At 32.4% G+C, this 57,671-nt stretch carries 62 protein-coding genes and 1 riboswitch (1 of these 63 running past the window's edge); of the genes, 51 read left to right on the forward strand and 11 right to left on the reverse strand.

From position 1 onward, the window contains the following. Positions 1 to 151: 151 nt before the first annotated feature. Positions 152 to 538, reverse strand: a complete 387-nt coding sequence (locus HHH54_RS06770) for a rhodanese-like domain-containing protein (protein WP_198618087.1) — start codon at positions 536 to 538, stop codon at positions 152 to 154. A gap of 132 nt (positions 539 to 670) precedes the next feature. Here HHH54_RS06770 and HHH54_RS06775 point away from each other — a divergent pair, with 132 nt between their 5' ends. Beyond that, positions 671 to 1,501 carry a lipoate--protein ligase family protein gene (locus HHH54_RS06775; RefSeq protein ID WP_198618088.1) on the forward strand — a complete coding sequence of 277 codons (831 nt, stop codon included), beginning with the start codon at positions 671 to 673 and terminating at the stop codon, positions 1,499 to 1,501. A gap of 91 nt (positions 1,502 to 1,592) precedes the next feature. Here the strand turns inward: HHH54_RS06775 and HHH54_RS06780 are convergent, their stop codons facing one another. Both HHH54_RS06780 and HHH54_RS06785 read right to left on the reverse strand, forming a co-directional pair. Next, positions 1,593 to 1,817: an SA1362 family protein gene (locus HHH54_RS06780; protein ID WP_198618089.1), complete on the reverse strand. Its 225-nt coding sequence runs from the start codon at positions 1,815 to 1,817 to the stop codon at positions 1,593 to 1,595. A gap of 18 nt (positions 1,818 to 1,835) precedes the next feature. Continuing rightward, positions 1,836 to 2,444, reverse strand: a complete 609-nt coding sequence (locus HHH54_RS06785) for a V-type ATP synthase subunit I domain-containing protein (protein WP_198618090.1) — start codon at positions 2,442 to 2,444, stop codon at positions 1,836 to 1,838. A 90-nt stretch (positions 2,445 to 2,534) separates the two neighbouring features. Here HHH54_RS06785 and HHH54_RS06790 point away from each other — a divergent pair, with 90 nt between their 5' ends. The 14 genes from HHH54_RS06790 to HHH54_RS06855 all read left to right on the forward strand — a co-directional run bounded on the left by HHH54_RS06790 (position 2,535) and on the right by HHH54_RS06855 (position 15,230). Then, the gene (locus tag HHH54_RS06790) at positions 2,535 to 3,605 is read left to right on the forward strand and encodes an aminopeptidase P family protein (protein ID WP_198618091.1); all 1,071 of its coding nucleotides are present in this window, start codon (positions 2,535 to 2,537) and stop codon (positions 3,603 to 3,605) included. 19 nt (positions 3,606 to 3,624) lie between these two features. Further along, complete coding sequence (efp, locus tag HHH54_RS06795; RefSeq protein WP_198618092.1) at positions 3,625 to 4,182, forward strand: elongation factor P; 558 nt, start codon at positions 3,625 to 3,627, stop codon at positions 4,180 to 4,182. A 175-nt stretch (positions 4,183 to 4,357) separates the two neighbouring features. After that, the gene (accB, locus tag HHH54_RS06800) at positions 4,358 to 4,816 is read left to right on the forward strand and encodes an acetyl-CoA carboxylase biotin carboxyl carrier protein (protein WP_198618093.1); all 459 of its coding nucleotides are present in this window, start codon (positions 4,358 to 4,360) and stop codon (positions 4,814 to 4,816) included. Between the two features lies 1 nt (position 4,817). Continuing rightward, a complete protein-coding gene (accC, locus tag HHH54_RS06805) occupies positions 4,818 to 6,173 on the forward strand; it encodes an acetyl-CoA carboxylase biotin carboxylase subunit (RefSeq protein ID WP_198618094.1) in 1,356 nt (451 codons plus the stop codon). A gap of 19 nt (positions 6,174 to 6,192) precedes the next feature. Next, entirely contained in the window at positions 6,193 to 6,567 is a 375-nt protein-coding gene (locus tag HHH54_RS06810; RefSeq protein ID WP_198618095.1) for an Asp23/Gls24 family envelope stress response protein, read from the forward strand. Between the two features lie 20 nt (positions 6,568 to 6,587). Then, positions 6,588 to 6,983: a transcription antitermination factor NusB gene (nusB, locus tag HHH54_RS06815; protein ID WP_198618096.1), complete on the forward strand. Its 396-nt coding sequence runs from the start codon at positions 6,588 to 6,590 to the stop codon at positions 6,981 to 6,983. Between the two features lie 5 nt (positions 6,984 to 6,988). Further along, positions 6,989 to 8,329, forward strand: a complete 1,341-nt coding sequence (gene xseA, locus HHH54_RS06820; RefSeq protein WP_198618097.1) for an exodeoxyribonuclease VII large subunit — start codon at positions 6,989 to 6,991, stop codon at positions 8,327 to 8,329. Beyond that, positions 8,322 to 8,540, forward strand: a complete 219-nt coding sequence (gene xseB / locus HHH54_RS06825) for an exodeoxyribonuclease VII small subunit (protein WP_198618098.1) — start codon at positions 8,322 to 8,324, stop codon at positions 8,538 to 8,540. Before xseA ends, xseB begins: the two co-directional genes overlap by 8 nt. Next, positions 8,524 to 9,405, forward strand: coding sequence for a polyprenyl synthetase family protein (locus tag HHH54_RS06830; protein ID WP_198618099.1), 882 nt, complete (start codon positions 8,524 to 8,526; stop codon positions 9,403 to 9,405). The genes xseB and HHH54_RS06830 overlap by 17 nt, the downstream gene beginning before the upstream one ends. Positions 9,406 to 9,474: 69 nt before the next feature. Continuing rightward, positions 9,475 to 11,340: a 1-deoxy-D-xylulose-5-phosphate synthase gene (gene dxs / locus HHH54_RS06835; RefSeq protein WP_198618100.1), complete on the forward strand. Its 1,866-nt coding sequence runs from the start codon at positions 9,475 to 9,477 to the stop codon at positions 11,338 to 11,340. A 207-nt stretch (positions 11,341 to 11,547) separates the two neighbouring features. Continuing rightward, the gene (gene ahrC / locus HHH54_RS06840; RefSeq protein ID WP_198618101.1) at positions 11,548 to 12,000 is read left to right on the forward strand and encodes a transcriptional regulator AhrC/ArgR; all 453 of its coding nucleotides are present in this window, start codon (positions 11,548 to 11,550) and stop codon (positions 11,998 to 12,000) included. Positions 12,001 to 12,015: 15 nt separating this feature from the next. Then, the gene (gene recN, locus HHH54_RS06845; protein ID WP_198618102.1) at positions 12,016 to 13,689 is read left to right on the forward strand and encodes a DNA repair protein RecN; all 1,674 of its coding nucleotides are present in this window, start codon (positions 12,016 to 12,018) and stop codon (positions 13,687 to 13,689) included. A gap of 114 nt (positions 13,690 to 13,803) precedes the next feature. After that, positions 13,804 to 14,241, forward strand: coding sequence for a bacilliredoxin BrxB (brxB, locus tag HHH54_RS06850; protein WP_198618103.1), 438 nt, complete (start codon positions 13,804 to 13,806; stop codon positions 14,239 to 14,241). Positions 14,242 to 14,252: 11 nt separating this feature from the next. Further along, complete coding sequence (locus HHH54_RS06855) at positions 14,253 to 15,230, forward strand: aromatic acid exporter family protein (RefSeq protein ID WP_198618104.1); 978 nt, start codon at positions 14,253 to 14,255, stop codon at positions 15,228 to 15,230. A 118-nt stretch (positions 15,231 to 15,348) separates the two neighbouring features. On the opposite strand, the gene prli42 is transcribed toward HHH54_RS06855, so the two are convergent. After that, on the reverse strand, positions 15,349 to 15,465 hold the full coding sequence (gene prli42, locus HHH54_RS11535) for a stressosome-associated protein Prli42 (RefSeq protein ID WP_432813799.1): 117 nt from the start codon (positions 15,463 to 15,465) through the stop codon (positions 15,349 to 15,351). Positions 15,466 to 15,617: 152 nt separating this feature from the next. On the opposite strand from prli42, the gene HHH54_RS06865 reads away from it, so the two are divergent. Further along, positions 15,618 to 16,730: a M20/M25/M40 family metallo-hydrolase gene (locus HHH54_RS06865; RefSeq protein WP_198618106.1), complete on the forward strand. Its 1,113-nt coding sequence runs from the start codon at positions 15,618 to 15,620 to the stop codon at positions 16,728 to 16,730. A 113-nt stretch (positions 16,731 to 16,843) separates the two neighbouring features. After that, positions 16,844 to 18,247 (forward strand): NADP-dependent phosphogluconate dehydrogenase, encoded by a 1,404-nt coding sequence (gene gnd / locus HHH54_RS06870; protein ID WP_198618107.1) that lies wholly within the window; start codon positions 16,844 to 16,846, stop codon positions 18,245 to 18,247. 134 nt (positions 18,248 to 18,381) lie between these two features. Here the strand turns inward: gnd and HHH54_RS06875 are convergent, their stop codons facing one another. Next, positions 18,382 to 19,239, reverse strand: coding sequence for an effector binding domain-containing protein (locus HHH54_RS06875; protein ID WP_198618108.1), 858 nt, complete (start codon positions 19,237 to 19,239; stop codon positions 18,382 to 18,384). Positions 19,240 to 19,412: 173 nt separating this feature from the next. Continuing rightward, positions 19,413 to 20,897, reverse strand: coding sequence for a glucose-6-phosphate dehydrogenase (zwf, locus tag HHH54_RS06880; protein WP_198618109.1), 1,485 nt, complete (start codon positions 20,895 to 20,897; stop codon positions 19,413 to 19,415). Positions 20,898 to 21,063: 166 nt separating this feature from the next. Here zwf and rnz point away from each other — a divergent pair, with 166 nt between their 5' ends. Continuing rightward, a complete protein-coding gene (gene rnz, locus HHH54_RS06885; protein ID WP_198618110.1) occupies positions 21,064 to 21,981 on the forward strand; it encodes a ribonuclease Z in 918 nt (305 codons plus the stop codon). 129 nt (positions 21,982 to 22,110) lie between these two features. Here rnz and proC read toward each other — a convergent pair whose 3' ends face one another. Both proC and HHH54_RS06895 read right to left on the reverse strand, forming a co-directional pair. Further along, positions 22,111 to 22,926, reverse strand: coding sequence for a pyrroline-5-carboxylate reductase (proC, locus tag HHH54_RS06890; RefSeq protein WP_198618111.1), 816 nt, complete (start codon positions 22,924 to 22,926; stop codon positions 22,111 to 22,113). A gap of 174 nt (positions 22,927 to 23,100) precedes the next feature. Further along, positions 23,101 to 24,009 (reverse strand): aldo/keto reductase, encoded by a 909-nt coding sequence (locus HHH54_RS06895; protein WP_198618112.1) that lies wholly within the window; start codon positions 24,007 to 24,009, stop codon positions 23,101 to 23,103. 81 nt (positions 24,010 to 24,090) lie between these two features. Here HHH54_RS06895 and HHH54_RS06900 point away from each other — a divergent pair, with 81 nt between their 5' ends. The 3 genes from HHH54_RS06900 (at position 24,091) to xerD (ending at position 26,116) form a co-directional block, all read left to right on the forward strand. Next, positions 24,091 to 24,633 (forward strand): NUDIX hydrolase, encoded by a 543-nt coding sequence (locus HHH54_RS06900; RefSeq protein ID WP_198618113.1) that lies wholly within the window; start codon positions 24,091 to 24,093, stop codon positions 24,631 to 24,633. Between the two features lie 105 nt (positions 24,634 to 24,738). Beyond that, positions 24,739 to 25,182 (forward strand): ferric iron uptake transcriptional regulator, encoded by a 444-nt coding sequence (fur, locus tag HHH54_RS06905; RefSeq protein ID WP_198618114.1) that lies wholly within the window; start codon positions 24,739 to 24,741, stop codon positions 25,180 to 25,182. A gap of 46 nt (positions 25,183 to 25,228) precedes the next feature. Continuing rightward, complete coding sequence (gene xerD / locus HHH54_RS06910) at positions 25,229 to 26,116, forward strand: site-specific tyrosine recombinase XerD (RefSeq protein WP_198618115.1); 888 nt, start codon at positions 25,229 to 25,231, stop codon at positions 26,114 to 26,116. A gap of 117 nt (positions 26,117 to 26,233) precedes the next feature. On the opposite strand, the gene HHH54_RS06915 is transcribed toward xerD, so the two are convergent. Further along, positions 26,234 to 26,773: a DUF309 domain-containing protein gene (locus HHH54_RS06915; protein ID WP_198618116.1), complete on the reverse strand. Its 540-nt coding sequence runs from the start codon at positions 26,771 to 26,773 to the stop codon at positions 26,234 to 26,236. A 92-nt stretch (positions 26,774 to 26,865) separates the two neighbouring features. Between HHH54_RS06915 and HHH54_RS06920 the strand changes: the two genes are divergently transcribed. The 6 genes from HHH54_RS06920 to HHH54_RS06945 all read left to right on the forward strand — a co-directional run bounded on the left by HHH54_RS06920 (position 26,866) and on the right by HHH54_RS06945 (position 32,264). Continuing rightward, positions 26,866 to 27,606 carry a segregation and condensation protein A gene (locus HHH54_RS06920; protein WP_198618117.1) on the forward strand — a complete coding sequence of 247 codons (741 nt, stop codon included), beginning with the start codon at positions 26,866 to 26,868 and terminating at the stop codon, positions 27,604 to 27,606. Continuing rightward, positions 27,587 to 28,126, forward strand: a complete 540-nt coding sequence (gene scpB, locus HHH54_RS06925) for an SMC-Scp complex subunit ScpB (protein ID WP_198618118.1) — start codon at positions 27,587 to 27,589, stop codon at positions 28,124 to 28,126. The genes HHH54_RS06920 and scpB overlap by 20 nt, the downstream gene beginning before the upstream one ends. Positions 28,127 to 28,128: 2 nt before the next feature. Then, positions 28,129 to 28,872 (forward strand): pseudouridine synthase, encoded by a 744-nt coding sequence (locus HHH54_RS06930; RefSeq protein WP_198618119.1) that lies wholly within the window; start codon positions 28,129 to 28,131, stop codon positions 28,870 to 28,872. A gap of 120 nt (positions 28,873 to 28,992) precedes the next feature. Continuing rightward, the gene (locus HHH54_RS06935) at positions 28,993 to 29,715 is read left to right on the forward strand and encodes a response regulator (protein ID WP_198618157.1); all 723 of its coding nucleotides are present in this window, start codon (positions 28,993 to 28,995) and stop codon (positions 29,713 to 29,715) included. After that, complete coding sequence (locus tag HHH54_RS06940; RefSeq protein WP_198618120.1) at positions 29,702 to 31,438, forward strand: ATP-binding protein; 1,737 nt, start codon at positions 29,702 to 29,704, stop codon at positions 31,436 to 31,438. Before HHH54_RS06935 ends, HHH54_RS06940 begins: the two co-directional genes overlap by 14 nt. An 82-nt stretch (positions 31,439 to 31,520) precedes the next feature. Beyond that, positions 31,521 to 31,655: riboswitch (FMN riboswitch) on the forward strand. A gap of 60 nt (positions 31,656 to 31,715) precedes the next feature. Then, a complete protein-coding gene (locus HHH54_RS06945; protein WP_198618121.1) occupies positions 31,716 to 32,264 on the forward strand; it encodes an ECF transporter S component in 549 nt (182 codons plus the stop codon). 137 nt (positions 32,265 to 32,401) lie between these two features. Here HHH54_RS06945 and HHH54_RS06950 read toward each other — a convergent pair whose 3' ends face one another. Beyond that, the gene (locus tag HHH54_RS06950) at positions 32,402 to 32,650 is read right to left on the reverse strand and encodes a ferredoxin (RefSeq protein WP_014613875.1); all 249 of its coding nucleotides are present in this window, start codon (positions 32,648 to 32,650) and stop codon (positions 32,402 to 32,404) included. A 105-nt stretch (positions 32,651 to 32,755) separates the two neighbouring features. On the opposite strand from HHH54_RS06950, the gene HHH54_RS06955 reads away from it, so the two are divergent. The 4 genes from HHH54_RS06955 to ypdA all read left to right on the forward strand — a co-directional run bounded on the left by HHH54_RS06955 (position 32,756) and on the right by ypdA (position 38,134). After that, on the forward strand, positions 32,756 to 33,718 hold the full coding sequence (locus HHH54_RS06955; RefSeq protein WP_198618122.1) for a helix-turn-helix domain-containing protein: 963 nt from the start codon (positions 32,756 to 32,758) through the stop codon (positions 33,716 to 33,718). Continuing rightward, the gene (locus HHH54_RS06960) at positions 33,708 to 35,084 is read left to right on the forward strand and encodes a RecQ family ATP-dependent DNA helicase (RefSeq protein ID WP_198618123.1); all 1,377 of its coding nucleotides are present in this window, start codon (positions 33,708 to 33,710) and stop codon (positions 35,082 to 35,084) included. The genes HHH54_RS06955 and HHH54_RS06960 overlap by 11 nt, the downstream gene beginning before the upstream one ends. Before the next feature lie 217 nt (positions 35,085 to 35,301). Beyond that, entirely contained in the window at positions 35,302 to 36,774 is a 1,473-nt protein-coding gene (locus tag HHH54_RS06965; RefSeq protein ID WP_198618124.1) for a LysM peptidoglycan-binding domain-containing protein, read from the forward strand. Between the two features lie 373 nt (positions 36,775 to 37,147). Then, on the forward strand, positions 37,148 to 38,134 hold the full coding sequence (gene ypdA, locus HHH54_RS06970; protein WP_198618125.1) for a bacillithiol disulfide reductase YpdA: 987 nt from the start codon (positions 37,148 to 37,150) through the stop codon (positions 38,132 to 38,134). A 62-nt stretch (positions 38,135 to 38,196) separates the two neighbouring features. Here ypdA and HHH54_RS06975 read toward each other — a convergent pair whose 3' ends face one another. Next, positions 38,197 to 39,165 carry an asparaginase gene (locus HHH54_RS06975; protein ID WP_198618126.1) on the reverse strand — a complete coding sequence of 323 codons (969 nt, stop codon included), beginning with the start codon at positions 39,163 to 39,165 and terminating at the stop codon, positions 38,197 to 38,199. A 76-nt stretch (positions 39,166 to 39,241) separates the two neighbouring features. On the opposite strand from HHH54_RS06975, the gene cmk reads away from it, so the two are divergent. From cmk to HHH54_RS07075, 20 genes are all read left to right on the forward strand, one after another. Continuing rightward, complete coding sequence (gene cmk, locus HHH54_RS06980; RefSeq protein WP_198618127.1) at positions 39,242 to 39,892, forward strand: (d)CMP kinase; 651 nt, start codon at positions 39,242 to 39,244, stop codon at positions 39,890 to 39,892. A gap of 99 nt (positions 39,893 to 39,991) precedes the next feature. Further along, complete coding sequence (gene rpsA, locus HHH54_RS06985) at positions 39,992 to 41,173, forward strand: 30S ribosomal protein S1 (RefSeq protein WP_198618128.1); 1,182 nt, start codon at positions 39,992 to 39,994, stop codon at positions 41,171 to 41,173. Between the two features lie 210 nt (positions 41,174 to 41,383). Continuing rightward, positions 41,384 to 42,694 (forward strand): ribosome biogenesis GTPase Der, encoded by a 1,311-nt coding sequence (der, locus tag HHH54_RS06990; RefSeq protein WP_198618129.1) that lies wholly within the window; start codon positions 41,384 to 41,386, stop codon positions 42,692 to 42,694. A gap of 17 nt (positions 42,695 to 42,711) precedes the next feature. Continuing rightward, on the forward strand, positions 42,712 to 43,710 hold the full coding sequence (locus tag HHH54_RS06995; protein WP_198618130.1) for an NAD(P)H-dependent glycerol-3-phosphate dehydrogenase: 999 nt from the start codon (positions 42,712 to 42,714) through the stop codon (positions 43,708 to 43,710). A 171-nt stretch (positions 43,711 to 43,881) separates the two neighbouring features. Beyond that, positions 43,882 to 44,154 (forward strand): HU family DNA-binding protein, encoded by a 273-nt coding sequence (locus tag HHH54_RS07000; protein WP_103208922.1) that lies wholly within the window; start codon positions 43,882 to 43,884, stop codon positions 44,152 to 44,154. 296 nt (positions 44,155 to 44,450) lie between these two features. Further along, positions 44,451 to 45,014, forward strand: coding sequence for a heptaprenyl diphosphate synthase component 1 (locus tag HHH54_RS07005; protein ID WP_198618131.1), 564 nt, complete (start codon positions 44,451 to 44,453; stop codon positions 45,012 to 45,014). Positions 45,015 to 45,028: 14 nt separating this feature from the next. Next, positions 45,029 to 45,739 (forward strand): demethylmenaquinone methyltransferase, encoded by a 711-nt coding sequence (locus tag HHH54_RS07010; RefSeq protein WP_198618132.1) that lies wholly within the window; start codon positions 45,029 to 45,031, stop codon positions 45,737 to 45,739. Between the two features lie 16 nt (positions 45,740 to 45,755). Then, complete coding sequence (locus HHH54_RS07015) at positions 45,756 to 46,712, forward strand: polyprenyl synthetase family protein (protein WP_198618133.1); 957 nt, start codon at positions 45,756 to 45,758, stop codon at positions 46,710 to 46,712. A gap of 74 nt (positions 46,713 to 46,786) precedes the next feature. Beyond that, complete coding sequence (gene ndk, locus HHH54_RS07020) at positions 46,787 to 47,236, forward strand: nucleoside-diphosphate kinase (protein WP_198618134.1); 450 nt, start codon at positions 46,787 to 46,789, stop codon at positions 47,234 to 47,236. 357 nt (positions 47,237 to 47,593) lie between these two features. Next, a complete protein-coding gene (gene aroC / locus HHH54_RS07025; protein ID WP_198618135.1) occupies positions 47,594 to 48,763 on the forward strand; it encodes a chorismate synthase in 1,170 nt (389 codons plus the stop codon). Between the two features lie 14 nt (positions 48,764 to 48,777). Beyond that, the gene (gene aroB / locus HHH54_RS07030; RefSeq protein WP_198618136.1) at positions 48,778 to 49,836 is read left to right on the forward strand and encodes a 3-dehydroquinate synthase; all 1,059 of its coding nucleotides are present in this window, start codon (positions 48,778 to 48,780) and stop codon (positions 49,834 to 49,836) included. A gap of 14 nt (positions 49,837 to 49,850) precedes the next feature. Continuing rightward, complete coding sequence (gene aroA, locus HHH54_RS07035; RefSeq protein WP_198618137.1) at positions 49,851 to 51,140, forward strand: 3-phosphoshikimate 1-carboxyvinyltransferase; 1,290 nt, start codon at positions 49,851 to 49,853, stop codon at positions 51,138 to 51,140. 1 nt (position 51,141) lies between these two features. Continuing rightward, the gene (locus HHH54_RS07040; protein WP_198618138.1) at positions 51,142 to 52,383 is read left to right on the forward strand and encodes a tetratricopeptide repeat protein; all 1,242 of its coding nucleotides are present in this window, start codon (positions 51,142 to 51,144) and stop codon (positions 52,381 to 52,383) included. An 8-nt stretch (positions 52,384 to 52,391) separates the two neighbouring features. Then, complete coding sequence (locus tag HHH54_RS07045; protein ID WP_198618139.1) at positions 52,392 to 52,943, forward strand: YpiB family protein; 552 nt, start codon at positions 52,392 to 52,394, stop codon at positions 52,941 to 52,943. A 105-nt stretch (positions 52,944 to 53,048) separates the two neighbouring features. Beyond that, positions 53,049 to 53,663, forward strand: a complete 615-nt coding sequence (locus HHH54_RS07050) for a DUF1405 domain-containing protein (protein WP_198618140.1) — start codon at positions 53,049 to 53,051, stop codon at positions 53,661 to 53,663. 24 nt (positions 53,664 to 53,687) lie between these two features. Next, positions 53,688 to 54,383 carry a zinc metallopeptidase gene (locus HHH54_RS07055; RefSeq protein ID WP_198618141.1) on the forward strand — a complete coding sequence of 232 codons (696 nt, stop codon included), beginning with the start codon at positions 53,688 to 53,690 and terminating at the stop codon, positions 54,381 to 54,383. Between the two features lie 150 nt (positions 54,384 to 54,533). After that, positions 54,534 to 54,851, forward strand: a complete 318-nt coding sequence (locus HHH54_RS07060; RefSeq protein WP_198618142.1) for a nucleotide pyrophosphohydrolase — start codon at positions 54,534 to 54,536, stop codon at positions 54,849 to 54,851. 14 nt (positions 54,852 to 54,865) lie between these two features. Then, on the forward strand, positions 54,866 to 55,990 hold the full coding sequence (gene bshA, locus HHH54_RS07065) for an N-acetyl-alpha-D-glucosaminyl L-malate synthase BshA (protein ID WP_198618143.1): 1,125 nt from the start codon (positions 54,866 to 54,868) through the stop codon (positions 55,988 to 55,990). Between the two features lies 1 nt (position 55,991). After that, the gene (locus tag HHH54_RS07070) at positions 55,992 to 57,200 is read left to right on the forward strand and encodes a CCA tRNA nucleotidyltransferase (RefSeq protein ID WP_198618144.1); all 1,209 of its coding nucleotides are present in this window, start codon (positions 55,992 to 55,994) and stop codon (positions 57,198 to 57,200) included. Beyond that, a protein-coding gene (locus HHH54_RS07075) for a biotin--[acetyl-CoA-carboxylase] ligase (protein WP_198618145.1) crosses the window boundary here: on the forward strand, positions 57,184 to 57,671 show its 5' portion. It continues 487 nt past the right edge of the window; only the first 488 of its 975 coding nucleotides appear in the window; the start codon lies at positions 57,184 to 57,186; its stop codon lies beyond the right edge, outside the window. The genes HHH54_RS07070 and HHH54_RS07075 overlap by 17 nt, the downstream gene beginning before the upstream one ends.

The following is a 57,671-nucleotide window of genomic DNA, read 5'->3' on the forward strand; positions in this document are numbered from 1 at the left end:
AGCACTTTCGTAATAGAATCATTTTAAGTTCAAAATTATTCGCATCAGAAAAGAAAAAGGAAGTTAAGCAACAGCAAGTTGCCTAACCTCCTTAATTGAGCTTACCAGTCCTATTTGACAGAGAGCCACTTTTCAAAAGAATGTTATTACCTTACTTCTTAGATTTTATCTTACCAGTCCACTTTTTATAGCCACCTTTAAGCATATACAAATCTTTATAGCCTTTCTTTTTCAAAAGCCTAGCTGCTCTGTAGCTTACAATGCCATTAGCATCAACTAAATAAATAGGTTGGTCTTTACGTAATCCTTGGTAACGTTGTCTAAACATAGTCATAGGAATGTTGCGCGCACCATTAATATGACCATAATCATAGTCAGCTTTTTCACGTAAATCAATAACCTGCGCTTTACGCAAACCTTGTTGAAACTCCTCTTGATTTAATTCATTGACTGATTTTTTATTTAAAAAGTATTGAATAACCATCCATAAAATAATGGCTATTAAAATAATTAAAGCAATTATCAATGAGTTTGTCATCTTGCATCCTCCCTAAAATACCGATATTATTATTATAAAGCTGATATCATAAATTATCAAAATTTTTTCGCTGTTAAAAAATAGACTTTAGTTTTAAACTATGTGTTTATGTAATTTTGGAGGATTAGTATAATGAAGGAAACATGGCATTTTATTAATACTGGTCAAAAGGACCCTTTTTTTAATATGGCTTTGGATGAAGCTTTACTAAATTTTGTATCTCGTGGTGAAATTGATCCTGTGGTACGTTTTTATACTTGGGATCCACCTACATTATCAATTGGTTATTTTCAACGTCTGGAAAAAGAAATTGATATCAATAAAGTGAAAGAAAAAGGTTATGGTTTAGTAAGAAGACAGACTGGTGGTAGAGGAGTATTGCATGATAAAGAATTAACTTACAGTGTAATAGTTCCTGAATCTCATCCTGAAATGCCTAAAACAGTAACTGAAGCTTATCGTGTTATTTCTAATGGTTTACTAGAAGGATTCAAGCATCTCGGATTTGAAGCATATTTTGCTGTACCGCGGTCAAAAGAAGAAAGAGATAAGTTAAGACAGCCAAGAAGTGCTGTTTGTTTTGACGCACCAAGTTGGTATGAGCTTGTCGTCGAAGGTAAAAAAATTGCCGGTAGTGCTCAAACACGACAAAAAGGAGTCATATTACAGCATGGCTCTATTTTGCAATCTGTAGATATTGACGACTTATTCGATATGTTTATTTACAAAAATGATAGACTCAAACAAAAAATGAAAGAAGCATTCGTTGAAAAGGCCGTTGCTATTAACGATTTATCTGATAAAAAAGTTTCGTTAGAAGAAATGGAAATTGCATTTAAAAAAGGGTTTGAAAAAGGATTAAATATAGCATTTAAGCCACTAGAACTTACAGATGAACAGTTAGAAGAAGTACACCAATTAGAACAAAAATATCGTTCTAACGAATTTTTATATAGAAAATAAAGAAATGTAACTTAAAAACGGTAACACTACAAAAATGATTTAGAGTGTACCGTTTTTTCTTATTTGTCATAATATTTAAATGTAAACGTCTTTATTTGCGACGTCTCATTTTATTTTTCCATAAAGCTTTTTTATAACTGCGTTGCGTAGGTGTAAGAAAGAAGTAAAAATAAATGAGATAAATGATACCAATAATTATAGCTAATGTAATGATAGTGCGCATTATACTCCATAATAAGACGTCCAAATTGAGAACCAAGCCAATTAGTGCAATAGCAATTATAATCCCAAATAAAATTTTTTGTGTAAGTGACATATATAACTCCTTTATTAACTATTTAATTTCATCGCTTTTATGCTCTGTTTTAACCTTTAAATTGAGTAAGATACCACGTCCTTTAGTGATCTCACTTTCTTTTCTATTTTCATATCCTTTTTTTATTAATTTAAATGCTTTCTTAATATCATTTTGTATTTGCTGGATTTCTTTATTTTGATTTTTTATATCACTATCCTTTTTTAAAATGTCTTCATCAATGCTATCTTTATATGACTCAATTGCTGTTAAGTGGTCTTCATTGAGTACCTCTAATTTATCAATAATCTCTCTCTTATTCTTGTTTTTTTGAACCTCTCTGTCTATACTTTGATACTCATTAATGATACTTGTAAGTTCATTATAATAATCTGATGAGGCATTTAAATAGTTAGAGACACTTTGATTTTCTTTAGCTTTACTTATATTTTTTTTATCAAGATTTAGTGAGGAGAGCTGTTGCTGTTTCTGATTAATTTCATTCTTTAATTCTTGATTTTCAAGTTTAATTTCATGATTTTTCTCACTCAAATCTGTACTTTTTTCCTCTAAAGGTAAGAGATTTTGACTACCGCAAGCAGATAATATAACTGTAGAAATAGCACACATTGTAATTATCTTTTTCATAAAAAACTCCTGTATTTAAATTGTTTTTATTATACTTATCCTCATTTTAAGGTATCATATTAATAAGTACAAATATATGGAGGGTATTTTATGAATGCAAGAATCGATAAAGTTCGAAAAATACTTACAGATAAACATCTTGATGGAATTGTAGTATTAACAGATTTTAACAGACGTTATTTATCAGGCTTTACAGGCACAAGTGGTGCCTTGTTGATTACGCAACAACATTTAAAACTCGTTACAGACTTTAGATATGTCTCACAAGCACAAGAACAAGCTCCTGATTTTCAAATTGTTAAACAACAACAAAATGTTTATGACGAACTTATTCGTCTTATTCAAGATGAATCTCTTAATAATATTGGATTTGAAGGACATCTTGTATCCTATGACTCATTTTTAAAATTAAACAATGGTCGACATGATTTAATTTCAATTGGTAGTGAAATTGAAAAAATTCGTCGCGTTAAAGATGAAAATGAAATCGCAATTATTCAAAAAGCTGCTGATATTGTTGATAAGGCCTATGAATACATTTTAACAGTCGTTAAACCAGGTATGATAGAAAAAGAAGTTAAAGCTTATCTTGAAAGCAAAATGCTTCATTTAGGAGCAGATGATACATCATTTGATACAATTGTGGCTTCTGGTTATCGTGGTGCTTTACCACACGGTGTAGCCTCAGATAAAGTCATCGAATCTGGAGATATGATTACTTTGGATTTTGGTGCATATTATAAAGGATATACATCAGACATAACACGTACTTTTGCTGTAGGTCAACCTGATTCGAAGATGATTGAAATATACAATATAGTACTTAAAGCTGAAGAAGAGGCATTGAAACAGATTAAGCCAGGTATGACAGGTAAGGAAATTGATAAAATAGCTCGTGATATTATTGCTAATGAGGGTTATGGTGACTACTTTGGTCACTCACTAGGACACGGAATTGGTCTAGACGTACATGAAGAACCTGCACTTTCACCTAAATCAGATGACCAGCTTGAAATTAATCATTGTGTAACATTAGAACCGGGTATATATATCGAAGGATTAGGCGGGGTTCGCATAGAAGATGATGTATTAATTACAGAAAATGGCGGTCAACGCTTTACTAATTCTACAAAAGACCTTATTATTTTAAAAGAAGAGTGATACTTAAGGAGGAAACTTAATGATATCTGTAAATGAATTTAAAACAGGTTTAACAATCTCAGTTGATAACGGAATCTGGAAAGTATTAGAATTCCAACATGTTAAACCAGGAAAAGGCTCTGCATTTGTAAGATCTAAATTACGTAATTTAAGAACTGGTGCAATTCAAGAAAAAACATTCAGAGCTGGTGAAAAAGTTGAAACAGCTATGATCGAAAACCGTCGTATGCAATATTTATATGCTGATGGTGATAATCACATTTTCATGGATAACGAATCATTTGATCAAATCGAACTTGAGACTTCATATATTGAATATGAACTCAAATTCTTAAAAGCAAATATGGATGTTCAAGTTCAAATGTATGAAGGTGAAATCATTGGCGTTGAACTTCCTAAAACAGTTGAATTAGAAGTTACTGAAACTGAGCCTGGTATTAAAGGTGATACTGCAACAGGTGCAACTAAATCTGCAACAGTAGAAACAGGTTATACTTTAAATGTTCCTTTATTTGTAAACGAAGGTGACATTTTAGTCATTAATACATCTGATGGAAGTTATGTATCTCGAGCATAATTTATAAAGTCACAAATTTGTTGAGACGATATTGGAGGTTTTAATTAATTTCCTATACGTCTCAGCTTTTTTTAATTTATGAAACTATTATATACTCTAGTCTTTGCTTGAATTGACTCATTTCGTAAAGTAAAATGGAGAAATAGAATAAACCAACGATAAGGGAGAACCCAATATGAATTTTAAAGAAATTAAAGAGTTAATCGACATACTAGATAACTCTAACTTGACCGAAATTAATATTGAAAATAAAGGAACAGTTATCAATCTGAAGAAAGAAAAAGAAATTATAACTGCACAACCCCCTGTAACTCAAACTACACAAGTACCAACTCAAAATAGTACCGAATCTAATAATGGTATGAAGAACGCTACAGAATCCAATCAAAATGATTCACATTTACAAACTATTTCAGCTCCGATGGTAGGAACATTTTACAAATCACCATCTCCTGAAGAAAGTGCTTACGTAGAAGTGGGGGATCAAGTTTCTCCTGATACAACAGTGTGTATTTTAGAAGCAATGAAATTATTTAATGAGATTCAAGCAGAAGTAACTGGTGAGATAGTTGAGATTTTAGTTGAAGATGGACAAATGGTTGAGTATGGCCAAGCCTTATTTAAGGTGAAATAATATGAAGAAAATTTTAATTGCAAATCGCGGTGAGATTGCTGTAAGAATTATACGAGCTTGTCATGAATTAGGGCTTCAAACAGTTGCAATATACTCTGAAGGAGATAAAGAGGCATTACATACTCAATTAGCCGATGAAGCATACTGTGTGGGACCTAAACAATCTAAAGATTCTTATTTAAATATACCAAATATTCTCTCAATCGCTACATCCACTGGTTGTGATGGTATACATCCTGGATATGGCTTTTTAGCTGAGAATGGTGAATTTGCTGAATTGTGTGAGGCTGTACAACTTAAATTTATTGGGCCAAGTTACAAATCGATTAAAAAAATGGGTATTAAAGATATAGCAAAAGAGGAAATGATTCGTGCTAATGTTCCAGTTGTACCAGGTAGTGACGGTTTAGTTGAAACAATAAATGATGCGATAAAGAGCGCAAATAAAATTGGTTATCCCGTAATAATTAAAGCCACTGCTGGTGGTGGTGGTAAGGGAATTAGAATAGCTAGAAATGAAGAAGAGTTAATTAATGGGTATAAAATGACTCAACAAGAAGCTGAAACCGCATTTGGAAATGGTGGTCTTTACCTTGAAAAATACATTGAAAACTTTAGACATATTGAAGTTCAGATTATGGGGGATGAATACGGTAATGTAATTCATTTAGGTGAACGAGATTGTACGATTCAAAGACGCATGCAAAAACTTGTCGAAGAATCACCCTCACCAATCATGTCAGCATCGCTAAGACAAGAAATGGGTGAGGCAGCTGTTAGAGCAGCAAAAGCTGTTGATTATTATAATGCTGGTACCATCGAATTCATATATGATTTAAATGATAATCAATATTATTTCATGGAGATGAACACACGAATTCAAGTTGAACATCCGGTAACTGAGATGGTAACAGGAGTAGATTTAGTGAAATTACAACTTAAGATTGCTATGGGTGAAACATTACCTTACACTCAAGATGACATCAAAGTGAATGGTCATGCAATAGAATTTCGAATTAATGCAGAAAACCCATACAAAAATTTTATGCCTTCACCAGGAAAGATAACTCAGTACTTAACACCAGGTGGTTTTGGTGTACGAATCGATTCAGCTTGTTACACTAATTACACGATACCTCCGTATTATGATTCAATGGTTGCTAAATTAATCGTACATCAACCTTCGCGAGCGGAAGCCATAAGTGTTGGGTTAAGAGCATTAAGGGAGTTCGTGGTATTAGGTATTGATACAACTATTCCATTTCATATAAACTTACTGAATCATTCTGTATTTAGAGAAGGCTTCTTTAGTACTAAATTTTTAGAGTTGCATGATATTATGAATGAAAGTGAATAAATGATGGAGGGGAACCAACATGGTTAAATCAATTGAAAATTATAATCCAAATTTAGGAAATGTTGAAATAGTACCAGAAGTTATTTCAATCATAGCCAGTATTGCAACATCTGAGGTTAAAGGTGTTCATGGTATGTTCTCAGATATAAAAAATACGACATTAGAACGCTTAGGTCGCAAAAATTTAAGTAAAGGTATTAAAGTAGAGACCGAAAATAATGAACTAGTGATTAACGTATATTGTTCATTAAAATATGGCTATAAAATTTCTGATACAGCAAAAAAAATTCAAGAATCAATTTTTAATGCAATTAAAACAATGACTGCGTTAACACCAAAGCAAATTAATGTGCATATTTCACATGTCGAAATGGGTTCGTCTAAAGATGAGTAATCAAAGAACGGAGAGTTTTTATGAGTAGAAAAATAGCAAGAAGTCAAGCATTTCAAACTTTATTTCAACTTGAAATGAAAAATTCAGATCTAACAATTGAAGAAGCCATCGAATTTATCAAAGATGATTATCCTAACCTCGATTTTGATTTTATTCATTGGCTTGTTACTGGTGTTAAAGATCATGAGCCATTACTTGATGAGCAAATTTCACAACACCTAGATGGTTGGACAATTAATAGATTATTGAAAAGCGATCGTATTATTTTACGAATTGCTGTTTTCGAAATATTAAATAGCGACACACCATCAAAAGTCATAATTAATGAAGCTGTTGAACTTACAAAACAATTTAGTGATGAAGATCATTATCGCTTCGTAAATGGTGTGCTAAGTCATATTAAAAAAGATGAGTGATATCAATGGAGAAATACCTTACTGTTTCAGCATTAACTAAATATATAAAATATAAATTTGATCAAGATCCACATCTTCAAACAGTACTAATCAAAGGAGAAATTTCTAACTTCAAGAGACATAATAGTGGACATCTTTATTTTGCAATTAAAGATGAACAATCAGTCATAAACGCAATGATGTTTAAGTCTCAAGCAAACCAACTTACATTTTCTCCAAAAGAAGGTGATCAGGTGTTTGTTGAAGCAAGAGTTTCAGTTTATGAACGCCGTGGAAATTATCAAATTTATGTCAATAAAATGCAACTCGATGGTGTAGGTAATCTATACCAAAAGTTCGAACAGCTTAAAGTCAAACTCACAAAAGAGGGCTATTTTGATAATCAATATAAAAAAGCTATTCCCAAATTCCCTCAAAAAATTGCTATTCTTACAGCGAGTACTGGTGCGGCAATTCGCGATATTCAAAATACATTAACAAGTCGATATCCATTAGTAGAACAGATTCAAATTAGTACGCTAGTACAGGGTACTGAAGCTAAAAATGATATCATTGAAAAACTAGAATATGCAGACTCATTGAAAACAGATATTATCATATTGGGTCGTGGTGGAGGTTCTATAGAAGATCTCTGGAACTTTAATGAGGAAGAAGTCGTAAAAGCTATTTTTTCATGTACAACACCAGTAATATCAGCTGTTGGGCACGAAACGGATACCACTCTAAGTGATTTTGTAGCTGATAAACGTGCTGCTACACCAACACAAGCTGCCATGATAGCTACACCTGACCAATATGAATTATTAGAAACATTATCTCAAATACAAGTAATTTTAAATCGCTATATCAAGCAAACATTGAAAAATCATAAACAAACATTAAAACATTTACAAAATTACTATAAATTAAAACAACCAACCTTACTTTATGAACAGCATATTCAAAAAAGAGACGATTTAGATCGAGTATTACACCAATCTATGAGGAGAATTACCTATGAAAAGCAACAGAAATTACTCCTACTTAAGCAAAAATTACGCTATAAGAATTTTTTTATTACAATTCAAAATGAACAAAGTAAATTGAATCAAATCCGTCAATCTATGCATCAATCGTTTCATAATCAACTCAAACATAAGAAGCAACAATTCATTCAAAACCTTACATCCTTAAATAATTTGAGCCCAACAAACACAATGTTAAGAGGCTATTCAATAGTACATAAAGATAAACAAGTAATTACGAGTGCGAAAGATTTAAGCGAAAATGATTCAATCGAAGTCACGATGAAAGATGGATCGATTGATGCACTGATCAAGAAAGTTAGGTGGCAAGAAAATGACTGAAAATAAAACATTTGGAGAAATGATGCAAGAACTTGAACATATTGTAAAGCAATTGGATGATGATCAGATTTCACTTGAGTCATCTTTAGAACTCTATCAAAAAGGGATGGCATTGTCTAAATCATGTGAAGCAACACTTAAAGATGCTGAAGAAAAAGTTGCAAAACTTATCGAGAATGAGGAAGATTTAAGTGATGAATCAGAGTCTTAATCATATTTTAGAGCAGTTCAATAAAAAAATACAATATGCAATCAATAATTCAAGTTTAAATACTCAACTCGAAGAAAGTATGCGTTATTCACTCGAAGCAGGTGGAAAACGAATTAGACCTTTACTACTTCTATCAACTGTTAATATGCTTTCACCAAATGATATTGAAAAAGGGTTCGAAACCGCTTTAGCACTTGAGATGATTCATACCTATTCTTTGATTCACGATGATTTGCCTGCAATGGATGACGATGATTTAAGAAGAGGTAAACCAACAAATCATATAGTTTATGGTGAATGGCTAGCTATATTATCTGGTGATGCTCTACTGACCAAAGCTTTTGAACTTATCGCTAACGACCAAGCGAACCATGCTGAAATTAGAATTAAACTTGTTCAATTATTATCAAAGGCGAGTGGTCATTTAGGTATGGTAGGTGGGCAAACATTAGATATGCAAAGTGAGAATAAATCTATTGATTTAACAACCTTGGAACGTATACATGCTCATAAGACAGGTGCCTTAATCCGTTTTGCAGTTGAGGCTGCTACAATTATTGCACAAGCACCTTCTCAAATAGCACAAAAATTAATAGCTTTTTCTGAGCATTTAGGTGTCATTTTTCAGATTAAAGATGATCTTTTAGATGTCTATGGTAACGCATCTGATTTAGGAAAACCTGTGGGTAGTGATATTACTAATCATAAAGGAACTTACGTTTCATTATTAGGACAAGAAAGTGCTGAAAAAGAATTAACTAACCATGTTCAAAAGGCAAATGATTTGTTAGATGAATTATCTCATTCTTATGATACAAATGATTTAAAAACATTACTCAAACTGTTTTATCAAAGAAATAACTAAATCAATCTATACCAAGACGGTTGTTGAAGTGTTATAATCAAAAGGACACATTAGTTAAGGGTGATATAAATGGATATAAGAAATATACAAAATCCTTCATTCTTAAAAGAACTTTCTGTAAAAGAACTTCAATCATTAAGTGAAGATATAAGAAAGTTTTTAATTGAAACGTGTGCTATAACAGGGGGACATATTGGGGCAAACCTAGGTGTTGTTGAGCTTACTATAGCATTACATAAACACTATAATAGTCCTAAAGATAAGATTATTTGGGATGTAGGACATCAAAGTTACATTCACAAAATCTTAACTGGCCGAAGTACACAATTCAATTCTTTAAGACAATATAAAGGATTATGTGGTTTTCCAAAACTAAAAGAATCAGAGCATGATGTATGGGAAGCTGGACATAGCTCTACATCATTATCTGCAGCTATGGGGATGGCTAAAGCTCGTGATATCTTAAAAGAAGACTACGATGTTATTCCAGTTATTGGCGATGGTGCATTAACTGGTGGCATGGCTCTTGAAGCTTTAAATAATATAGGACATGATCGTACGAATATGACAATTATTCTTAACGATAATGAAATGAGTATTGCACCTAATGTTGGTGCAATGCATAACATGCTAGGTCGAATTAGAATGAATCAAGGTTATAACCGTATGAAAGTGGATGTTGAACACGTATTAAGCAAACTACCTGGAGGAAGTCGATTACGGGAATCAGCAGACAGAATTAAAGATAGCTTAAAGTATCTAGTTGTAGATGGGGCATTTTTTGAAGAATTAGGCATTCGTTATATTGGGCCGGTCGATGGTCACAATTTTGATGAATTAGAAGATGCCTTGACGGCTGCAGATTCTATAAAAAAACCTGTACTCATCCATGTCGTAACTAAAAAAGGAAAAGGTTATCATCCTGCAGAAAATGATAAAATTGGTACTTGGCACGGTTTAGGACCTTATAAGTTAGAAACAGGCGAACAAATTAAAGGTAAGGCAAATGGACCATCGTGGAGTCAATTAATGAGTGATGAAGTGTTAGCATATGCTCGTAATGATAAACGTGTAGTTGCAATCACACCTGCTATGCCTGTGGGTTCAAAATTAACTAAGTTTCAATCTGAATTGCCTGAACAATTTTTCGACGTAGGCATAGCAGAGCAACATGCCGTAACAATGGCTGCCGGATTAGCAATACAAGGAATGAAACCTTATGTTGCAATATATTCTACATTTTTACAACGCGCGTACGATCAAGTATTACATGATGTTGACCGCCAAAATCTTAATGTCATTTTCGGTATTGATCGTTCAGGTTTAGTTGGTGCTGATGGTGAAACACATCAAGGTATATACGATGTTGGATTTCTAACACAATTTCCTAATATGACAGTTGCAATGCCTAAAGACGAAAATGAAGCTAAAGATTTGGTTTATACAGCGATGCATTATGAGCAAGGTCCTTTTGCTATCCGTTATCCTAGAGGTAATGGATTAGGGGTAGCAATAAAAGATAATCGTCAAAATATTCCTGTCGGAAGTTGGGAATACATTGAAAAAGGGACAGATATCATACTAATTAGTTATGGCCCAACAATTGAAACAGTTAAAGAAACAGCTACACTCTTAAAAGAACAGGGTATTAGTGCTTCTGTTATTAACGCTCGATATATTAAGCCGATGGATTTCGATATGCTCAATGATATTGGTCAATCTAACTTACCTGTTTTAACTGTTGAAGAAAGTATGTTAAATGGTGGATTAGGCAGTCAAATCTCTAACTTCTTAACTGATCAAGGTTATCAAAACCGTATAAAACGATTAGGTATTGACAATATTTATATCGAACATGGTGATGTTAATCAAATTTTAGAAGATCTCGGATTGTCATCTGCATCTATAGCAGAAACTGCTAAATCATTATTGTAATTACTTCTAAAAATTATTCTGTATTAGTAATTTTGGCCACCTAAATTCTTATAGGATTTTAGGTGGTTTTATTATGCATTTTATATCAAGTATACAGCACTTCAATGTTAGTAAAATTATACACAAATACAAGTAAACTCAGTTGTGCTATTCATACGTATTTATGATAAGATGATTGTATAAATATTCGTTATGAGGTGTGTTTTTATGCCTAAGAAATCAGTTAGACATATAAAAATAAGAGAGATTATTTCTAATGAACAAATTGAAACACAAGACGACCTTGTGCGACGATTAAATGATTTTGATATGAATGTAACACAAGCAACTGTATCTCGAGACATCAAAGAGCTTCAACTTATTAAAGTTCCTGCACCTACTGGCCAATATGTATACAGTTTACCGAATGATAGACGTTATCATCCTCTAGAAAAACTCGGAAGATACTTAATGGATTCATTTGTCAAAATTGATGATACAGATAATTTATTAGTGTTAAAAACGCTTCCTGGTAATGCTCAATCTATAGGCGCAATTTTAGATCAAATTGATTGGGAAGAGGTGTTAGGAACAATTTGCGGCGATGATACTTGTCTTATTATTTGTAAAGATAAAACAGCAGCAAACGATATAAAAAATAGAATATTCAATATGCTATAAGGATGCGATAACTATATGTTACAAAGTTTATCAATTAAACAATTCGCAATAATAGAAGAACTAGATATTCAGTTTTCCGATGGTCTTACAGTACTTAGTGGTGAAACAGGTGCCGGTAAGTCTATTATTATTGATTCAATCGGTCAACTTATTGGTATACGTGCATCTTCTGACTTTGTTCGTCATGGTGCTAAGAAAGCTATCATAGAAGGAATATTTGATATTGATAACGCTAAAGAAGCTATTGAAGTATTAAAGGCTTTAAATATAGATATAAACGAAGACTTTTTGATTGTTAAACGAGAAATATTTAGTTCTGGTAAAAGTATCTGTCGTATTAATAATCAGACTGCTACACTTCATGATTTAAGACGAGTTATGCAAGAATTATTAGATATTCATGGTCAACACGAAACTCAGTCTTTACTTAAACAAAAATATCACATTGAACTCTTAGATCGTTATGCCGATGGACAATATCAAGAACATTTAGATCAATACCATAATATTTATGAAAAGCATCAAAAAAAGATAAATGAGTTGAATGAATTAGAATCAGCAGACCAAGCATTACTACAGCGTCTAGATTTATTAAAATTTCAATCTGATGAACTTAAAGAAGCACAATTGAAAGAGGATGAAGTAGAACAGCTTGAAGTGGATATAAAGAGAATTCAAAACTCAGAAAATCTGAGTAACGCATTAAACGCTGCATACGTTACCTTAACTGATGATCACGCGATTACTGATCGATTACACGAACTTAGTTCTCAATTACAAACCATTGATACAATAGTTCCGAAAAAGTTCAAGCAACTTCAAGAGGAGGTTGATCAATTTTATTACTTACTTGAAGATGCTAAACATCAATTCTATGAAGAAATTAATTTAACTGAATTTGATGAAAACTATCTTAATGAACTGGAATCCCGTATGAATCTTTTAACGAATTTAAAACGAAAGTACGGAAAAAATATTTCTGAATTAATTGATTATCAATCAAAAATAGAAGAAGAAATTAACAAAATAGAAAACTACGAAGAAAGCACCTCAAACTTAAAGGAAGAAATCGAGGCGCTTGAAAAATTACTATTAGAAGAAGGCCATAAACTCTCTAAAGAAAGACGTAAAGTCGCTCAAAAATTAAGAGATCATATAGTAAATGAAATACAATATTTACAGATGAAAGATGCTAATTTGGAAATATCTTTTAAACCTTACGATACTCCACAAAAAGATGGTATTGAACGAGTAGAATTTTTAATTAGTCCTAATAAAGGTGAACCTCTTAAAAGTTTAAATAAAATTGCAAGTGGCGGAGAACTTTCTAGGATTATGTTAGCTTTAAAAAGTATTTTTGTACGTTCAAGAGGACAAACAGCCATATTATTTGATGAAGTGGATTCAGGTGTTTCAGGTCAAGCTGCTCAAAAAATGGCTGAAAAGATGAAACAAATTGCAAATGTCATTCAAGTCATTTGTATATCTCATTTGCCTCAAGTTGCATCTATGAGTAATCATCATTTATATATTTCTAAGCAACAACTTAACGATAGAACTGTGACAAGTGTTAAAGAACTGTATGGTGATGAGAGAGTTGAAGAAGTAGCACGTATGATTTCAGGCGCTAAGGTAACTGAACTTACCAAGCAAAGTGCTAAAGAAATGATAGAACAGAATCAACGATAAAAATCTTAAAATTAATTATATTTTGTACAGAGTTTTCTTACCTAAGCTCTATATATTGAATTGGTGTAAAACCTTTAGTAAAATAATGACAAATATGACACTGGAGGAATTATGATGGATTTAAATTTTGATTTATATATGAATGATGTTGTTAATCAAGCCCGTAAAGAAATTGAAGGTGCAGGATATGAACAATTAACAACTGAAAATGAAGTAGATGAAGTATTTAAACAAGACGGAACTACACTAGTAATGATTAATTCAGTGTGTGGTTGTGCAGGCGGTATTGCGAGACCAGCTGCAAGTCATGCTTTACATTATGATGTTTTACCAGATCGACTTGTAACTGTATTTGCTGGACAAGATAAAGAAGCAACTCAACGTGCACGTGATTATTTTGAAGGTTATGCGCCTTCTAGTCCATCATTTGCTTTAATGAAAGATGGTAAAATCACTCAAATGATAGAGCGTCATCAAATCGAAGGTCATGATACAATGGATGTCATTACTCAATTACAGAATTTATTTGATAAATATTGTGAACAGAAATAGAGGATACTGAGATGTTTCGTTTAAATCCATATCGAATAGGATTTAGAACTATTAAAACAGCAGTAGGTATGGCACTAGGTGTAATTGTAGCAAAATTCTTTGGGCTAGATAATTATGCATCTAGTGCTATTTTAGTTGTATTATGTATTAAAGACACTAAAATGAACTCGTTGCATGCTATTATCTCTCGGTTTATTTCCTGCCTAATTGCCATTGGCTTTGGTTCGCTTGTATTTTCTTTACTAGGTCAACATGCTTGGGTATTAGGTGTTATTGTACTTTTCTTTATACCTTTAACAGTCATGATTAACATGCAAGAGGGTGTTGTTACTAGTATCGTTATACTATTACACCTATTTAACGCTCAAACAATCAATGTTCATTTGATGATAAATGAATTATTACTTCTAATTGTAGGGTTATCAATTGCATTTTTAATGAATACAATTATGCCAAGTTTCGATAAAGAACTCGAAAAATATAAGAATGAAATTGAGAAACAATTCACCAACATTTTTTATACATTTAGTGGGGCTTGCGCAGCACATAATAGTAATCCAGAGATTTCATTTCAACCGTTAATGAAGCTGATTCAACAAGCGAAATCAGTTGCTTTTAGAGACGTAAAAAATCATTATGTACGAAATGAAAATAGTTACTATCATTATTTCGATATGCGTCAGGACCAACTCGAAATACTAAAGCGTATTAAATATCATATTGAACATATACAAGCCGATGATATCTTAAGTTCACAAGTTGCATATCTTTTTAAAGATATGGCCGAAAACGTTAATGAAAATAACTATACAGCATTAAGACTGCATAAACTCTATCAAATTAGACTTGAACTTGATAAACAACCGCTTCCTAAAACACACGAAGCATTATATACACGCTCAAGCATGATTCAAATTTTATATGATACTGAGGAATATCTTTCTATTAAGTCGAAATTTGGTTCACTTAAAATGCATCACGAAATCTAATGATACGCTAAGTGTGCTCATAATATCTCAATAAAAAATCACTTCTTAATATTAAAAAATAGTATTAAGAAGTGATTAATATTATATCTATTTTTAACAAATTTGTTGAATATGAGTGTTACGTATTCATTAACGGGGCTACACCAGTTAAAAGTAGTGAAATAATTATAGCTAATAACATTATAATGAGTAAAACCTTTCTTAAACCTTTATTTTGCAATTTCATGTCCTCCATATTTCCAGTTTAAATGTTAAATTTAATTGAATTATAACATTAACTGTATGACCCACTCAAACGTACCTTACTCATTTCCAATATAATCACATTATTTTGCATCAACTGATCATTTAGATAAAATAAAAATAACATATTGAAAGGGTGACTGCATGATTAATGAAAAACGATTAATTCAAACATTCCTAGATCTTGTACAAATTGATTCCGAAACAGGGTATGAAGAAGAAATACAGCCCTTTCTAAAGGATAAATTTAAACGATTAGGTCTTAATGTCAGAGAAGACTCCGCAAGAAATGAATTAGGTTATGGTGCTAATAACTTAATTTGCACTTTACCAAGTACACAAGATAATCGAAATAAAATATATTTTACGAGTCATATGGATACTGTTATACCTGGTAAAAATGTAAAACCCATTATTAAAGAAGATGGTTTTATATACTCTGACGGTACAACTGTCTTAGGTGCAGATGATAAAGCAGGACTGGCTTCTTTGATTGAGGTTTTAGAAGTAATCAATGAAAACGATATACCTCATGGTCAAATCCAGTTTATCATCACTGTTGGGGAAGAATCTGGATTAAGAGGGGCAAAATTATTACGTAAAAGTGACATTGATGCTGATTACGGGTATGCAGTTGATTCATCAGTGCCCGTAGGTGATATTACAATCGGAGCACCGTATCAAATGAAAATTAACGCTCAAATAAATGGGAAAAAAGCACATGCGAGTACACCTGAAGAGGGGATAAGTGCAATTAAAATTGCATCTAGTGCAATTCATAATATGAAGTTAGGTCAAATTGATGATGAAACAACAGCTAATATTGGCCGTTTTGAAGGTGGAGGACCAACCAATGTCGTCACTGATCTTGTCAAAATCTGGGCAGAAGCTCGTTCTCACTCTAAGGAAAAGATAGATTTACAAACTGAACATATGAGAAATGTATTTATTAAAACAGCAGAGTCTTTTGGTTGTAGTGCTGAAGTAGAAACAACTCTTTCTTATCCAGGCTTTTTAATCAACTCCAATGAACTTGTTGTTCAAAAAGCCGTGCAGGCTGCTCAAAAGATTGGGTTAACACCTCAGTTAGGTATTGCTGGGGGAGGATCTGATGGCAATATTATCAATCAACTCGGTATCCCTACAGTTATTTTAGGTGTAGGATATGAAAATATTCACACAACTGAAGAAAGAATCTCACAAACATCATTAATTCGATTAGCAGAATTTATACTTTCAATTATTGAGACTGCTTAATTGATAAGTATGATAATTATATAAACTTACTTAAAGTAAAACGTATCTTTATAACTTTGAATGGCTAATGTGATACAATATAGCCGTAATTTATAATAAGAGAGGTAAGCAAAATGACACAACAAATCGGTGTAGTAGGTTTAGCAGTTATGGGTAAAAACCTAGCATGGAATATTGAATCACGTGGATATAGTGTTTCTGTTTATAATCGTTCATCTGAAAAAACAGACATTATGATGAAAGAATCTGAAGGTAAGAATATCGTTCCAACTTATTCTATAGAAGAGTTCGTGAATTCTTTAGAAAAACCTCGTAAAATTTTATTAATGGTAAAAGCTGGTGAAGCGACAGATAAAACAATTGATGCGTTACTTCCGCTTTTAGATAATGATGATATTTTAATTGATGGAGGTAATACGAACTATCTTGATACAATCCGTCGTAATAAAGCTTTAGCTGAAAGTGGCATTAACTTTATTGGAACAGGAGTATCTGGCGGGGAAACTGGTGCATTAACTGGCCCTTCAATGATGCCTGGTGGCCAAAAAGAAGCTTATGAAAAAGTTGCAGATATTTTTGAATCAATTGCTGCTAAAGCAAAAGATGGAAAACCATGTGTAACATACATTGGTCCTAATGGCGCAGGTCATTATGTTAAGATGGTTCATAATGGTATTGAGTATGCAGATATGCAATTAATTGCTGAAAGCTATCATATGATGAAAAATCTCCTTAACATGTCACATGAAGAAATTTCTAAAACATTTAAAGAATGGAATGCCGGTGAGCTTGAAAGTTATCTTATCGAAATCACTGGAGATATTTTCACTAAATTAGATGAAGATGGTGAACCATTAGTTGAGAAAATTATGGATAAGGCTGGCCAAAAAGGGACTGGAAAGTGGACATCTATTAACGCATTAGAACTTGGTACACCTCTAACTATTATTACAGAATCAGTATTTGCACGTTTTATTTCTTCACTTAAAGAACAACGTGTTCATGCTTCTAACAACTTAAATGGTCCTAAATCTGAATTTAATGGAGATAAAGCAGAATTTTTAGAGAAAATTCGCCGTGCGTTATATATGAGTAAAATTTGCTCGTATGCTCAAGGCTTTGATCAAATGAAATCAGCAAGTGACGTAAATGATTGGAATTTACAATTAGGAGAGCTTGCTATGATTTGGCGTGCTGGTTGTATTATCCGTGCTCAATTCTTACAAAAAATTAAAGATGCTTACGATAAAGATTCAAATTTACAAAATCTTTTATTAGATGATTACTTTAAATCAATCGTAACAGAATATCAAACAGCATTACGTGATGTTGTTGCTGCAGGTGTTCAAAATGGTATTGCAATTCCTGGATTTGCGTCTAGTATTAACTACTACGACAGTTATAGAACAGCTGACTTACCAGCGAACTTGATTCAAGCTCAACGTGATTACTTTGGTGCACATACGTATGAGCGTAAAGATATAGCGGGTACTTTCCATACTCAATGGACAGAATAAGATTATACTGAAGTTCATATTATTAAATATAAGTTTAATCATAGTAAACGAAGAAAGCTCAAGATATGATGATAAATCATATACTTGAGCTTCTTTATATACAATTAGGATGATGATTCAACCCTAATTTTACTTTAGTAATTATCAATAGTTACCGGAATACATAATTGTATTTTCGTAAAAGGATCTTCAAATGATATATCGAGAGGATACATTTCGATATATATACTATCTCTTTCGAATGGGAGACTTAATTGGAGTGTTGTCTCGATGTAATGCCACGCTTCATTTGTTGCATAATCAATTTCACCTTGCAAATTAAACACAGCATACTGTTGTTGATCGAGATAACGATTTTCTAGATGGGAAGGATATCGTTCGCTAGGCACACCTACAAAAATGTCTAATCCATTTTCTAATGGACTACTTACAACAAAAATAGCATGTGGTCCTATATTATTATAACGTATCATATCCTCAAGTAATCCATTTTCTTTTAAATCTTCCAAAAAGTCAGGAATAGTAAAATGATTATCTAGGTCATTAGCAGGAATAAATCGAGATACGCCTATAAGAGGCAAATCGCCAATATTCTCCAATCTATACGGATACGGTTCAGCACGTGTCGTTGTTAATTTTAAATATAATCTATCTTGGTATTTAAGCTTATCTTTTTTTACCTTAGCTTGTAATGGAGAAACTTGATGATATTCGCTAAAATCATGAGCAAATGAATTTGCGTTATCATAATGATATTTTTTAGCTAAATCAATTAATCGACTATTGCCATGTATCAAATCAAAAGCAGCTAGTGTCATTCGTCTTCCATGCCAATATTCTCTAGGAGTTAATGCTAAGATCATAGTAAACGATTGTTCAAGATGATACGGAGCAATACCAATGTAATCACATAATTTTTGAAAATCAAAACGCTCTAACAAATGATCTTCAATATATACGATTGATTGTTGTACTTTTTTGATAACATCCAAACTTGTATCACTCCCAATATTCCTATAGTCTTACTCCATTTCAGTAAGTTCCTAATTATATATTATAAAACAAAAAGCGCTAAGTTACACTTAAATTCATAGGTAACTTAGCAAAAAATAAACTTTTATGATAAATAATTAAAAAACCTTAGTTTCGTCCCATTTCTATAATATTACTGAATGTCGTCCCACCATTTGAATCCATCACGACTTAATAGGAGATTGCTTTCTAAAGGACCATTTGTTCCAGATTCATAGTTAGGAAACTCGGGTTCAAATTTATCCCATTGTTCTTGAATCGCATCAACAAATTTCCATGTTGCTTTTAATTCTTCCCAATGCGTAAAGTTTGTTGCATCACCTTTTAGACAATCAAATAATAAGTTTTCATACGCATCTACGGTATTCATTTTATCCTGAGCACTCATTGAATAAGAAAGTTGAACAGGTTCTGTTTCGATACCTTGCACATATTTTTTCCCATTTAGATGTATAGAGACACCTTCATTTGGTTGAATATTAATTACAAGTAGATTTGAGTCAAGATGCTTATCTTTTTGATAATATAAATTCATAGGAACTTCTTTAAATTCAACAACAACCTGAATAGATTTACGTTTCATACGTTTACCTGTACGAATATAAAATGGTACGCCAGCCCATCTAAAATTATTAATAGATACTTTACCTGAAACAAAAGTAGGGGTATTTGACGTTGATGAAACTTTATCTTCGTCACGGTACGCTCTTACAGATTGACCATCTATCGTACCTTCATCATATTGTCCTCGTACAAAATTATTTTGTACATCTTCAGGTTGAAGCACTTGTAAAGATTTTAATACTTTTACTTTTTCCGAACGAATATCATTACTTTCTAAACTTATTGGAGGTTCCATAGCTAGTAATGCTACCATTTGAAGCATATGGTTTTGAACCATGTCTTTCAAAGCACCACTCGATTCATAGTAACCACCTCGATCTTCAACACCTAAAATTTCAGATGAAGTAACTTGTATATTTGAAATATATTTATTATTCCATAATGGTTCAAACATTGCATTACTAAAACGTAAGACTTCAATATTTTGAACCATATCTTTACCTAAATAATGATCAATTCTAAATATTTCTTCCTCTTTAAAAGATCGTCTGATTTGTTTATTTAAAGATTCCGCTGATGCAAGGTCGCTACCAAATGGCTTCTCAATTACTAATCGTTTAAAGCCTTTAGTATTTGTAAGTCCAGATGATTTTAAGTAATCTGTTACAGTACCGAAAAATTGAGGTGCCATAGCTAAATAGAATAGTCTATTGCCACCTAAAGAAAATTCTTTGTCAAGTGACTCACTTAAATCAAGCAACTTTTTATAACTTGCTTCATCATTTACATCATGTGGTTGATAGAACACATGTTGCAAGAACTTATCTAAATGTTTTGTATCTTGGACGTGAGCTTGTATTGATTTTTTGACTTGCGCTCTAAAATCATCTTTAGAAAGTTGACGTCTACCAATACCAATAATTGCAATACGTTCATCTAAATGATCTTGTTGGTATAAATGAAATAGTGATGGGAACAATTTTCGGTGACTTAAATCACCTGTAGCACCAAAAATTGTAATTAGCGCTGGAATGTGATTATTTGTCTTATTCAAGATTCAAAACCTCAATTCTTTTATAATGTCTTTTCTTATTATAAATCATTATATCAAAATTGGTCATATATTATGCTTTAATTCTCTATCGTTAAATTAAGCAACATAATTTCTTGAATATTTTTAGAACTATGTATGATAATATTATCGCTAAGGAGGTTTATAAATGGAGATTACATTTTTTGGGACGAGTGCAGGTTTACCGACAAAGGAACGTCACACTCAATCAATAGCATTAAATTTAGAACCTTACTCAACAGATATTTGGCTTTTTGATGTGGGAGAGGCTACACAACATCAAATATTACATCATTCAATTAAACTAGGTAAAGTGAGTCATATTTTTATAACACATATGCATGGTGACCATATCTATGGTTTACCTGGCGTATTAACGAGTCGATCTTTCCAAGGTGGAGATGATAAACCACTGACTGTTATCGGGCCAATTGGTATTAAATCTTATATTGAAACGACGCTCACTTTAACACATGCTCATCTTACTTATCCTATTCAAATCATAGAGATTAAAGATGAATTAGAACTAGCAATTAATGATTTTAAAGTGAAAGCTTTACCATTAAATCACGGAGTCCCAAGTTACGGTTACCGCATCGTATCTCCAACCACACCAGGTAAGTTGGATGTTGCAAAGTTAAAAGAGATAGGGCTTGAACCCGGACCAAAATATCAACAAGTAAAATCACATGACACATTTGAACACGAGGGCATTATCTATCATTCAAATAAGTTTAAAGGGGAAGATCGAAAAGGGCCAGTATTGTCAATTTTCGGAGATACTAAACCGTGTGAAAATGAACTCATTTTAGCTCAAGATGCTGACGTAATCGTACATGAAGCAACATTTTTAGAAGGGGATAGAACACTCGCTAATAATTATTTTCATAGTCATATTGATGATGTATTAAAACTTCTTGAAAAGGCAAATGTTAAACATGGTTTGCTAACCCATTTAAGCAATCGTTATACACTAGACGATATTAAATCTATTTCTCAAAAGCTACACTCTAATCATAATATAGCATTTCAATTTGTATCAGACTTTGATCACTTTCAATTTTAAACTTTGAATATTTATGATAAAGCTAAAACAGGATTTGTAATTATCATCTATACACGTCTTTAATCATAATGTATAGGATAAAAACAAATCCTGTTAGCTCAATTAAAGTCTTAATATATTTATAGTATACTAGTCGTCATCTTGTGCAGAAAGTTCAATACTTCTATTAACAGCTGCATTCAAGCAATCTTCAAATATGCCTTCAATATCATATTGTGATAATGCATTGAGCCCAGCTTGAGTAGTACCACCTTTTGAAGTAATATTCTTTCTTAATTGTTCCATACTTAAATCAGAACGCTCAATCATTTTACTTGTACCGATGATAAGCTCCTGAATTGATTCTTCAACTTGAGATTTTTCAAGACCTAATTTAGTACCAGCTTGAACATATTTTTCAAAGACGTGATATAAGAATGCTGGACCGCTTCCTGTGATTGCTGTTACTTGATGCAAATGATCCTCTTGTACTTCGATGGCCGAACCAAATGCATTAATCACATTAAGCACTTCATCTTTCGATCTCGGACCAAAATTATTTGAAAAACTTACGCCAGTTACAGAATGCCCAACGTGAGCATTTGTATTTGGCATGATACGTGCAATAGGATTATCCACTGATAATTTTTCACGAATATACGATATTGGCAAACCCGCCATAATCGAGATAAATTTATGATTAGGTTGAACATATTCACGAATTCTATCAGCAATTTTATCAAAGTCATGAGGTTTTGATCCTAAGAAAATATAATCAGCTTGATCAAGTAACTTTTTATCGTCGTAACTGTATTGGACACCTAAATCATCTTGATATGACTTAAGCGCGTCCTCATTAGAACGATTGGTTAAGAATATGTTTTCTGGAGGTAAAACGTTAGAATTTACAATTCCAGTAAAGATTGCGTGAGCCATATTACCAGCACCATAAAAAACAATTTTCATTTATTATCACTTCCTATTTTTTCTTAATTTAAAAATATAGTTAGGCTAGAGAAAGAATCTCCTTATAAAAAGATACGTTCTAGTATTACTTACTTATGTAATACTCATATTACCCTAATTCAAGACAATTATGAACTTCATTTCTATCTTTCTACATATTAGTAATAGCAATTATTATAAATGCTGCTTATATTCTAAATTTTTCACAGTTTTACGTGCCTTTTTAATTACATCCTGATTAATCACTTCATCAAAATGCTTTACATTCTCATTTAATTGATCAACACTACTTACACCAACAATGACAGAACCTAAAGTATCAAATGACTTAAGATAATTAAAAGCAACAGAAGATAAATCTGCATGAATGTTCTGTTGTAATAGTTTCATAGTCTCTTCAAGTTCTTGATGAGAATAATCGAGCACACCTTCTTTAAATTTTTGATCAATCGTAGAATTTGCACTATCTGTTAAAAGTCCTTTAAATAATGGACCTCTTGCTAGCACCTTAACATCTTTATCTTTAATTTCTTGAAGTAAACGTTCAGGTCTATTATCTATTAGATTAAACTGTGACATAATAGTTTCAATTTGACTATGCTCGAGATAATATCGAATCACATTAGGACGAATAGACGAAATTCCATACGCTTTAATGAGGCCTTCTTGTTTTAACTCATCAAATGCACTAATTGTTTCATCTAAAGGATCATCAATAGTCCCACCATGAAGCATATACAAGTCCAATTGATCTAACCCTAAACGTTTTAAAGAGGATTTCACATTCGTTTTAATATATTTTTTCGAAGGATCCCAAAATGTATCACCATTATCTTTTAGATGATTACCAACTTTTGTGCCAATAATAATATCGTCACGTTGCTGATATTTTTTTAATGCTTTACCTACAATTTCTTCATTTATCCCTTTATCATAAATATCAGCAGTATCAAAATAAGTGATACCATGTTCTACAGCAGTATCAATAATTGTTTCAGCATGTTTAAAATCAGTACCTAAACTCATACATCCTAATCCGAGTTCAGAAAGTTCTATTCCACTTTTTAATGTATTCTTTTGCATGTTTAATCTCCTTCCGATACTATTTAATTATATCGTAACATTGTTATAGTTTTTATATAAATGAAAAGGAGCGTTTAATGCATGATACATGAAGAAAAATCTCTGTCTATTGAAACAATTTATTCCGGAAAAATTATTGAAGTAGAACGTCATAAAGTAACACTCCCCAATGAGAAAACTTCGTATAGGGAAGTCGTTAAACATAATGGCGCAGTCGCAATCTGTGCGTTAACGCCTGATCAAAAAGTGATTCTGGTTAAACAGTATCGTAAACCAATGGAAAAAGTATTACTAGAAATACCAGCTGGTAAATTAGAACCTAATGAAAATCCAGAAGATGCAGCGAAACGGGAGCTAGAAGAGGAAACAGGGTATAAGACAGAACATCTTGTCAAAATCGGAGAAGTATATGGCACTCCTGGTTTTTCAAATGAAAAAATAACAATCTATTTTACTGAAGATTTACAAAAAGGGACGTTAAACCTTGATGAAGATGAATTTGTAGAAAGTGTTTACTACAGCATAGATGAAATTAAAAATGCCGTTCACAATAATGAAATTGAGGATGCGAAGACACTGATTGCATTTCAATATGTATTATTAAATTATAATCATTCTAAATAAGAAGAGGATTTTAGTTGCTTTTTTTCTCAATTATTGGTAATTTATTAATCATAAAGTATCTAAATAATAATTATTACAATTAAGTTAGTAGGGAGTGAAGCTTCCGTGGAGGAACGATTAAATCGCGTGAAGCAACAGTTACAACAATCATCATATAAACTCACACCTCAAAGAGAAGCAACTGTTCGAGTCTTGATTGAGAATGAAGCTGACCATTTAAGTGCAGAAGATGTTTATTTAAAAGTAAAAGAGAAAGCGCCTGAAATAGGACTAGCTACAGTTTATCGAACATTAGAATTACTTGCTGAGCTTAAGGTCGTGGACAAAGTAAGCTTCGGTGACGGGGTATCTCGATTTGATCTACGTAAAGAAGGTTCTAAACATTTCCATCATCATTTAGTATGTATGGAATGTGGTCGAGTAGATGAAATTGAAGAAGACTTATTGCCGCAAGTTGAAGAACGCGTCGAAAATGAGTTTAACTTTAAAATATTGGATCATCGCTTAACATTTCACGGCATATGTAAAGATTGCCAAAACAAAAGCTAAGTCGTAATTGCTTTAGCATATCTCATCAAGAAATGAGGGCTTTTATATGCAACAAATACTAGAGGAATATTTAAAATTTATCCAACTCGAAAAAGGGTTATCACAAAATACGATTGCAGCATACCGTAGAGATTTAAATCATTATATCAATTTTTTGGAATTAAAGAAGATTACACACTTAGACTTTGTTGACCGTGATACCATTCAACTTTGGTTTGGTGTCTTACATGATGAGGGACGTTCTTCAAAGTCTATAGCACGTTTTACGTCTACTGTACGAAGTTTCCATCAATTTGCTTTGAGAGAAAAATATGCTAAACACGATCCAACTGTATTAATTGAAACACCTAAATATGATAGAAAATTACCAGATATATTGACTATAGATGAGATTAATCAATTACTAGAAACACCTCAACTTGAGCGGGTTATTGGGTATAGAGACCGCACAATGCTTGAGTTATTATATGCAACTGGTATGCGTGTAAGTGAACTTATTAATATAGAAGTTGAAGATATTAACTTAATGATGGGATTCGTAAAAGTTTTTGGTAAGGGGAAAAAGGAACGTATTGTGCCACTTGGTGAAACAGTTATAGCATTTTTGGATCACTATATTCAAAATGTTAGACCTCAACTCCTTAAAAATACTGTAACGCATACTTTATTGTTAAATACGCATGGCAAACCACTGACAAGACAAGGTGTTTGGAAGTTAATCAAACAACTTGGTCTTAAAGCCGGAATCCATAAAACACTTACACCACATACGTTAAGACATTCTTTTGCGACACATTTATTAGAAAACGGAGCAGATTTACGTGCTGTCCAAGAAATGTTAGGTCATTCTGATATTTCAACTACTCAACTCTATACGCATGTTTCAAGTGCACAAATTAGAAAGATTTATCAACAATATCATCCACGTGCTTAGTATTTCAGTATTAATTAATCATTTGTCGATATTGAATATATACAGAATGACTGTCGTTATAATAATAGAAGTCATTCTGTTTCTGATATTGACTACCCAATCGACAATTTAACACTTTTACTTATTTTGACACTTTTTTACATTCAAAATCCTCTTTTCTTGACGTTTTGCAAGAGCGAGATTCCTTGCTTCAATAACCTCAGTTCTATCTCGATAAAGATGATGATGTTTAATAATATCATTATGAATAATAGTAGTTAAAACTTCGTAATCTGGATAAATTTCTATAATATTTTGTATCATTTGGTCTGTTAACGGTAGGGTAACGGGAACAAATGGTTCATGTTGCTCACTTTTAATTACAAGTTGTTTTAATAAATCAATGTATTTTTGATAATCCAAGCCTAAGTCATATACCTGAGTTTTAGAATAGTGCTTAATTACCATTAAAGCTTTATTAAAGGAGCGAGATGCACCTTTGAAATTATTGCGTCTATAATGATAACATCCTGTAGCGAGTAGAATTAGGCTCACACAGGCATCTTTTTTTGAATAATTCTTCTTATTTTTCCATGCCTCTTCTAAAATGTCATGACATAAAAAATAATGTTGCTGATTATGAAACTGATAATAAAATGTGATTAATTCTCTTTCCAAAACAACCACTCCAATATGTTAAGCATTATGAAAACATGCTATAATACTTTTTGAAATTATGCATCTATCTGATATGGAAATGAGGTTTTTTTATGTATGAGGTTCAACTAGATGCATTTAATGGACCACTGGATTTATTATTGCATCTCATCAATGAGTTTGAGATAGATATTTATGATATACCCATGAAAGAATTGACTCAGCAATATATGCAGTATATCCATGCGATGAAACAATTAGAAATAAATGTAGCAAGTGAATACTTATTAACAGCGTCTGAACTTTTAATGATAAAAAGTAAAATGCTATTACCAGATTATCATCAAGATGAACTAGTAGAAGAAGAGGATCCACGCGAAGAACTTGTAGAGAAATTAATCGAATATCAGAACTATAAAGCATATGCAGTAATGCTTTTAGAAGAACAAAAGGAACGTAATTTACAGTATGCAAAACCACCTTCTGATTTATCTCGTTATGAAAAAAAAGAACAAATTACAGATAATGTGACGATGGATATCACAGATTTAATTATTGCTTATCAAAAACTAAAATCAAGAGTCGCTCTCAAAAAGACACACCCTGTAAAAATCCAAAAAGAGACTTTTACGGTTCAACAATCGACAAAAAAAATTTTTAAGGCGCTCGAAAATAAAAATACGATTACTTTTTTTGAGCTTTTTCAGTTTAATGAACCTATAGAATATGTTGTTACGCACTTTTTAGCTTTGTTAGATATGGCTAAATCAGGACTGGTTCAATTAAGTCAATCTGAGGCATTTCAAAATATAGAAATTAGCAAAGGAGTTAATTATGAATACCCAATTAACTGAAGCGTTAGTCGCGATACTTTATACTGTTGGTGAAGGTGGCATTCATGAATCCGAACTTCTTGAAGTGTTAAATATTGAACAAAAAGAATTAAATAAATTAATCGATTCACTTCACATTCCTGGTCTTGTAATTGAACATTATGGACAATCTTATATGTTAGCAACCCAAAAAGAGACAGCACCATTTATCGAATCGTTAGTTTTGAATCATAATTCAACCAAGCTTTCACAAGCGGCAATGGAAGTACTTGCTATTATTGCTTACAATCAACCAATTACACGGGGAGACATTGAGTTCATACGTGGTGTGAATTCTGATGGACCAGTTAAAACTCTAATTGCTAAAGGCCTCGTATTATCTAAAACTAGTCCAACATCACGTGCTCAACATTTACATACCACCGATTTATTTTTAAATGTCTTTGGCTTATCTCAATTAGATGATTTACCTACGACCGATGAAGACGATGAAGAAATAGAACAATTTTTTAAAAATCTTACGAATCAAAAAGGAGAATAATAATGACAAATGAACTTGAGAGATTACAAAAAAGGATTGCTAAAAGTGGATTAACATCTAGAAGAAAAGCTGAAACTTTAATACAAGAGGGTCGTGTTAAAGTTAATGGCGTAACTGTATCTGAATTAGGGTCCAAAGTGAAACCTTCTGATCAAGTATCAGTTGATGATGTACCTATAGAATTGGAGGATAAACTTTATATCCTTTTTTATAAACCTACACAAGTCATTACTAGTGTCTCTGATGATCGTGGTAGAAAAGTGGTCACTGATTTTTTTGATGACTTAGAAACACGAATTTTCCCAGTTGGACGTTTAGATTATGATACTTCCGGTTTATTATTATTAACGAATGATGGCGAATTTACTAACCTTATGACACATCCTAAATATAAAATCCCTAAAACATATGTTGCAAAAATAGAAGGTTATATATTAAGAGAGCAAATTAAAGAACTTGAAAAAGGGATAAGACTGGAAGATGGATTGACTCAACCTGCAAAAATAAAGCTCAAAAATCAAAATAAGACAAAAAATACGTCATTACTTGAAATTACTATCACAGAAGGACGCAATCGACAAGTCAGACGAATGTTTGAACATTTTGGATTTAAAGTAGAAAAACTTACACGAATCTCATTTGGTCCTCTTGACTTAAAAGGTTTAGGTGCAGGAGAAGGACGTGTGTTATCACCTCATGAAGTCAAAACACTACGTCAACTCGCTCAAAAAGGAAGTCTCACATAATAAAATTATAAATAAATTAGGTGAACGTTGAATTTTTGATTTTATTATCTAGAAGAATAACTATATGTTATAATGTATAATGATAAATAATATGTCACCATCTTTGGGAGGTATGTCATGATGACTAATAGTATTTTAGTCGTAGATGATGAACATCGTATTAGAAAATTACTCAAACTATATCTAGAAAGAGAAGGCTACGAGATTATTGAAGCAAGTAATGGGCGAGATGCTTTAGATCTTGCGCTTAAAAACGACTATGGTTGTATTCTTTTAGACCTAATGTTACCTGAAATCGATGGTATGGATGTTGCACTACGTTTGCGTGAAACAAAGGACACTCCAATCATTATGCTCACTGCTAAAGGTGAAGAAAATAATCGGGTTGAAGGATTTGAGTCAGGTGCAGATGACTATATTGTAAAACCATTTTCTCCTAGAGAAGTCGTCTTACGCGTAAAAGCTTTATTACGTAGAACGCAAGCGGCAATGACAGAAACGAATGAACCGCATGCACGAGATATGATTGAATTCACACATTTAACAATCGATAATGATGCACATAAAGTTTTAGCTGATGGAAAAACTGTTAATCTCACTCCAAAAGAATACGAATTATTAATATTCTTGGCTAAAACACCAAATAAAGTATTTGACCGTGAACAATTGCTCAAAGAAGTTTGGCATTATGAATTTTACGGTGACTTAAGAACTGTAGATACGCACGTTAAACGTTTACGTGAAAAACTTAATCGTGTATCATCTGAAGCTGCTAAGATGATACAGACGGTTTGGGGTGTTGGATATAAATTTGAGGTACCACAATTAGATGAAACGTCTTAATACCGTTGTTGTAAAACTGTGGTTAACTATTATTTTAATAGTAACGACAGTTTTAATTTTATTAAGTGCAGCTTTAATTACATTTATGCAATATTATATTACTCAAACGACAGAACAATCTCTATATGAAAATGCAGAAAATATTACAAAAGTATTAGAACAAAGTAGTAATCGAGATGTTGCTATTAAAAATAGTGAAATACTTTTAGAAAGTCATAAAGGATTAATCATACTACCAGATAAAAAAAAGTCAATTTCTCAAAACACATTAAAATCTAAAATGCTTCAAGAAATAGAGCAACATAAAGCATACCAAAAAGTTTTCAAGCAAGACAAACCAGTTTTAAAACATGTCACAATTGAGTTTGAAAAACAAAAACGCACCTATGTCTTATTAGGCTATCCTTCAAAGGATGTTAATGGTAAGCCTGCTGCAGTTTTCATTTATCAAGATTTGAAAAGTATTGATGAAACGAATAATTACATCGCAATTATTATACTTATTACTGCGATTATATTCTTAGCAATCACTACTATTTTTGCATTTTTCTTATCAACTCGAATTACGAAGCCGCTTCGTCTACTCAAAAATCAAGCTAAAGAAGTGCTACAAGGTCACGATGTTAAACGTGTGCCTATATATACTAAAGACGAGATTGGCGAATTAGCTATGACATTTAATAAAATGAGCCGTAATATACAAAGTCATATTAATGCCTTAACTACATCTAAAAATGTACGAGATACGCTCATCAATTCTATGGTGGAAGGCGTACTTGGTATCAATCACAAGCGAGAAATCATATTATCAAATGAGATGGCCCACAATATGTTAACCAAAATGTCTGATTCAGATCGTACCACATTTGAAACCCAGATTACTCAAACTTTTCATAATCAAAGTACAGAATATCAGGAATATGAAATTAATAAGTCATACTTTGTGGTGATTATGACTTATATAGACAAGATTGAACATAATGGTAGTAGTGGACTAGTTGTAGTGATTCGAGATATGACGAATGAACATCATATGGAGCAAGTTAAAAAAGACTTCATCGCTAATGTTTCTCATGAATTAAGGACACCTATTGCATTATTACAAGGTTATACTGAATCAATTGTTGATGGTATCGTAACCGAACCTGAAGAAATCAATGAATCTCTATTAGTTGTACTTGATGAATCAAAACGTTTGAATCGTTTAGTTAATGAACTATTAAATGTAGCCAAAATGGATGCAGAAGGGATTCATATCAACAAAGAGAATCAGCCAATGACACCACTTATACAGAAAATGGCTGCCAAATATCGAAAACAAGCTCTTGAATATCAACTCTCACTTAATTTTGAAGAAGATCGTTTGATGAATGAATTATGGTCTTATGATTTTGATAAGATTGAACAAGTTCTTACTAATCTAGTTGATAATGCAACACGTTATACACAAAGTGGTGATAGTATTTCGATTACCAGTCGTGAAGAAGGTAACTACTATGTGCTTGAAGTTCAAGATACAGGTGTCGGCATTGCACCTGAGCATTTAGAATCTGTTTTTGAGCGTTTTTACAAGGTAGATGCAGCGAGAAAGCGTGGGAAACAAGGTACCGGTTTAGGTCTTTTTATCTCTCGTATGATTGTTGAAGCACATGGCGGACAATTACAATTAGAAAGTACAGTGAATGTAGGTACTACCTTTATAATTAAATTGCCTAAACCATAAAAAGCACAGAGTGACTCTTAAAGAGCATAAACATTGTCACATTACTAAATGTTTTGTATGATAATGTTGTTTGAAAATCAAAATTCATCTTCGGGGTCGGGTGTAATTCCCAACCGGCAGTAAATTAAGCCTGCGACCCAAAAAAGAACAATTCTTTTTTAGCTGATCTAGTGAGAATCTAGAGCCGACAGTATAGTCTGGAAGGGAGAAGATGGAGGTTTATTTGTGTTGCTTTTAAATCCTCCAATTCTAGCAAGATGAATTAAAGGAGGATATTATGAAACAAAAGCAAACCAAAAAAATGATAGTAGTGGGAATGTTAAGCGCAATTGCTTTTATACTAATGTTTATTAAATTTCCACTCCCTTTTTTACCACCATATTTAACTGTCGATTTTAGTGATGTACCAGCATTAATCGCGACGTTCACATTTGGTCCAGTAGCTGGTCTACTTGTTGAATTTATTAAAAACTTACTAAACTTCTTTTTCAACATGAGTGACCCTGTAGGCCCAGTAGCAAACTTTATCGCTGGTAGTAGTTTAATGATAGTCAGTTATTGGATTTATATAAGAAAGCAAACAACGCGTTCATTAATAATTGGTCTATTGTTTGGTGTTATAGTAATGACAATTGTGTTAAGTATTTTAAATTATTTTGTACTATTACCTTTATATGGGGCAATTATGAATTTATCTGATATCACGCACAATTTGAAAGTTATAATTACTGCTGGAATTATTCCATTTAACATAATTAAAGGAATTTTAGTTTCTATTGTATTTGTTCTTTTATTCAAAAGATTATCAAAAATCATAAAATCATAAGCTGTTATAAAAAGAGACCTGTTAGTGCGTAACATAACAGGTCTTAATTATTATAAATGAGATGTATTGATTCTATTCAATGAATCGATTTAATTTATAAAAACGTACTCAAAAAAATCATATGTTGACTCAATATTCTATTCAAATTTAAGTGCGTCTCCATCGAATGATTCTTCTTCAACTTTAATTGAATCAGTAGGGCAACCTTCAAACGCATCTTCCAAATCTTCATATAATTCTTCAGGTACGGGCGTAGTACCTTGGTTGTCATCAAGAATCACATATGCGATACCTTCATCGTCATAATCATAAATATCAGGTGCTGCTGCGCCACAAGCACCACATGCGATACAAGTATCCATATCAACGATTGTATATTTAGCCATATTATTTCGCCTCCCTTTTCAAAGTGCCATACTAACATTATAATTTCATTGTAGTTATGTATACATACTTTTTCAATATATTCGTCTAAAAGAATGGAGTTTGTCATGAATTATTTAATCAAATATGTATATCATCAGGCCTCTAAATTTAAAACTGAAAAAAGCATATATAATATTATCACAGGTAAAAAATCTCATCAAACTTTTTTTGATGCTGTTTCACTTAATGTCTTATCTTTATTTGGTATTCTACCAGATTTAACTTTTGATACATTTAAAACACTCATATATTCTAAAGATAATGATACACCAAACGTTCATCAAGGTATCCCAACCTCAAACCAAATAACATTTCGTGAACTACAGTTTACTTTTATTGCATTACAATTAGTAATTCAGACTTTATCAAATCAATATCATAATCATCTTAGTTTTATGCCATTGACGTCAAATACTGCTATTCATAAAAAGGTTAAAGTACTTTATCACAACATTCAATCTCAAGATGCCTTTCAAAATGTTGAGGATGAAATTTATGACTTATTCGAACAACTGAATCATAAAAACGAAACGAGTATACTACATTATTTTTTATCTGGTTATCAAGAAACAATGTATACCTTCAAACAAGTATCTCTTATTCACAATTTGAGTGAAGACGATATGATGTTATTATATTATATTGATTTACTAAATCTTTATGAATTACTTCAGAATACTAATCGATATCCAAATTTAAACCAATGTCTTTTTCAACCCATTGTATCAAAACCAGTATGGCAAACATATCATTATTTAACAAATGGTTATCATCTCAATGAAATCGCAAATATTTTGAATGTAACAATGAGTACTATAGAAGATCATATTCTTGATCTTTTCATAAAAGGTTATTTAAATAATTATTCATTTTTTTTAAGAAGTTCTCTTGAACAATTTGTGCATTATTATCGAAAACATCCTAATCTAAAGTTAAAACATTATAAATCTTTATTTAATGAGATGAGTTATTTTGAAATCAAGCTTTCAATAGTAGGGTTATCGAGAGGTGATATTAATGCTAATTAATGCATTGAAACAATACTTTGGATTTGAAACCTTCAAACCAGGACAAAAAGAAATCATTGAGAAAGTGCTTCAGAAACAAAATACTTTAGGAATATTACCAACTGGTAGTGGGAAGAGTTTATGCTACCAATTACCAACATATATTAATCAAAAACCGACGCTTATCATATCACCTTTGATTTCCTTAATGGACGACCAAGTGATGCAAATGCGGATGAATGGCGAACATCGTGTTGTTGCAATACACTCTGGAATGGATGATATTGAAAGAATCAATGCCTATCGCCAAATACACTTAGCACGATTTATTTTTGTAAGTCCAGAATTCATTTTATTGCCACAAAACTTTAAAAGAATTAAATCCATTGATTTTGGATTAATTGTATTAGACGAAGCACACTGTTTATCAGAGTGGGGATTTGACTTTAGACCACACTACGTCCGAATTGGTGAGATAACAAATTATTTTAGCCGAACACCTATATTAGCTTTAACTGCTACAGCATCAATCAATTTAAAAAACGATATCGAAAGTGTAGTACGACAATCTTTTGAATCTATTCAATTCTCAATGGATCGTCCGAATATCTCATTATCTGTTATTCACACTTTAGATTATAACGATAAAGTAGAGCGATTGCTGTCTATAATTGAAAATTCTGGTCCCACTATAGTCTATGTGTCATCAAAAAAAGTATGTTTAGATTTAGCTGAAAAGATATACAGTGCTGGATTTTTAACCGGTATTTATCATGCAGATTTAACATACCAAGAAAGATTTACAGTGCAACAACAATTTTCTTCAAATGAAATTCCAGTTGTTGTAGCGACGAGTGCTTTTGGTATGGGTATTAATAAACCTGATGTTCGAACAGTGATTCATTTTCATCTTCCTCCTAGTCCCTCAAGCTACATTCAAGAAATCGGACGTGCAGGAAGAGATCAAGAAAAAAGTCAAGCAATTACATTATTTCAAGATGATGATTCATATCTAATGGAAACTTTGGCAATAGGAAGTATGATTACATCACAAGATATCAAATTATATAAAGAAGGCATATTACTTGATGATGATAAACGTACTAACATTGAACAACTTAATCATGCCTTTAGTTTGGATCAGCTCGAAACGATTTTTGAAAATCAATACAAAAGAAAAACAGAAGCATACTACCATATGATTAAATTTGCGACGACAAAGCATTGTAGAAGAACATTATTACTGAGTTATTTTAATATGCCAAAGAAAACTTTTACTCAATGTTGCGATTGTTGTGAAGAAATTAAGCCACTTCGCATTAAAAATGCTAAAAAAGTAAAACGAAAAATGAATTATCATGAAAAACTCTCAAGTTTATTTAGATAACATATGTATTCGCTTTACACTGCCTTTTTAAACAAGCTATAATTGAATATATCAATATATCAGAGCATAAGGGACTTTTAATGCGCTTTTAAAATGAAGTCAAAGTTATATTTTTATTTTACTAAGCCTATAAAGTAAACTTAGATAATCAATATTAAAACCGTATATGTCCCATATCTGTTATTATTCTAAAAATACATAGGAAGGATGAGTTTATTTGTCAAAAGACAATTTTAAGGACGAATTTGAAAGAAATCGTCAAGAAATTAAACCAAATCACACATCAAATTCAGATGAAAGTGAAATTTTTGAACAAGACAATGATTTTTCTAATGATCAGCAAGAATTCCCGCCACGAAATGCATCCAGAAGGCATCGAAAACGTGCTCAAATTGATAATTCAAAAGACGGTGCAAATGCTCAAAACCCATCAAACACAGGGAAGCGTCCTGGTGTTGCTGGAGGCGTAATTAATAAAAAGAATAAAACGACTCATCACGATAAAGATATACAAAGTAACAATAATGAAAAAAATGATTTAAAAAATAAAACCGTCAATGAAAAGAATAAAGCTCAAAATGATAATAAAATAAATCAATCAACTCAAAAACAAGATAAAGTTCAACACTCAAAATCATCTAAAAAAGATAAAATTGCTGGAGATGTTGGAGCTGCTGCAACAGGAGCTGCCGCTTCTAAACTGAACCATAAAACAGACAAAAAACATTCAGATTTAGATCACCATGGTAAGACTAAGGATCAAAACAATGAAGATCACACATTAAACAATCATGATAAAGATAAAAATGGCAATAAAAAGAAAGCTATTGCTGGTGCATCAGGTGCTGCAGCCTCTGGTGTAGCAGGGGCTAAAGCTTCAAAAGCTAACGCTCAAACAACTCATGAACATACTCATTCGACACACAATAATGAAACCAATGAGTTTAATGAACAAAAACATTCATCCACTGAAAAAGAAAGACCAAGAGAGAGTGTTGCTAATGGATCTAACGGTGGATTCTTCAGACGTATCCTCCCTATTTTAGCAGCAATATTATTATTAGGTGCTCTAGCGATTTTTGGTGGCATTTATCTCTTTAATCAAAATAATGGTGATCATAACAATAACAATCAACAAGTAGCTCAAAATACTGATAAACAAGAAGATAATAAAGCAGATAAAGAAAAATCAGATAAAGAAGCTAAAAAAGAGAACGACTCTAATAAAAATGCAAAAAAAGATAGGGACACAGATTCTAAGTCAGATAAACAAAAAGCAACAACTAATGAAAAAGAAAACAATAAAAACAATTCAAATGCTGCAAATACTAACGAATCAGCAAATCAACAAGAACAAGGTAATGCAGTAGCAAATAATCAACAATATGACAATAGTTATGATCAACAGGCTACAGATCAATATCAAAATGATTATAATCAACAAGCTAATCAAGGTAATACTTTAAATCAAGACCAATATCAACAAAATAATCAACTTCCAGCTCAAAACACTCAACAAAATCAAAACACGGGTAATCAAACACATACAGTTAGCGGTAAAGAAAATCTTTATCGTATAGCAATTCAGTATTATGGTAGTGGTACTCCTGAAAATGTTGATAAAATTAGAAAAGCCAATGGTATTAATGGTAATACGATTAGTAACGGCCAACAATTAATCATACCTTAAATAAAAGACGGTTACTTCAATTTGATATAAGGATAGGGTTTCTATCTTTGTTAATAATAGAAGTAATCGTCTTTTTCGTATTCAAATCATTATGTTTGTTTAATCTATTAACCATAAATTAAAACATATGTAATAGTGGACTAAAATACGGAATTTAAGCTATCTTTAATCATACAAAAAAAATTGTTATAATATTCATTGGTAAAGACAAGGTTGTCTGAAGATATACAGTGCTAGTATGAGAATTAGGAGGCAAGCTGTTAACTAATGTAGCACAAAGGTGAATGAAACGTTAGTTATTTAGAGTTACAAGTTTGTAAGTGAATTTCTAATCTACGTTCTATCACTTTAATTTAGTAATAGCATTTAAAAAATGAAAAAAATTGAAAGTATAATCATCGGTGCTGGACCATGTGGCTTAAGTGCTGCGATTGAACAAAAGCGTAAAGGCATTGAAACACTTATTATTGAAAAAGGAAACGTTGTCAACGCAATTTATAATTATCCAACACATCAAACTTTCTTCTCTTCAAGTGATAAATTGGGTATTGGAGATGTCCCATTCATTGTAGAAGAATTAAAGCCAAAGCGAAATCAAGCGCTAGTTTATTATAGAGAAGTGGTAAAATATCATCAATTAAAAATCAACGCTTTTGAAGAGGTATTAAATGTAACTAAAATCGATAATCATTTTACAATTACAACTACTAAAGATGTTTACCAATGTCGATATCTTACTGTTGCTACAGGCTATTATGGTCAACATAATCAACTTGACGTTAAAGGGGCAACATCTAATAAAGTTATGCATTATTTTAAAGAAGCACATCCGTACTTCGATCAAGATATTGTAATAATTGGAGGTAAGAATTCAGCTGTTGATGCTGCAATTGAGCTTGAAAAAGCTGGTGCTAGAGTAACAGTTATCTATCGTGGGGAAGATTACTCTCCGTCTATTAAACCTTGGATTCTACCTAATTTTGACTCACTTATTAGACGTGGGAATATCAATATGCATTTCAATAGTAACGTTACGCAAATTAACGAAGATAGCGTAACATTTGAAACTAATGGTGTCGAAAAAACGATTAAAAATGATTATGTTTTTGCGATGATTGGATATCATCCAGATTATGACTTTTTGCAAACAATTGGTATCGATATTCATACAAATGAATACGGCACAGCCCCTATATATAATAAAGATACTTATGAAACAAATATCGAAAATTGTTATATAGCAGGAGTCATTGCTGCAGGGAACGATGCAAATACTATATTCATAGAAAATGGGAAATTTCACGGTATACACATCGCTCAAGATATTATTGCTAAAAAACAAGGTCCTCTAGAATCTTAAAGTTCATTATATAAAAAAGCAATGTCGAAATACATTTGTAATTTGACATTGCTTTTTCGTTACTATTCATAGAAATATTGACTAATTTGTTGTTTATTAAAGTGATTACTTAAAGCAACTAAGAGCTTTAATCTTGCTTTTGGACCATTTAAACCGTTTGAAAAAATAACTCCTTTGTCATATAAATCATTGCCTCCACCTTCATAAGCATAAACAGGACTCACAATTCCATTAAATGAGCGTGAAACAATAACGATTGGGATATCTAAAGCGAGACAAGCTTCTAAACCTTCCAAAGCAGTAGGAGGTAAATTACCTTGACCTAATGCTTCTATAATTAAACCATCTATATTTTGTTTAGCATAGAATAATAGCATTTCACTACCCATTCCCATATGCGATTTGACTAAAGGTACCTTTAATTGCGTTTTAATGTCAGGTAGACGATGTTGTATTAAAGGTTGATGATGAAATTGAACACCGAACTTTGTAATAATACCTAAAGGACCATGATTAGGACTTTGAAATGTATTCGTATTTGAAGTATGTGTTTTAGTTACGTTTCTTGCTGTGTGAATTTCATCATTAAACACAACCATAACCCCTTTATTTGAAGCGCCATCTGCAATGGCAACACGTACAGCAGATATAAAATTATATAAGCCATCTGATCCAATTTCATTTGATGATCGCATTGCTCCTGTCACAATTACAGGTTTATTCGTAGTAAGAGTCAAATCTAATAAAAACGCTGTCTCTTCTAATGTGTCTGTGCCATGAGTGATCACAAATCCATCATACGTATTCTCTTTTTCGGTATCCTCTATTAATGACTTTAGTGTTTTAACATGATTAATGGTTACATGAGGTGATGGAATATTAAATGGCATAATTTCATCAACCGAGGCATATTTATTTATAAGATTATGATGATTTGCAATGGGATTACTCGCATTTGTACTCACTTTATTTGAATCATCTTCAGACATACTTATCGTACCGCCAGTATGTATAATCAATAACTTTTTCAATCATACTCCTCCTCGATATTTAATCTCTTCTTATGATAAAATAATATTATACAAACAACAATAAGGAAGGTTAAGAATGACAGCTATTAATATCGCATTAGACGGTCCAGCAGCTGCTGGAAAAAGTACGATTGCTAAACAAGTCGCTTCAAAGCTCGGTATGATTTATGTTGATACTGGCGCAATGTATCGTGCAATCACTTATTATTATTTGAAAAACAAATCCCAATTCTCAGATTTTAAAAATCTCATTTCAAATATTCAAATTAATTTAAAATATGACGAAAACAAAGGTCAACGTGTAATTTTAAATAATGAAGATGTAACTGATTATCTAAGAGAAAATGATGTAACTGAACATGTCTCTTATGTTGCGTCACAAGAAGAAGTACGTTCATTTTTAGTAAAGCTTCAAAAGGAGTTAGCAGAGGCGAAAGGGATCGTTATGGACGGTCGGGATATCGGGACAACCGTACTTCCGAATGCTGAAGTCAAAGTTTATATGATTGCATCAGTGGATGAAAGAGCTAAAAGAAGATTAAAAGATAATCAATTAAGAGGCATTGAATCGAATTTAGAGCAACTTAAAGAGGATATATCAAAACGTGACGAATATGATATGAATCGCAAAATTTCTCCACTAAAAAAAGCCGATGATGCAGTTGAAATTGATACAACTGGACTTTCAATTGATGAAGTAACACAAAGAATAATCAACCTGACGTAAACCTATTGTTAAATTTATTCTAACTAGTCTAAATTTCTTGACAATTACGTGAGTTTATAAGATGTTATTATTATGTAGTAGTATAAGGAGGCATTCATGATGACTGAAGAATTCAATGAATCAATGATTAACGATATTAAAGAAGGCGACAAAATAACTGGTGAAGTACAACAAATTGAAGATAAACACGTTGTAGTCCATGTAAATGGTGGAAAATACAATGGTATTATCCCAATTAGTCAATTATCAACATACCATATTGACAACGTTGACGAAGCTGTCAAAGTTGGCGATGAAATTGGTGCTTATGTGACTAAAGTAGAAATCGATGAAGAAAATGAAGAAGGGCGTTATATCCTTTCTAAGCGCCAATTAGAAGAAGAAAAATCATACGAATACTTACAAGAAAAACTTGATAATGATGAAACGATTGAGGCTAAAGTTACTGAAGTCGTTAAAGGTGGCCTAGTTGTTGATGTTGGTCAAAGAGGCTTCATTCCAGCATCACTTATTTCAACAGAGTATATCGAGGATTTCTCAGATTATGAAGGAAAAGTACTTGAACTTAAAGTAGAAGAATTAGATCCCGAAAACAATCGAGTTATCCTTAGCCGCAAAGCTGTGGAAGCTCTTGAAAATGAAAAGAAAAAAGAAGAGCTATTACAATCTATTAAAGCCGACGATGTTATCGAAGGTAAAGTTGCACGCTTAACAAACTTCGGTGCATTCATTGACTTAGGTGGTGTAGACGGTTTAGTTCATGTATCTGAATTATCGCATGAGCATGTTAAGTCACCTGAAGAAGTTGTTTCGATTGGTGATACTGTTAAAGTAAAAGTTCGTTCAGTAGAACAAGATTCAGAACGTGTATCGTTATCAATTAAAGATACTTTACCAAGTCCTTTTGAAACTATTCAAGAAAAGTTCAATGAAGGTGATATTGTAGAAGGTAAAGTAATGAGACTGACTAGTTTTGGTGCATTTGTAGAAATTGGACCAGGTTTACAGGGACTTGTTCATATTTCTGAAATTAGTCATGATCATATTGGTACACCAAATGAAGTATTAGAAGTAGGCCAAACTGTACAAGTTAAAATCCTTTCAATCAATACAGAAGAGGAACGAATTTCATTATCTATTAAAGCAGCTCAACCTAAAGAAGAGCGTAATGAAGCGAATGAAGAAACAACTCAACAATACACAAACACTTCAGATGAAAATGAAAATAATCCTACGCTTGGGGATGTTTTCGGAGATAAATTACGTAACTTAAATCTTTAATTCAACTTTATTAAAGCTTGAAATTTTGACTACTCAAAGTTTCAAGCTTTTCTCTTTGTTTAATATGAAGTCTCTTGATGCTTCTTTACAATTTTTCATTTCCTTACAATCACATGCTATAATATAAATAAATATAAATCTATTAGTACTTCTGAATATTTCAATGATGTGCTAGAATGAAAAAGATATTTTTAGAGAGGAAGAAGTATTATGACGAAACCAGTAGTAGCAATTGTAGGACGTCCTAATGTAGGTAAGTCTACAATTTTTAATCGTATCGTCGGTGAACGTGTATCTATCGTTGAGGATACGCCTGGTATCACTAGAGATAGAATATATTCTAGTGGCGATTGGTTAACACACGAGTTTAATATTATCGACACAGGAGGTATTGAATTAGGAGACGCGCCTTTTCAAACTCAAATTCGCGCTCAAGCTGAAATCGCCATTGATGAAGCTGATGTTATTATATTTATGGTTAACGTAAGAGAAGGCGTAACGCAAAACGACGAATTAGTTGCACAGTTACTATATAAATCAAAAAAACCAGTAGTTTTGGCAGTAAATAAAGTAGATAATCCAGAGATGCGTAATGACATTTATGATTTTTATTCATTAGGATTTGGAGAACCTTTTCCGCTTTCAGGGTCTCATGGATTAGGATTAGGTGATTTACTAGAGGAAGTAGCTAAACATTTCAAAGCTGATGAACCAGATCCATATGACGATGATACAATTCGACTATCACTAATTGGTCGTCCTAATGTAGGTAAATCTAGTTTAATCAATGCTATTCTAGGGGAAGAACGTGTTATTGTTTCAAATATTGCTGGAACTACTAGAGATGCAATTGATACAGAATACACTTATGATGGACAAGAATATGTCCTTATAGATACAGCTGGTATGCGAAAAAAAGGTAAAGTATATGAATCAACGGAAAAATACTCTGTTTTACGTGCACTTAAAGCAATAGAACGTTCAAATGTTGTACTTGTTGTTATAGATGCGGAAGAAGGTATTATTGAACAAGATAAACGTGTTGCCGGATATGCTCATGAGGAAGGAAAAGCGATTGTAATTGTAGTAAATAAATGGGATACTGTCGAAAAAGATAGTAATACAATGAAAAAATTTACCGACGATATTCGTCAAAACTTCCAATTTTTAGACTATGCTCAAATTGCGTATGTTTCAGCAAAAGAGGGATCACGTTTAAAAACACTTTTCCCACTTATTAACGAGGCAAGTGAAAATCATAAAAAACGTGTCCAAAGTTCAACTTTAAATGAAGTTATTATGGATGCAATAGCTATGAACCCAACACCAACTGATAAGGGGCGTCGACTCAAGGTGTTTTATGCTACACAAGTCGCGATTGAACCACCAACATTTGTCGTATTTGTAAATGAAGTAGAATTACTACATTTTTCATATAAACGATATATTGAAAATCAGATTCGTGATGCATTTGGATTCGATGGAACACCAATTCATATTATTGCACGTAAACGTAATTAATTTCTGGAGGGGTAGTTATGACTAACGTAACCGTGTTTGGAACAGGAAGCTTCGGCACTGCTTTAGCAAATGTTTTAGCAGATAATGGCCATAACACATTAATGTGGGGAAAAACTATAAAAACTGTAAACGAAATTAATGATAAACATACTAATCAAGCTTACCTACCAAAGGCTATATTAAATCAAAATATAAAAGCAACTGACCAACTAGAGATTGCAGTAAATCACGCCGATATCTATATTATTGCATTACCTACTAAAGCAATTCGAAGTGTAGTCCCTAAAATTGATACACTATTAACTTCAAAGAAATATTTCATTCATGTTGCTAAAGGAATTGAAAACGAAACATATAAGCGTATTTCAGAGATATTAAGTGATTGTATTAGTTCTGAACATAATGCAGGTATAGGCGTATTATCAGGCCCAAGTCATGCTGAGGAAGTTGTATTAAAACAACCTACAACGGTTGCAGCCGCTTCCAGTAACAAAATATTACGTCAAATGATTCAAGATTTATTCATGACTGATTATTTACGCGTTTATACAAACGAAGACTTAGTAGGAGTTGAGCTTGGTGGTGCACTTAAAAATATTATAGCTATCGCAAGTGGCGTGTTAGTTGGTTTAGGTTATGGAGATAATGCTAAAGCTGCACTTATCACTCGTGGACTCGCTGAAATATCTCGATTAGGTGTTAAAATGGGTGCAGACCCATTAACTTTTCAAGGTTTAGGTGGTATTGGTGACCTTATTGTAACGTGTACATCTACACATTCACGTAATTTTTCACTAGGTTATAAACTGGGCAGAGGACAAACCTTACAAGAAATTCTTGATGAAATGAACATGGTTGCTGAAGGTGTAAATACAACACAATCTGTTTATCATTTAGCTAAAGAACTTGGAGTTGAAATGCCAATTACTGAGTCACTTTATCGTGTTTTATTTGAAGAAAAATCTGTAAAAGAAGAAGTTAAAAATTTAATGGAACGTAATAAAAAAGCAGAGTGAAATCTAATATAGTCAAAATTTCGACATAATACGTAATTTTTAACAAAAAATCCCAATAAATCAACGTTTTTATCACATAAATCGTTGCAGTATATGTTAAGCATGTGTTAAAGTCATACCATAATGATAAAAGTTTATCATTATACATAACCTTTGAGGAGGTGAATTGACATGAACAAAACTGACTTAATCAACGCAGTCGCTGAACAAGCTGATTTAACAAAAAAAGAAGCTGGTCAAGCTGTTGATGCCGTTTTTGAATCAATTCAAAAATCATTAGCAAAAGGTGAAAAAGTACAATTAATTGGCTTCGGTAACTTTGAGGTACGTGAGCGTGCAGCTCGTAAAGGTCGTAACCCTCAAACTGGAAAAGAAATTGATATTCCAGCAAGCAAAGTACCAGCTTTCAAAGCAGGTAAAGCATTAAAAGATGCTGTGAAGTAATTCTATATTGAAAAAGCCCTTTAATAGGGCTTTTTTATTTGGTATTGTAAATAGACAAAAGTTAAATAACAGTAGGAGTTTTACTTCTAAACGATTAGGTCGAAACTTGTTTAGAAGTATTTATGTTCTTTGCTCAATATAACTTGCTAATATTTACTCAGTACCTACTCTATTTAATATTTATGATAATACATACAGTAATATTATGCCTTTTGGAGTATTATTAAGTTATTCAGATTTCAATTTTCACTTGATAATGTTAATATAGATAGTGATTAAAATTTGAGGTGTAACACATGAACAGTTCCTTTCAAACACTTAAAAATCAATTAGACAATATGCTATTTCAACTTTCTAAGCCTAAAAATTTAACAATCAACTATAATTTTAGTTTAATACTCGATCGTTTAAATATTCCATTAGATGCTAAAGTTGCAACTTTATCCATAGATACTGCAATGAACCATTTAGATCAAATCAGTTACTATCAATATGAACGTGATGCGATTCTAATTGGTGACTTATTAAGCGCACACTATTATCACTTAATCTCAAAGCTTCAAGATTCAGTGTTCCATAAGAAAATGAGTCAAGCCATTATTTCTATCAATGAATTAAAGTCTCAATTACAACATTCACATCAAACAATACCATCAGAAGCGTTACACCAAACAATATATCAAATTGAAACGCTAATTATTAAAACACTACATGAGATTTATCAACTTGAAGAAAGTATTGAAACACTCGAACACCAAATCATTCAACATCTCAAAGTAGAACACCTTACATATTTAATACATCATTCAGAGTCTGAAATACAATCAATTATTCACACTTTACAAAATAAATCATTTTAATGGGGTAAATCAAAATGACTAATAAAGCAAATAAAGAACAAGTATACAAAGTATTCCAAAACATTTCAGGAAAATATGATAGTTTAAATAATATTATCAGCTTTGAACAACACAAAGTTTGGCGTAAAAAAGTTATGAAGTCAATGCGCGTTAAAAAAAATGCAAAAGCTCTAGACGTTTGTTGTGGTACTGGAGATTGGACAATTGCTTTAAGTAAAGCAGTTGGACCTAATGGTGAAGTTACTGGTATAGATTTCAGTGAAAACATGCTAAAAGTCGCTGAAAATAAAACTGAAAATATTAGTAATATCCGACTTATTCAAGGTGATGCAATGAACTTGCCATTTGATAATGATTCGTTTGATTATGTAACTATTGGATTCGGTTTACGTAATATTCCAGATTATTCTAAAGCAATTTCTGAAATGTATCGTGTACTTAAGCCTGGCGGTATGGTCGTCTGTCTAGAAACAAGTCAACCTACGATTCCAGTTTTCAAACAACTATATAAAGCATATTTCAAATTTATTATGCCTCTTTTTGGTAAGTTTTTTGCGAAATCTAAAGAAGAATATGAATGGCTTCAACAATCTGCTTTTGATTTCCCTGACCGTCAAACTTTAAAGCAATTATTTGAATCAGAACACTTTCAAAACGTTAAAGTGCGTAGCTTTACTGGTGGGGTAGCTGCTATGCATTTAGCCTATAAACCGAAATCGATTTAACAAAGGTGATTACTGCATGTCGAGAATAAATGTAAATCAAGAGATCAAAAAAATTGAAAATATGCTAAAAGTTTTGATTCAAAGTGAAGACAAAACGCTTGAAGAAGCTTCTCACCACTTATTAACTTCTGGCGGTAAACGTGTTAGACCATTATTTGTCTTACTAAGTAGTTACATTGGCCAAAATAAAGGTAATGATGAAGCCTATAATGTTGCGGTAGCTTTAGAGTTAATTCATATGGCGACACTTGTTCACGATGATGTTATAGATTTTAGTGATAAACGTCGTGGAAACTTAACAATTGAAAAAAAATGGGATAAGTCAACAGCTATTTTAACAGGTAATTTTTTATTGAGTAAAGCTGTAACTCATTTATCTCAGATTAAAGATTATCGAATTCATCAAATTTTATCTGAAGCGATTTTAGAAGTATGTCGCGGGGAACTGTTCCAGTTTCAAGATCAGTTTAGAGCCCATCAATCACTTACTAACTATTTGCGTCGCATTAACCGTAAGACGGCTTTATTAATTCAACTGGCTACTCAAGTAGGTACGATGACTTCTAATGCAGATGATCAAACTGTACATAAAATGAAAACAATTGGGCATAACATCGGCATGAGTTTTCAAATAGTAGATGATGTTTTAGATTTTACAAGTTCTGAAAAAAAATTAGGGAAACCGGTTGGTAGTGATTTACGTAACGGACATATGACACTTCCTGTATTACTTGAAATGAAGAAAGATCGTCATTTTGCTGAAAAAATAGAGCAACTTAACCCAAACTCATCTAAAGCATTATTTGATGAATGTATCAATCAAATACGTCATTCTTCTGTAATTCAAGATTCATTAGACATTAGTAAACGGTATTTAGATAAAGCAACTGAACTTTTAGAAACAATTGAAAACGATGATGTCAAACCTTTATTTAAAAAACTAATTAAAAAATTACAAACTCGTATGCGTTAATTTATAAGTTGAAAGCGCTTAAACTTAATGATAGGATATGGATGTATGTAAAAAAAGAAAAAGGGGACTTTAATATGGAAAGAACATTCGTTATGATCAAACCAGATGCTGTACAACGTAAATTAATCGGTAACATTGTACAACGTATCGAACAAAAGGGGCTTAAACTCGTTGGAGCAAAGTTAATGACTGTACCAACATCATTAGCGGAAACACATTATTCTGAACACAAAGATAAACCTTTTTATCAATCACTTATTTCTTTCATTACATCGGCACCTGTATTTGCTATGGTTGTTGAAGGGGAAGATGCTGTAGCTGTATCTAGACACATTATCGGTTCTACAAATCCATCTGAAGCAACACCTGGTTCAATCAGAGGAGATTTAGGGCTTACAGTTGGACGTAATGTTGTACATGGTTCTGATTCAGTTGAATCCGCTAAACGTGAAATTAGCTTATGGTTTAATGAAGAAGAGTTAAGTTCTTACCAAGCACCTGATGAAACTTGGTTATATGAATAGATGATATTTTAAGTATATATTATATTGTAAATAGTAGACATGCTATAATAATATTGACGTTTTCAGTATTAATGGCTGTCTCTATTTTTTTATCATTTTACTTTAATACTTAAAAGCATGAAAATTATTTTTATTTTTCAGTTATTTATAACTCTAAGTTGTGTTATGATATACAATATATTATTGTTAAATTCTTAAGGAAAAGACTAGTTGTGAAGTGAGTTTTTTAGTTGAGTTTATAGAGATATCATTCTATTTTGAGATTCATTCTACTTAACTTTAAATTCTTTTTTCTAAAATATAAAGATTCTTATTAGTCTTTCCAGTTCCATATAAACTAAGGGAGTGTGTATAAATATGTTAAGGTTTTTAACTGCTGGTGAGTCTCATGGCCCACAACTCACTGTTATTGTTGAAGGTATACCTGCTAATATGTCTGTTGACATAGATACATTAAATCAAGAAATGTTCAAACGCCAAGGAGGTTATGGTCGTGGTCGTCGTATGCAAATTGAAAAAGATACAGTTGAAATTGTATCAGGCGTACGACACGGTTTAACTTTAGGAAGCCCGATTACAATTGTCATCAAAAACGATGATTTTACGCATTGGCGTAATATAATGGGTGCATCTCCTATAAGTGAAGAAGAAAAATCAAATATGAAACGTGTTATTACTAAACCGAGACCGGGGCATGCAGACCTTATTGGAGGAATGAAGTATAATCACAAAGATTTACGTAATGTTCTTGAGCGCTCATCTGCTCGTGAAACTGCCGCACGTGTAGCAGTGGGAGCACTTTGTAAACAATTATTAAAGCAACTTGATATAGACGTATATAGTCGTGTGGTTTCGATAGGTGGTATCAAGGATAAATCTACTTATGATATTGAAACTATCCGACAACATTCAGATGCCAATGACGTACGCATGATTAATGAAGACTTAGTTGAACCTGTACACCAAAAAATTGACCAAGCCAAAAAAGACGGTGATTCAATTGGCGGAGTTGTTCAAGTCATCGTAGATCATATGCCAATTGGTATTGGAAGCTACGTACATTATGACCGTAAATTAGATGGCCGTATTGCTCAAAGTGTTTCGAGTATCAACGCTTTTAAAGGAGTTAGTTTTGGAGAAGGATTTGAACTTGCAGATAAACCAGGTAGCCAAGTGCAAGACCCCATTATTTATTCAGAAGAATTAGGGTACACACGAAGTTCTAACCATTTAGGAGGTTTAGAAGGTGGTATGTCTAATGGTATGCCTATTATTGTTAATGGTGTAATGAAACCAATCCCTACGTTATACAAACCTTTAGATTCTGTCGACATTTTAAATAAAGAACCATTTAAAGCATCCATTGAACGCTCAGATAGTAGTGCTGTACCCGCTGCAAGTATCGTTTGTGAACACGCAGTTACTTTTGAAATAGCACGTGCTATTCTTGAAGAATTCGAATCAAATGACCTCAGTAAATTGTATGAACAAATTGTAGAGCGTCGTAACCTTAATCTTAACTTTTAGTAGCAGGTGATTTTATGAAATTTGAAACAACCTATGAAAGTCGAAACTATCCTATCATTATAGAGCATAATGCAAGTAATCAACTTACATCGTATACTAGTCAATACCAACACGTCATTACACTTGTTGATGAAACAGTATATACTCTATGGAGAGACAAAGTGAATGAGTTAGTACAAAAAACAGAAGGAGAATTAATCATTTTACCAGCTGGAGAAAAGGTTAAAACTTTCGAACATTATCATACAATGCTTGAACAATTGTTACATTTTCAACCGACACGTCAAACTTGTCTTGTTTCTATTGGCGGTGGAGCTACAGGTGATTTTGTAGGATTTTTAGCAGCTACATTACTAAGAGGCGTAGATTTTGTTCAAATGCCGACAACACTTTTAGCGCATGATTCAAGTATAGGTGGTAAGGTTGGAATTAATGCCGCTTCAGGTAAAAATTTAATTGGCGCATTTCATCGTCCAATTGCCGTAATTTATGATTTAGATTTTCTAAAAACGTTACCCCAAAGTGAAATATTGAGTGGTTATGCTGAATTATATAAACATGCACTATTAAGTGGTAATGAAGCAACTTTAGAAATCGAAAAGCACTTTAGTGATAGCGACGCACTCAAACAACTGGATCATATAGAGACTTTCATTTTAAAAGGTATTCAAACCAAGCTTGAAATTGTTTTACAAGATGAATTAGAAAAAGGGCAACGCCAATTTTTAAATCTAGGTCACACTTTTGGACACGCCATTGAGTATGAGTATAAAATACCTCATGGACATGCTGTTATTATTGGTATACTCTACCAATTTATCGTTACTAACTTAATGCATGATCTCAATTTTGATTTAAAACATTATTATCAATACTTTGATAAAATAGGATATCCAATGGAGCAGATTAAATCCTTCAGTTTAAACCCAATATTAACTTTAATGATGCAAGATAAAAAGAATAATGCTGAAGGGGTCCGCATGGTATTACTTACAGATATTGGTGCTCCAGTTGTCAAAACTATTGATAAAGATACATTAAAACGCGCATTTGAAATTTTACAAAACTTGTAAGAGGAGGCATCATCATGGTTACAATACAATATCGACATCCACTAACTGGTGAAACAACAATACCCGGTGATAAATCAATGACACATCGTGCAATTATGCTAAGTTCACTCGCGAAAGGTCGCTCAACAATTTATAATCCTCTACTCGGCGAAGATTGTCTCCGTACAGCAAAGATTTTTGAAATGTTGGGTGTCGACATCGATATTTATGACGATAAAATCAAAATTGATTCACCGGGATATTCTAACTTTAAAACACCTCATCAAACGCTCTATACAGGAAATTCTGGTACAACAACACGTTTAATGGCTGGTTTGTTAGGCGGTCTTGGTATTCAAAGTGTTATTTCTGGTGATGCCTCTATAGGAAGAAGGCCTATGGACCGTATTATAAAACCACTCCGTGAAATGAATGTAGACATTTCAGCAGTTAACGACAACTATACACCGCTTATCATCACGCCAAGTCATGTAACTGGCATAAACTATAAAATGCCAGTAGCAAGTGCCCAAGTTAAAAGTGCAATACTATTTGCAAGTCTATTTGCTAATAGTGATACGACGGTGCAAGAATTAGATATTTCACGAAATCATACTGAAACAATGTTAAATCACTATCAAATTCCAGTTGAAGTTCATGATTTAACAATTACATTGCGTCAAAATAGTATTAAACATATAGAAGCTCGTGATTTTAATGTTCCCGGTGATATCTCATCAGCTGCATTTTTTATTGTTGCAGCACTTATTATCCCAGGAAGCGACATTACACTTCACAATGTAGGAATAAACCCAACTAGAGATGGTATATTAGATATTATCAAACAAATGGGTGGAGATATTACAATATTTAACTATAAAGAACAATCTGAACCTACAGCATCAATCCGTGTGCGCTACACACCTAACCTTAAAGGGATAAAAATAGGTGGCGAACTTATTCCTAGAAGTATTGATGAATTACCTGTTATTGCTTTACTCTGTACACAAGCCCAATCTTCAAGTATGATAGTGGATGCTGAAGAATTAAAGGTAAAAGAGACAAACCGGATTGATACTACTGCACACGAACTTAGTAAATTAGGTTTATCTGTCACGCCAACAGAGGATGGCATGAAAATTGAACCGTCAACTGTCTCAAAAGTAGCCACAGTTGATAGTCAAACGGATCATCGTATAGGAATGACATTAGCAATTGCATCTTTACTTTCTGAGAAACCTATTACAATAAATCAATTCGATTCAGTGAATGTTTCATTCCCAAACTTTTTACCATTGTTAAAACACTTAGAAAATGAGGGATAACATGCAAGATATTTATAAATTAATAGATGATATTAATTTACAAAAAATCGATCAACTTGATAGTCGAGTACAAGACGCTTTAAGTTCTAATGATGATGAGGCACTTTTTGTCCTAGGCGAAACACTTTACCAATTTGGTTTAACACCTCAAGGTTTAGAAGTCTTTCGTACGCTCTATAATAAATATCCAGATGAAAGTGAAATTTTGATTTATTTTATTGATGGTTTAATTTCAGAAAATCATACAGACGAAGCTTTAGAGTATCTGAATGAAGTAGAACTGTCTACTGAGCGTTTATTACTCGAGGCTGACTTATATCAACAAATTAATATGCTTGAAGTTGCAATAGACAAAATTGAACAAGCCATTGATTTAGAACCTTCAGATCCTATTATTCACTTTGCACTTGCTGAATTGCTTTATTTTGATGGTCAATATTTACGTGCGTCAAGAGAATACGATACTGTACTTGAAACAGGAGAATATGAATTTAATGGTGTCAATATCTTCTCAAGGTTAGGTGACAGCAGTTTACAAAGTGGTAATTACTCTGATGCACTTAAATGGTTTGATGAAATCAGTGATGATGAAATGGTTTCAGAAGATTATTTTAAAAAAGCAGTCGCATACGAGAAAAATGATTTAACACATGAGGCCATTAAAATTATTCGTACATTATTAAATAAGGATCCTGACTTTATACAAGGCTATTATTACTTACAACAACTGTATGAAAATGAAAAAGATTTTCCAAACGCAATTGACATTGGTCAAGAAGGATTAAAACTCAACCAATTTTATAAGGAACTTATGTATAGTACTGGTGCTTTAATGATTGATCACGGCGATCAAAATGAAGGGGTGCGTTTATTACAACAAGCTTTAGAAGTAGACCCTTCTTATCAAGAACCACTTATTATGCTTGCCGATTTTTACCGTAATCAAGAAGATTTCGACGCTTTAATTCAACTCGTTCAATTTGTGGATGAAGATGATATGGATCCTAAATTTATGTGGCAACTTGCCTTCGCATTAGGTGAAGAGGAACGTGATAAAGAAGCCATACACTTCTATCAGCTTGCTTATGATATGCTCTCGAACGATATTGATTTCTTAAAAGATTATTATTACTATCTCATTGAAATCGGAAAAATTGATGATGCTAAAGAGCTACTATCAAAATTAATACAGCTTGATAGTACTAATCCTGAATGGCAAGATGAACAGTTACGTTTAAACTAGAGGTATATATGTCTAAGTTATCATTAAATTATGAAAAGAAATCATTTATTGATTACTTACTTTTTCATTATCAGTTCAAATCAAGAATAAGTGTATGGATTTTAAACTTTTTAAAAAGTGAAGCTAAATGGATGGAACGCGTACATTTTGTTTTTCAAGCTATACCTGGTCATCCTACACTTGAAATAGCATTAAAAGGTTCTAATCACGTTGCAATACGCTACAGTGACCAATATCAAGTTGTAACGAATTCTAATGAAATTTTTAATCACATCATTGAAAACTTAAGTCCATTCGATATTAAGATTCATTTTTCTTCTCAAACCATTGAGGAACAACGATTAAATCATATGGTGATTCAGCAATTATTAGCAGAGCATAATACTGACTATTTAACAGATATCTACTATGCACGAATTTCTAAAAGTTACCATCATTATCTGATTTCACTTTTAAAATCTGAAATTGATCTTACACTAATATTAAAAGAAAAAAGACAATTTCTCTATTTAACTAAATTATTGAATTTACTTCAGTTAAAAGGGTATGATAGTGCTTAATCATAAGATTAAACACAATGTTTTATAAACTTAAATTGAACTAAAATTACATTTTGAGTTTATAACCTCAATCACAATACACTAAATCAAATTGAGGTGTATATTATGACATTTCGTCAATTATGGCATGCTTTTATCTACGACCGTTTTATTTTAATATTTTTGTTTATATGTAACTTTTTAGGTACTGTTTATGGATATTATTGGTATATACCACAACTCATTGATTCACAAAAAAGGTATTGGTTGTTTATTCCTGATAGCCCAACTGCTACGTTATGCTTACTCATATGTATAGGTTTGTACTTATTTAATCGTCAAAGTATCATCTTTGAAACATTAGCTTTTGTTACATTAATTAAGTATGGGATTTGGGCTGTAATTATGAACATTTTCATGTTTAGCGTTGATGAAAATGTAACTATAACTGGGTTAATGCTCATCATTTCCCACTCGATTATGGCATTTCAAGCGTTTTTATTTCTACCAAGATTTAAGTTCACACTCACTTCTATTTTTGTTACATTACTATGGATTTTTCACAATGATGTCATTGATTATGTATTTCATCAATATCCAGTATACGGTTCACTCACTTCGTATGAATCTATCATTGGTTATATTGCTTTTTGGCTTTCAATTTTGCCAATAGCTATTACCTTTTATATCTATTGGTACAGAAGGACTAAAAAGTTTGACCGTAATCAATCCTACACGTAAAATATAACTAAAGGAGTGAAATTGATGTCTTTTATGTCTTTTATTATTTATATGGTTATATTAATGATTTTACCAATGTATGCACAACACAGTGTAAAATCTAATTACGAAAAATACTCACAAGTTCGATCGACAAGTGGTAAAACAGGCAAAGAAGTTGCTCTCGAAATTTTGCATGCAAATGGTATTTATGATGTAGATGTCAAAGAAGGACAAGGATTTTTAACAGACCATTATGATCCAAAAAATAAAGTAGTTGTATTATCACCTGCAAACTATCAACGCCCGAGTGTAGCAGGCACTGCAATAGCTGCGCACGAGGTGGGACACGCGATTCAACACTATGAAGGGTATTTCTTCTTACGTTTCCGTACAGCTCTTGTACCTGTAGCAAACCTTGGTAGTTCATTGTCTTACATTTTCATCATGGCTGGATTTGTTTTGACAATGCTTCACATGGCTATTGGAACAACAGCACTTTGGATTGGTATTTTTTTAATGGCATTTGCCGTATTATTTTCCATTGTGACATTACCAGTGGAGTTCGATGCCAGTAGACGTGCCATGAATCAAATTCAAAGTTTAAATATCGTTAATGAAAAAGAATATAAACATGCTGGACGAGTTTTAAGAGCAGCAGCTATGACTTACGTTGCAGCAACAGCTGTAGCAGTAGCAGAGCTTGTAAGATTTATATTAATCGCACGTTCTGCAGAATAATGTTTTTTGTTATAATTACTATACAAATCTTCTCTAATTTAGTGAGAAGGTTTGTTTTTTTATTCTCGTTAATCTTTAAACTTCATCATTGCCCAGACCAACTGATTTCATGTAATATAGAGTGAGTAGATATGAAAGGGTGAATTCATTATGAAAACGATGTTCGAGATGCAAAAAGAAGTAGACGCGTATATTTCTCAATTCAAAGTTGGATACTTTTCACCACTTGCCAATTTAGCACGTTTAACAGAAGAGGTTGGAGAATTAGCTCGAGAAATTAATCATTTTCATGGTGAAAAAAAGAAAAAAGATAGTGAAGCTGAAAACACTATTGCAGCTGAATTAGGAGATAATTTATTTGTTTTATTATGTATTGCTAATTCACTTGATATCGATTTAACAGAAAGTTTTAATCAAACTATGGAAAAGTTTAATACTCGAGACAAAAATAGATTTGAACGAAATTAATGGGGGACTTAACTTTGAAAATTGGAATTACATGCTATCCTTCAGTAGGAGGATCCGGTATTATTGCTACAGAATTAGGCATTTTAATGGCTGAGAGAGGTCATGAAGTTCATTTTATTACTTCTAACATGCCTTTTCGATTAAAAAAACCTGTACCTAATATTACATTTCATCAAGTAGATGTTAATCAATATGCAGTTTTTCAATATCCTCCTTATGATATATCTTTAAGTACTAAAATAGCGAATGTTATTAATGAATATGATTTAGATGTATTACATATGCACTATGCCATTCCTCACGCAATATGTGGTATTTTAGCACGCCAAATGTCTGGTCGTGATATCAAGATTATGACGACTCTACATGGTACAGATATTACTGTACTTGGTTATGATCATTCTCTGAGAAACGCCATCAAATTTGGAATCGAGGGTAGTGATGTTGTTACTAGCGTGAGTGAATCTTTAAAACAGCAAACACATGAAATAATTGATGTTAATAAAGAAATTATCCCCATCTATAATTTTGTTCGTGAATCAGAGTTTCCAACTGGTTATAATCCTAAAGCTAAAGCTAGTTATGGAATTAAAGATGACGAAAAAGTGATTATACATGTTTCTAACTTTAGAGGAGTAAAGCGTATTGATACTATTATTGATGCGTTTGCTCAAATTAGGGCAAAAATTCCTTCGAAGTTATTATTAATCGGGGATGGACCAGAGTTATTGGACATGCGTATGAAAGTTAAAGCGTTAAACTTAACAGATCATGTGCTTTTTTTAGGCAAACAAGATTGCATGAGCCATTTTTATCAATTCTCAGATCTCGTATTTTTATTAAGTGAAAAAGAAAGCTTTGGACTCACATTACTTGAAGCAATGCATACAGGTGTACTTCCAATAGGTTCACGTGCTGGGGGGATAAAAGAGGTTATTAAACATGAAGAAACTGGATTTCTTGTAGATGTTGGTGATAGTACGAAAGCAGCGGAATATGCGGTGAAACTTTTAACAGATGACGATTTATACAAAAAAATGCAAAAATCAATGTTAGCCGACATAGAACATCGTTTTCATTCACAAATTATTGCTGATCAATATGAATATTATTACCAAAAGATGTTAGGAGAGCGTTAATTTGGAAAAAGCATTACCATTTCTTAGAGCACGTCCTATTTTAGAACATATTCAAAACAATGGTTATGATGCATTTTTTGTAGGTGGTTCAGTTAGAGATTATATTATGAATCGTCCAATTAATGATGTCGATATCACGACGAGTGCAACACCAGATGAAATCGAAAGTCTATTTAGTCATACAATTCCAGTAGGTAAAGAACATGGTACGATTAATGTAGTATGGGAACATGAAAACTATGAAATCACGACATTCCGTACTGAATCAGAGTATATTAACCATCGTCGTCCGAGTTCAGTGCAATACGTAAGGGACTTATATCTTGATGTAGAAAGAAGAGATTTCACAATCAATGCCATTGCGATGGATACGAATTTTAAAATATATGACTACTTTAATGGTCAATTAGATATTGAGCGTAAAGTAATACGAACAGTTGGTGCACCAGAAGCACGTTTTTCTGAAGATGCACTTCGAATTTTAAGAGGATTAAGATTTAAATCCCAATTAGGATTTAAAATCGAGGATCAAACTTACAACGCAATGCGCAATGCAATTGAAGATATTCAATATTTATCTATTGAGCGTATAATTATAGAATTAAAGAAATTAATGACAGGTTTTAATGTTAGTCAAGTTTTAAAAGACTTAAATGCATTACAATTGTGGCACCAAATTCCTTTTTTTAATGCTCTAGATATAAATCGTGTTCATATTACACAACCTTTAACATTAGAACAATTTGTTGCTATATCACAGTATATTTTACAATCGACATCGTCATTAAAAAGTTTAAAACTCAGTAATGCGAGTACACATTACATCTCTAAATTTATACTAGCTCTGAATTATTTGAATCAAATAAACAATCATAAACACCTTAGTCAATTTGTTTATGACTTCGGGTTAGATTTGGCTTTAGAGGTAAGTGCATTGAGAAATACGCTTGAGGCTAATGCTATCCAATTACCATCCCAATCTATTTTTCATGCAGATTCAATTCGAAACGCTTTTAATGCATTACCAATTCAAAATCGTAAAATGCTAAATATTAATGGTAAGGATTTAATGGAGTCCCTAAACAAGAAAAGTGGACCTTGGTTAAAAACTGTATTGCGAGAATTAGAATGTGCTGTAGTTCAAAATTATGTTGATAATTCTAAACAAGAAATGATCGAATGGGTGAAATCAAATGTCAAAATATCGTGATTCTATATTAAAACTTATTACAGATGCTCGTCCTCACCATATTTCGGGAGAAACCATTGCTAATGAACTTAATATTTCTCGTATGACTGTAAAAAAAGTAATCGATCAGTTGAAGGAAGAGGGGATGTCTATTGATTCCGTACATAACAAGGGACATCGTTTAAATGACTTTCCAATTCAGTGGTACAATGGCATTCTTGAGTCTCTTTTAAAAGACAGTAATCTCGTTCAAAAAGTATATTCATATGACAGTGTAGATTCAACTCAACAGGTTGCAAAAGCATCATTAATGAAAGAAAATGGAGCTTTTCTAGTTGTAAGTGATGAACAAACAAAAGGGACAGGTCGTTTTAAACGGCCATGGCAATCTCCAAAAGGTAAAGGATTGTGGATGTCTCTTGTACTTAAGCCAGATATTCCTTTTTCTATGTTAACAACATTTAATTTATTTATTTCGTTGGCTATATGTGA

It is taken from the genome of Staphylococcus canis (genome assembly GCF_016238445.1).
GTDB lineage: Bacteria > Bacillota > Bacilli > Staphylococcales > Staphylococcaceae > Staphylococcus > Staphylococcus canis.

Bases quoted from the DNA above. Each gene is read 5' to 3' on its own strand.
- HHH54_RS06785 (WP_198618090.1), bottom strand. From the start codon at position 2,444: ATGAAAAAGATAATTACAATGTGTGCTATTTCTACAGTTATATTATCT.
- HHH54_RS06855 (WP_198618104.1), top strand. From the start codon at position 14,253: ATGTTTCGTTTAAATCCATATCGAATAGGATTTAGAACTATTAAAACA.
- HHH54_RS06955 (WP_198618122.1), top strand. From the start codon at position 32,756: ATGAATTATTTAATCAAATATGTATATCATCAGGCCTCTAAATTTAAA.
- accC (WP_198618094.1), top strand. From the start codon at position 4,818: ATGAAGAAAATTTTAATTGCAAATCGCGGTGAGATTGCTGTAAGAATT.
- HHH54_RS07000 (WP_103208922.1), top strand. From the start codon at position 43,882: ATGAACAAAACTGACTTAATCAACGCAGTCGCTGAACAAGCTGATTTA.
- der (WP_198618129.1), top strand. From the start codon at position 41,384: ATGACGAAACCAGTAGTAGCAATTGTAGGACGTCCTAATGTAGGTAAG.
- proC (WP_198618111.1), bottom strand. From the start codon at position 22,926: ATGAAAATTGTTTTTTATGGTGCTGGTAATATGGCTCACGCAATCTTT.
- gnd (WP_198618107.1), top strand. From the start codon at position 16,844: ATGACACAACAAATCGGTGTAGTAGGTTTAGCAGTTATGGGTAAAAAC.
- HHH54_RS06865 (WP_198618106.1), top strand. From the start codon at position 15,618: ATGATTAATGAAAAACGATTAATTCAAACATTCCTAGATCTTGTACAA.
- HHH54_RS06770 (WP_198618087.1), bottom strand. From the start codon at position 538: ATGACAAACTCATTGATAATTGCTTTAATTATTTTAATAGCCATTATT.
- HHH54_RS06895 (WP_198618112.1), bottom strand. From the start codon at position 24,009: ATGCAAAAGAATACATTAAAAAGTGGAATAGAACTTTCTGAACTCGGA.
- HHH54_RS06810 (WP_198618095.1), top strand. From the start codon at position 6,193: ATGGTTAAATCAATTGAAAATTATAATCCAAATTTAGGAAATGTTGAA.
- rnz (WP_198618110.1), top strand. From the start codon at position 21,064: ATGGAGATTACATTTTTTGGGACGAGTGCAGGTTTACCGACAAAGGAA.
- HHH54_RS06930 (WP_198618119.1), top strand. From the start codon at position 28,129: ATGACAAATGAACTTGAGAGATTACAAAAAAGGATTGCTAAAAGTGGA.
- xseA (WP_198618097.1), top strand. From the start codon at position 6,989: ATGGAGAAATACCTTACTGTTTCAGCATTAACTAAATATATAAAATAT.
- HHH54_RS07050 (WP_198618140.1), top strand. From the start codon at position 53,049: ATGACATTTCGTCAATTATGGCATGCTTTTATCTACGACCGTTTTATT.
- HHH54_RS06945 (WP_198618121.1), top strand. From the start codon at position 31,716: ATGAAACAAAAGCAAACCAAAAAAATGATAGTAGTGGGAATGTTAAGC.
- HHH54_RS06950 (WP_014613875.1), bottom strand. From the start codon at position 32,650: ATGGCTAAATATACAATCGTTGATATGGATACTTGTATCGCATGTGGT.
- HHH54_RS06940 (WP_198618120.1), top strand. From the start codon at position 29,702: ATGAAACGTCTTAATACCGTTGTTGTAAAACTGTGGTTAACTATTATT.
- ypdA (WP_198618125.1), top strand. From the start codon at position 37,148: ATGAAAAAAATTGAAAGTATAATCATCGGTGCTGGACCATGTGGCTTA.
- efp (WP_198618092.1), top strand. From the start codon at position 3,625: ATGATATCTGTAAATGAATTTAAAACAGGTTTAACAATCTCAGTTGAT.
- rpsA (WP_198618128.1), top strand. From the start codon at position 39,992: ATGACTGAAGAATTCAATGAATCAATGATTAACGATATTAAAGAAGGC.
- cmk (WP_198618127.1), top strand. From the start codon at position 39,242: ATGACAGCTATTAATATCGCATTAGACGGTCCAGCAGCTGCTGGAAAA.
- HHH54_RS06935 (WP_198618157.1), top strand. From the start codon at position 28,993: ATGACTAATAGTATTTTAGTCGTAGATGATGAACATCGTATTAGAAAA.
- xseB (WP_198618098.1), top strand. From the start codon at position 8,322: ATGACTGAAAATAAAACATTTGGAGAAATGATGCAAGAACTTGAACAT.
- HHH54_RS07060 (WP_198618142.1), top strand. From the start codon at position 54,534: ATGAAAACGATGTTCGAGATGCAAAAAGAAGTAGACGCGTATATTTCT.
- HHH54_RS07005 (WP_198618131.1), top strand. From the start codon at position 44,451: ATGAACAGTTCCTTTCAAACACTTAAAAATCAATTAGACAATATGCTA.
- aroB (WP_198618136.1), top strand. From the start codon at position 48,778: ATGAAATTTGAAACAACCTATGAAAGTCGAAACTATCCTATCATTATA.
- HHH54_RS06830 (WP_198618099.1), top strand. From the start codon at position 8,524: ATGAATCAGAGTCTTAATCATATTTTAGAGCAGTTCAATAAAAAAATA.
- HHH54_RS06920 (WP_198618117.1), top strand. From the start codon at position 26,866: ATGTATGAGGTTCAACTAGATGCATTTAATGGACCACTGGATTTATTA.
- HHH54_RS07010 (WP_198618132.1), top strand. From the start codon at position 45,029: ATGACTAATAAAGCAAATAAAGAACAAGTATACAAAGTATTCCAAAAC.
- prli42 (WP_432813799.1), bottom strand. From the start codon at position 15,465: ATGGAGGACATGAAATTGCAAAATAAAGGTTTAAGAAAGGTTTTACTC.
- nusB (WP_198618096.1), top strand. From the start codon at position 6,588: ATGAGTAGAAAAATAGCAAGAAGTCAAGCATTTCAAACTTTATTTCAA.
- HHH54_RS06775 (WP_198618088.1), top strand. From the start codon at position 671: ATGAAGGAAACATGGCATTTTATTAATACTGGTCAAAAGGACCCTTTT.
- HHH54_RS07045 (WP_198618139.1), top strand. From the start codon at position 52,392: ATGTCTAAGTTATCATTAAATTATGAAAAGAAATCATTTATTGATTAC.
- HHH54_RS06790 (WP_198618091.1), top strand. From the start codon at position 2,535: ATGAATGCAAGAATCGATAAAGTTCGAAAAATACTTACAGATAAACAT.
- scpB (WP_198618118.1), top strand. From the start codon at position 27,587: ATGAATACCCAATTAACTGAAGCGTTAGTCGCGATACTTTATACTGTT.
- accB (WP_198618093.1), top strand. From the start codon at position 4,358: ATGAATTTTAAAGAAATTAAAGAGTTAATCGACATACTAGATAACTCT.
- ndk (WP_198618134.1), top strand. From the start codon at position 46,787: ATGGAAAGAACATTCGTTATGATCAAACCAGATGCTGTACAACGTAAA.
- HHH54_RS07040 (WP_198618138.1), top strand. From the start codon at position 51,142: ATGCAAGATATTTATAAATTAATAGATGATATTAATTTACAAAAAATC.
- HHH54_RS06960 (WP_198618123.1), top strand. From the start codon at position 33,708: ATGCTAATTAATGCATTGAAACAATACTTTGGATTTGAAACCTTCAAA.
- HHH54_RS06900 (WP_198618113.1), top strand. From the start codon at position 24,091: ATGATACATGAAGAAAAATCTCTGTCTATTGAAACAATTTATTCCGGA.
- HHH54_RS06780 (WP_198618089.1), bottom strand. From the start codon at position 1,817: ATGTCACTTACACAAAAAATTTTATTTGGGATTATAATTGCTATTGCA.
- dxs (WP_198618100.1), top strand. From the start codon at position 9,475: ATGGATATAAGAAATATACAAAATCCTTCATTCTTAAAAGAACTTTCT.
- brxB (WP_198618103.1), top strand. From the start codon at position 13,804: ATGGATTTAAATTTTGATTTATATATGAATGATGTTGTTAATCAAGCC.
- aroA (WP_198618137.1), top strand. From the start codon at position 49,851: ATGGTTACAATACAATATCGACATCCACTAACTGGTGAAACAACAATA.
- recN (WP_198618102.1), top strand. From the start codon at position 12,016: ATGTTACAAAGTTTATCAATTAAACAATTCGCAATAATAGAAGAACTA.
- HHH54_RS06995 (WP_198618130.1), top strand. From the start codon at position 42,712: ATGACTAACGTAACCGTGTTTGGAACAGGAAGCTTCGGCACTGCTTTA.
- HHH54_RS07055 (WP_198618141.1), top strand. From the start codon at position 53,688: ATGTCTTTTATGTCTTTTATTATTTATATGGTTATATTAATGATTTTA.
- HHH54_RS07015 (WP_198618133.1), top strand. From the start codon at position 45,756: ATGTCGAGAATAAATGTAAATCAAGAGATCAAAAAAATTGAAAATATG.
- aroC (WP_198618135.1), top strand. From the start codon at position 47,594: ATGTTAAGGTTTTTAACTGCTGGTGAGTCTCATGGCCCACAACTCACT.
- ahrC (WP_198618101.1), top strand. From the start codon at position 11,548: ATGCCTAAGAAATCAGTTAGACATATAAAAATAAGAGAGATTATTTCT.
- xerD (WP_198618115.1), top strand. From the start codon at position 25,229: ATGCAACAAATACTAGAGGAATATTTAAAATTTATCCAACTCGAAAAA.